Origin of the sequence: Bradyrhizobium sp. KB893862 SZCCT0404 (assembly GCF_018130885.1) — a bacterium.
Lineage (GTDB): Bacteria > Pseudomonadota > Alphaproteobacteria > Rhizobiales > Xanthobacteraceae > Bradyrhizobium > Bradyrhizobium stylosanthis.
In genome coordinates, this window is the sequence record NZ_JAFCLT010000001.1 from 1 (window position 1) to 53,945 (window position 53,945).

General features: G+C 65.9%; 57 protein-coding genes and 1 pseudogene (1 of these 58 running past the window's edge). 33 read left to right on the plus strand and 25 right to left on the minus strand.

Features of this window, described 5'->3' with window-relative positions:
- From JQ617_RS00005 to flaF, 4 genes are all read left to right on the plus strand, one after another.
- A partial coding sequence (locus JQ617_RS00005; protein WP_283842026.1) for a flagellin occupies positions 1–693 on the plus strand: 693 nt, incomplete at its 5' end.
- A gap of 327 nt (positions 694–1,020) precedes the next feature.
- The gene (locus JQ617_RS00010; protein ID WP_212023529.1) at positions 1,021–3,318 is read left to right on the plus strand and encodes a DUF1522 domain-containing protein; all 2,298 of its coding nucleotides are present in this window, start codon (positions 1,021–1,023) and stop codon (positions 3,316–3,318) included.
- Positions 3,319–3,537: 219 nt separating this feature from the next.
- Entirely contained in the window at positions 3,538–5,829 is a 2,292-nt protein-coding gene (locus tag JQ617_RS00015) for a DUF1522 domain-containing protein (protein WP_212023530.1), read from the plus strand.
- 295 nt (positions 5,830–6,124) lie between these two features.
- Complete coding sequence (gene flaF, locus JQ617_RS00020) at positions 6,125–6,493, plus strand: flagellar biosynthesis regulator FlaF (RefSeq protein ID WP_063682345.1); 369 nt, start codon at positions 6,125–6,127, stop codon at positions 6,491–6,493.
- Positions 6,494–6,628: 135 nt separating this feature from the next.
- Here flaF and JQ617_RS00025 read toward each other — a convergent pair whose 3' ends face one another.
- The 4 genes from JQ617_RS00025 to JQ617_RS00040 form a co-directional block, all read right to left on the minus strand.
- The gene (locus JQ617_RS00025) at positions 6,629–6,991 is read right to left on the minus strand and encodes a hypothetical protein (RefSeq protein ID WP_063682346.1); all 363 of its coding nucleotides are present in this window, start codon (positions 6,989–6,991) and stop codon (positions 6,629–6,631) included.
- A gap of 159 nt (positions 6,992–7,150) precedes the next feature.
- Positions 7,151–7,648 carry a hypothetical protein gene (locus JQ617_RS00030; RefSeq protein ID WP_212023531.1) on the minus strand — a complete coding sequence of 166 codons (498 nt, stop codon included), beginning with the start codon at positions 7,646–7,648 and terminating at the stop codon, positions 7,151–7,153.
- Positions 7,649–7,659: 11 nt separating this feature from the next.
- Positions 7,660–8,034 (minus strand): flagellar assembly peptidoglycan hydrolase FlgJ, encoded by a 375-nt coding sequence (gene flgJ / locus JQ617_RS00035; RefSeq protein WP_063682348.1) that lies wholly within the window; start codon positions 8,032–8,034, stop codon positions 7,660–7,662.
- Positions 8,034–9,158 carry a flagellar basal body P-ring protein FlgI gene (locus JQ617_RS00040; protein ID WP_063682349.1) on the minus strand — a complete coding sequence of 375 codons (1,125 nt, stop codon included), beginning with the start codon at positions 9,156–9,158 and terminating at the stop codon, positions 8,034–8,036. The genes flgJ and JQ617_RS00040 overlap by 1 nt, the downstream gene beginning before the upstream one ends.
- A 270-nt stretch (positions 9,159–9,428) precedes the next feature.
- Between JQ617_RS00040 and JQ617_RS00045 the strand changes: the two genes are divergently transcribed.
- Positions 9,429–9,842, plus strand: a complete 414-nt coding sequence (locus tag JQ617_RS00045; RefSeq protein WP_063682350.1) for a flagellar assembly protein FliX — start codon at positions 9,429–9,431, stop codon at positions 9,840–9,842.
- A gap of 186 nt (positions 9,843–10,028) precedes the next feature.
- On the opposite strand, the gene JQ617_RS00050 is transcribed toward JQ617_RS00045, so the two are convergent.
- Positions 10,029–10,400, minus strand: coding sequence for a winged helix-turn-helix transcriptional regulator (locus tag JQ617_RS00050; protein ID WP_063682351.1), 372 nt, complete (start codon positions 10,398–10,400; stop codon positions 10,029–10,031).
- 155 nt (positions 10,401–10,555) lie between these two features.
- Between JQ617_RS00050 and JQ617_RS00055 the strand changes: the two genes are divergently transcribed.
- Both JQ617_RS00055 and dksA read left to right on the plus strand, forming a co-directional pair.
- Positions 10,556–11,167 (plus strand): NAD(P)-dependent oxidoreductase, encoded by a 612-nt coding sequence (locus JQ617_RS00055; protein WP_212023532.1) that lies wholly within the window; start codon positions 10,556–10,558, stop codon positions 11,165–11,167.
- Between the two features lie 216 nt (positions 11,168–11,383).
- Positions 11,384–11,749 (plus strand): RNA polymerase-binding protein DksA, encoded by a 366-nt coding sequence (dksA, locus tag JQ617_RS00060; RefSeq protein ID WP_008554760.1) that lies wholly within the window; start codon positions 11,384–11,386, stop codon positions 11,747–11,749.
- A gap of 283 nt (positions 11,750–12,032) precedes the next feature.
- On the opposite strand, the gene JQ617_RS00065 is transcribed toward dksA, so the two are convergent.
- Positions 12,033–12,431 (minus strand): winged helix-turn-helix transcriptional regulator, encoded by a 399-nt coding sequence (locus JQ617_RS00065; protein ID WP_212023533.1) that lies wholly within the window; start codon positions 12,429–12,431, stop codon positions 12,033–12,035.
- A 93-nt stretch (positions 12,432–12,524) separates the two neighbouring features.
- On the opposite strand from JQ617_RS00065, the gene JQ617_RS00070 reads away from it, so the two are divergent.
- The 3 genes from JQ617_RS00070 to JQ617_RS00080 all read left to right on the plus strand — a co-directional run bounded on the left by JQ617_RS00070 (position 12,525) and on the right by JQ617_RS00080 (position 16,053).
- Positions 12,525–13,553, plus strand: coding sequence for an SDR family oxidoreductase (locus tag JQ617_RS00070; protein ID WP_212023534.1), 1,029 nt, complete (start codon positions 12,525–12,527; stop codon positions 13,551–13,553).
- Positions 13,554–13,636: 83 nt separating this feature from the next.
- On the plus strand, positions 13,637–14,416 hold the full coding sequence (locus tag JQ617_RS00075; RefSeq protein WP_212023535.1) for a 2-keto-4-pentenoate hydratase: 780 nt from the start codon (positions 13,637–13,639) through the stop codon (positions 14,414–14,416).
- A gap of 476 nt (positions 14,417–14,892) precedes the next feature.
- Positions 14,893–16,053 (plus strand): PcfJ domain-containing protein, encoded by a 1,161-nt coding sequence (locus tag JQ617_RS00080; RefSeq protein WP_212023536.1) that lies wholly within the window; start codon positions 14,893–14,895, stop codon positions 16,051–16,053.
- A gap of 132 nt (positions 16,054–16,185) precedes the next feature.
- On the opposite strand, the gene flgH is transcribed toward JQ617_RS00080, so the two are convergent.
- The 4 genes from flgH to flgF are packed head-to-tail and all read right to left on the minus strand — an operon-like array spanning position 16,186 to position 19,678.
- Positions 16,186–16,947 (minus strand): flagellar basal body L-ring protein FlgH, encoded by a 762-nt coding sequence (gene flgH, locus JQ617_RS00085; protein ID WP_212023537.1) that lies wholly within the window; start codon positions 16,945–16,947, stop codon positions 16,186–16,188.
- Positions 16,948–16,950: 3 nt separating this feature from the next.
- Entirely contained in the window at positions 16,951–18,090 is a 1,140-nt protein-coding gene (gene flgA / locus JQ617_RS00090; protein WP_212025923.1) for a flagellar basal body P-ring formation chaperone FlgA, read from the minus strand.
- A 21-nt stretch (positions 18,091–18,111) separates the two neighbouring features.
- Positions 18,112–18,900 (minus strand): flagellar basal-body rod protein FlgG, encoded by a 789-nt coding sequence (flgG, locus tag JQ617_RS00095; RefSeq protein WP_212023538.1) that lies wholly within the window; start codon positions 18,898–18,900, stop codon positions 18,112–18,114.
- A 16-nt stretch (positions 18,901–18,916) separates the two neighbouring features.
- The gene (gene flgF, locus JQ617_RS00100) at positions 18,917–19,678 is read right to left on the minus strand and encodes a flagellar basal-body rod protein FlgF (RefSeq protein WP_212023539.1); all 762 of its coding nucleotides are present in this window, start codon (positions 19,676–19,678) and stop codon (positions 18,917–18,919) included.
- A 387-nt stretch (positions 19,679–20,065) separates the two neighbouring features.
- Here flgF and fliL point away from each other — a divergent pair, with 387 nt between their 5' ends.
- From fliL to JQ617_RS00130, 6 genes are all read left to right on the plus strand, one after another.
- Positions 20,066–20,566 carry a flagellar basal body-associated protein FliL gene (gene fliL / locus JQ617_RS00105; RefSeq protein ID WP_063682359.1) on the plus strand — a complete coding sequence of 167 codons (501 nt, stop codon included), beginning with the start codon at positions 20,066–20,068 and terminating at the stop codon, positions 20,564–20,566.
- Between the two features lie 30 nt (positions 20,567–20,596).
- Entirely contained in the window at positions 20,597–21,799 is a 1,203-nt protein-coding gene (gene fliM / locus JQ617_RS00110) for a flagellar motor switch protein FliM (RefSeq protein WP_063682360.1), read from the plus strand.
- A complete protein-coding gene (locus tag JQ617_RS00115) occupies positions 21,796–22,242 on the plus strand; it encodes a DUF6468 domain-containing protein (protein ID WP_212023540.1) in 447 nt (148 codons plus the stop codon). Before fliM ends, JQ617_RS00115 begins: the two co-directional genes overlap by 4 nt.
- A gap of 9 nt (positions 22,243–22,251) precedes the next feature.
- Complete coding sequence (locus tag JQ617_RS00120) at positions 22,252–23,013, plus strand: MotE family protein (RefSeq protein WP_212023541.1); 762 nt, start codon at positions 22,252–22,254, stop codon at positions 23,011–23,013.
- Between the two features lie 63 nt (positions 23,014–23,076).
- A complete protein-coding gene (locus tag JQ617_RS00125; RefSeq protein WP_249156565.1) occupies positions 23,077–26,844 on the plus strand; it encodes a tetratricopeptide repeat protein in 3,768 nt (1,255 codons plus the stop codon).
- An 82-nt stretch (positions 26,845–26,926) separates the two neighbouring features.
- Positions 26,927–27,163, plus strand: coding sequence for a hypothetical protein (locus tag JQ617_RS00130; RefSeq protein WP_212023542.1), 237 nt, complete (start codon positions 26,927–26,929; stop codon positions 27,161–27,163).
- A gap of 197 nt (positions 27,164–27,360) precedes the next feature.
- Here the strand turns inward: JQ617_RS00130 and fliP are convergent, their stop codons facing one another.
- Positions 27,361–28,125, minus strand: a complete 765-nt coding sequence (gene fliP / locus JQ617_RS00135) for a flagellar type III secretion system pore protein FliP (protein WP_063682364.1) — start codon at positions 28,123–28,125, stop codon at positions 27,361–27,363.
- Entirely contained in the window at positions 28,122–29,093 is a 972-nt protein-coding gene (locus JQ617_RS00140) for a flagellar biosynthetic protein FliO (protein WP_212023543.1), read from the minus strand. The genes fliP and JQ617_RS00140 overlap by 4 nt, the downstream gene beginning before the upstream one ends.
- Before the next feature lie 348 nt (positions 29,094–29,441).
- Between JQ617_RS00140 and flgB the strand changes: the two genes are divergently transcribed.
- The 10 genes from flgB to JQ617_RS00190 all read left to right on the plus strand — a co-directional run bounded on the left by flgB (position 29,442) and on the right by JQ617_RS00190 (position 38,790).
- Positions 29,442–29,846 (plus strand): flagellar basal body rod protein FlgB, encoded by a 405-nt coding sequence (gene flgB / locus JQ617_RS00145; protein WP_212023544.1) that lies wholly within the window; start codon positions 29,442–29,444, stop codon positions 29,844–29,846.
- 39 nt (positions 29,847–29,885) lie between these two features.
- Complete coding sequence (gene flgC, locus JQ617_RS00150) at positions 29,886–30,311, plus strand: flagellar basal body rod protein FlgC (RefSeq protein WP_063684712.1); 426 nt, start codon at positions 29,886–29,888, stop codon at positions 30,309–30,311.
- A gap of 16 nt (positions 30,312–30,327) precedes the next feature.
- Positions 30,328–30,645, plus strand: coding sequence for a flagellar hook-basal body complex protein FliE (fliE, locus tag JQ617_RS00155; protein WP_212023545.1), 318 nt, complete (start codon positions 30,328–30,330; stop codon positions 30,643–30,645).
- A gap of 114 nt (positions 30,646–30,759) precedes the next feature.
- Positions 30,760–31,023, plus strand: a complete 264-nt coding sequence (fliQ, locus tag JQ617_RS00160; RefSeq protein ID WP_011088555.1) for a flagellar biosynthesis protein FliQ — start codon at positions 30,760–30,762, stop codon at positions 31,021–31,023.
- 17 nt (positions 31,024–31,040) lie between these two features.
- On the plus strand, positions 31,041–31,811 hold the full coding sequence (gene fliR / locus JQ617_RS00165; protein WP_063682368.1) for a flagellar biosynthetic protein FliR: 771 nt from the start codon (positions 31,041–31,043) through the stop codon (positions 31,809–31,811).
- A gap of 7 nt (positions 31,812–31,818) precedes the next feature.
- The gene (flhB, locus tag JQ617_RS00170; protein ID WP_212023546.1) at positions 31,819–32,898 is read left to right on the plus strand and encodes a flagellar biosynthesis protein FlhB; all 1,080 of its coding nucleotides are present in this window, start codon (positions 31,819–31,821) and stop codon (positions 32,896–32,898) included.
- A 154-nt stretch (positions 32,899–33,052) separates the two neighbouring features.
- Complete coding sequence (cckA, locus tag JQ617_RS00175) at positions 33,053–35,641, plus strand: cell cycle histidine kinase CckA (RefSeq protein ID WP_212023547.1); 2,589 nt, start codon at positions 33,053–33,055, stop codon at positions 35,639–35,641.
- Positions 35,642–36,014: 373 nt separating this feature from the next.
- Complete coding sequence (locus tag JQ617_RS00180) at positions 36,015–37,031, plus strand: Tim44 domain-containing protein (RefSeq protein WP_212023548.1); 1,017 nt, start codon at positions 36,015–36,017, stop codon at positions 37,029–37,031.
- A 146-nt stretch (positions 37,032–37,177) separates the two neighbouring features.
- Positions 37,178–37,858, plus strand: coding sequence for a lectin (locus tag JQ617_RS00185; protein WP_212023549.1), 681 nt, complete (start codon positions 37,178–37,180; stop codon positions 37,856–37,858).
- Between the two features lie 224 nt (positions 37,859–38,082).
- Positions 38,083–38,790, plus strand: coding sequence for a glutathione S-transferase (locus JQ617_RS00190; RefSeq protein WP_212023550.1), 708 nt, complete (start codon positions 38,083–38,085; stop codon positions 38,788–38,790).
- 374 nt (positions 38,791–39,164) lie between these two features.
- On the opposite strand, the gene JQ617_RS00195 is transcribed toward JQ617_RS00190, so the two are convergent.
- The 3 genes from JQ617_RS00195 to JQ617_RS00205 all read right to left on the minus strand — a co-directional run bounded on the left by JQ617_RS00195 (position 39,165) and on the right by JQ617_RS00205 (position 40,907).
- A complete protein-coding gene (locus JQ617_RS00195) occupies positions 39,165–39,839 on the minus strand; it encodes a methyltransferase family protein (protein ID WP_212023551.1) in 675 nt (224 codons plus the stop codon).
- A 117-nt stretch (positions 39,840–39,956) separates the two neighbouring features.
- Positions 39,957–40,130: a hypothetical protein gene (locus JQ617_RS00200; RefSeq protein WP_212023552.1), complete on the minus strand. Its 174-nt coding sequence runs from the start codon at positions 40,128–40,130 to the stop codon at positions 39,957–39,959.
- Between the two features lie 303 nt (positions 40,131–40,433).
- Positions 40,434–40,907, minus strand: coding sequence for a hypothetical protein (locus tag JQ617_RS00205; RefSeq protein ID WP_212023553.1), 474 nt, complete (start codon positions 40,905–40,907; stop codon positions 40,434–40,436).
- Positions 40,908–41,154: 247 nt separating this feature from the next.
- Between JQ617_RS00205 and JQ617_RS00210 the strand changes: the two genes are divergently transcribed.
- A complete protein-coding gene (locus JQ617_RS00210) occupies positions 41,155–42,810 on the plus strand; it encodes a fumarate hydratase (RefSeq protein ID WP_212023554.1) in 1,656 nt (551 codons plus the stop codon).
- A 155-nt stretch (positions 42,811–42,965) separates the two neighbouring features.
- Here the strand turns inward: JQ617_RS00210 and JQ617_RS00215 are convergent, their stop codons facing one another.
- The 6 genes from JQ617_RS00215 to JQ617_RS00240 form a co-directional block, all read right to left on the minus strand.
- Positions 42,966–43,886, minus strand: coding sequence for an SH3 domain-containing protein (locus tag JQ617_RS00215; protein WP_212023555.1), 921 nt, complete (start codon positions 43,884–43,886; stop codon positions 42,966–42,968).
- Positions 43,887–43,903: 17 nt separating this feature from the next.
- Positions 43,904–44,200: a hypothetical protein gene (locus tag JQ617_RS00220; RefSeq protein ID WP_212023556.1), complete on the minus strand. Its 297-nt coding sequence runs from the start codon at positions 44,198–44,200 to the stop codon at positions 43,904–43,906.
- A 104-nt stretch (positions 44,201–44,304) separates the two neighbouring features.
- Positions 44,305–44,859, minus strand: a complete 555-nt coding sequence (locus tag JQ617_RS00225; RefSeq protein ID WP_063682380.1) for an inner membrane-spanning protein YciB — start codon at positions 44,857–44,859, stop codon at positions 44,305–44,307.
- Positions 44,860–44,871: 12 nt separating this feature from the next.
- The gene (locus JQ617_RS00230; protein ID WP_212023557.1) at positions 44,872–45,447 is read right to left on the minus strand and encodes a hypothetical protein; all 576 of its coding nucleotides are present in this window, start codon (positions 45,445–45,447) and stop codon (positions 44,872–44,874) included.
- Positions 45,448–45,523: 76 nt separating this feature from the next.
- Entirely contained in the window at positions 45,524–45,787 is a 264-nt protein-coding gene (locus JQ617_RS00235; RefSeq protein WP_212023558.1) for a hypothetical protein, read from the minus strand.
- Between the two features lie 37 nt (positions 45,788–45,824).
- Positions 45,825–47,222, minus strand: coding sequence for a carotenoid oxygenase family protein (locus JQ617_RS00240; RefSeq protein WP_063682383.1), 1,398 nt, complete (start codon positions 47,220–47,222; stop codon positions 45,825–45,827).
- A gap of 106 nt (positions 47,223–47,328) precedes the next feature.
- On the opposite strand from JQ617_RS00240, the gene JQ617_RS00245 reads away from it, so the two are divergent.
- Together JQ617_RS00245 and JQ617_RS00250 are read left to right on the plus strand one after the other, a co-directional pair.
- A complete protein-coding gene (locus JQ617_RS00245) occupies positions 47,329–48,060 on the plus strand; it encodes a TetR/AcrR family transcriptional regulator (RefSeq protein WP_212023559.1) in 732 nt (243 codons plus the stop codon).
- 48 nt (positions 48,061–48,108) lie between these two features.
- Positions 48,109–48,732 carry a DUF6321 domain-containing protein gene (locus JQ617_RS00250; RefSeq protein ID WP_212023560.1) on the plus strand — a complete coding sequence of 208 codons (624 nt, stop codon included), beginning with the start codon at positions 48,109–48,111 and terminating at the stop codon, positions 48,730–48,732.
- 10 nt (positions 48,733–48,742) lie between these two features.
- Here JQ617_RS00250 and JQ617_RS00255 read toward each other — a convergent pair whose 3' ends face one another.
- A complete protein-coding gene (locus JQ617_RS00255; protein ID WP_212023561.1) occupies positions 48,743–49,348 on the minus strand; it encodes a hypothetical protein in 606 nt (201 codons plus the stop codon).
- Between the two features lie 160 nt (positions 49,349–49,508).
- Between JQ617_RS00255 and JQ617_RS00260 the strand changes: the two genes are divergently transcribed.
- On the plus strand, positions 49,509–50,069 hold the full coding sequence (locus JQ617_RS00260) for an SET domain-containing protein (protein ID WP_212023562.1): 561 nt from the start codon (positions 49,509–49,511) through the stop codon (positions 50,067–50,069).
- A 149-nt stretch (positions 50,070–50,218) separates the two neighbouring features.
- Here JQ617_RS00260 and JQ617_RS00265 read toward each other — a convergent pair.
- Both JQ617_RS00265 and JQ617_RS00270 read right to left on the minus strand, forming a co-directional pair.
- Positions 50,219–50,617 (minus strand): annotated as a pseudogene (locus JQ617_RS00265) (hypothetical protein).
- A gap of 37 nt (positions 50,618–50,654) precedes the next feature.
- Positions 50,655–50,885, minus strand: coding sequence for a hypothetical protein (locus tag JQ617_RS00270; protein ID WP_212023563.1), 231 nt, complete (start codon positions 50,883–50,885; stop codon positions 50,655–50,657).
- Between the two features lie 101 nt (positions 50,886–50,986).
- Between JQ617_RS00270 and JQ617_RS00275 the strand changes: the two genes are divergently transcribed.
- Positions 50,987–51,805: a helix-turn-helix domain-containing protein gene (locus JQ617_RS00275; RefSeq protein WP_212023564.1), complete on the plus strand. Its 819-nt coding sequence runs from the start codon at positions 50,987–50,989 to the stop codon at positions 51,803–51,805.
- A 43-nt stretch (positions 51,806–51,848) separates the two neighbouring features.
- Positions 51,849–52,673: a helix-turn-helix domain-containing protein gene (locus JQ617_RS00280; protein ID WP_212023565.1), complete on the plus strand. Its 825-nt coding sequence runs from the start codon at positions 51,849–51,851 to the stop codon at positions 52,671–52,673.
- On the opposite strand, the gene JQ617_RS00285 is transcribed toward JQ617_RS00280, so the two are convergent.
- Positions 52,661–53,461 (minus strand): thioesterase family protein, encoded by an 801-nt coding sequence (locus tag JQ617_RS00285; protein WP_212023566.1) that lies wholly within the window; start codon positions 53,459–53,461, stop codon positions 52,661–52,663. The genes JQ617_RS00280 and JQ617_RS00285 overlap by 13 nt on opposite strands.
- A 168-nt stretch (positions 53,462–53,629) precedes the next feature.
- Here JQ617_RS00285 and JQ617_RS00290 point away from each other — a divergent pair, with 168 nt between their 5' ends.
- Positions 53,630–53,945, plus strand: partial view of a DsbA family oxidoreductase gene (locus JQ617_RS00290; RefSeq protein WP_018642782.1) — the 5' end (the start) only. It continues 350 nt past the right edge of the window; only the first 316 of its 666 coding nucleotides appear in the window; it begins with the start codon at positions 53,630–53,632; its stop codon lies beyond the right edge, outside the window.

Sequence of the window (53,945 nt, forward strand, 5' to 3'; positions counted from 1 at the left end):
CAGCTCCAGGCCAACAACCTGACTGCGACGATCGACGCCAACGGCCTGCTGACCGTTTCGACCACCAACGACTACGCATCCTCGACCATCGGCTCGAGCACCGCAGGTGGTTCGATCGGCGGTACGCTGACCACGTCGCTGACGTTCTCGACGGCTTCCAGCCCCGTCCAGGACTCGGTTGCCCAGACCTCGCGTGCCAATCTGGTCAACCAGTACAACAACATCCTCCAGCAGATCGACTCGACTGCGCAGGACTCCTCGTTCAACGGCGTCAACCTCTTGAACGGCGACCAGCTCAAGCTGGTGTTCGACGAGACCGGCAAGTCGAACCTCAGCATCACCGGTGTGACCTACAACTCCAAGGGTCTGGGCCTCGCTGCGCTGACCGGTGGTGTCGACTTCATCGACAACGCCGCCACCAACAAGGTGCTGACCAACCTCAACTCGGCCTCGAGCACGCTGCGCTCGGAAGCTTCGAGCCTCGGCTCGAACCTGACGATTGTGCAGGTTCGTCAGGACTTCAACAAGAACCTGATCAACGTGCTGCAGACCGGTTCGTCCAACCTGACGCTGGCCGACACCAACGTCGAAGCGGCGAACAGCCAGGCGCTGTCGACCCGTCAGTCGATCGCGGTCTCCGCGCTGTCGCTGGCCAACCAGTCGCAGCAGAGCGTGCTGCAGCTGCTCCGCTAAGTCGCGGACGACATCGCAAGCAAGATCCGGCGGCGGGGCTTCGGCCCCGCCGCTTTCTTTTTACGGCGGCATCGGAGACGGAGGACGCGGGGAGCGATCGAAAAAGTAACCAGCGGTTATGGTTAATGGAGAGTAAGCGGGAAGAATCGCCAACGATTTCAGACTGATTGGGTCGCCGGCCAGCGCGTCGCAATGGTTTATGGTGAACCGGCGCTTATAGGGGCGATGTTCGCTTCACGCTTTGTTAGCCATGTCAGCGCACCCTCAGGGCGTCACTCGATCCAGAAGCGATCGAACGAAGACGCGTAAGCCAGAAGGGTAAGAGTCATGTCCGGTATTGTTCTCTCTGCGTCGGTTCGTCAGAACCTGCTCTCTCTCCAGTCCACCGCCGATCTTCTCGCCACCACACAGAACCGTCTGTCGACCGGCAAGAGCGTCAATTCGGCCCTGGACAATCCCACCAACTTCTTCACCGCCCAGTCGCTCGACAACCGCGCCAGCGACATCAACAACCTGCTCGATGGCATCGCCAACGGCGTGCAGGTGCTGCAGGCTGCCAATACCGGCCTGACCTCGCTGCAGAAGCTGATCGACTCCGCGAAGTCGATCGCCAACCAGGCGCTGCAGACCACCGTCGGTTACTCCACCAAGTCCAACGTCTCCACCACCATCGCGGGTGCGACGGCGGCCGATCTGCGCGGCACCACGAGCTTCGCCAGCGCAACCGCAAGCAGCAACGTGCTCTATAACGGCACGGCCGGCGGCACCACGGCGGCGAACGGCACCACGACGCTCGGCGCCACCATCGGTGCCTTCACGGGCACGGCGGCAACGACCGGCGCGGGCGGCACCACGCTCCTCGGCGGCACCATCACCCTGATCGCCACCAACGGCACGAGCGCCAGCGGCCTTGCCGGCGTCGCCCAGCCCGCCGACGGCGACACGCTGACCGTGAACGGCAAGACCATCACGTTCCGCGCCGGCCTCGCGCCGGCCACGACCGCGCTTCCGGCCGGTTCGGGCCTGAGCGCCAACGGCCACCTCGTCACCGACGGTAGCGGCAACACCACCGTCTATCTGGGCAGCACCGGCACGGCGTCGACGCTTGCGACCGCCGACGATCTCTTGACCGCGATCGATCTGGCCAGCGGCGTGGATACGGCGTCCATCACCGCAGGTGCTGCGACGATCACCAACAGCGTCAACCAGACGCCGTCGAGCATTGCCGGTACCGGCAAGGTGACCCTGCAAAGCTCGACCGGTGCGGATCTGAGCGTCACCGGCAAGGCGGACCTGCTCAATGCACTCGGCCTGACGACGTCTTCCGGTGCGGGCAATGCGACCATCAATGTCCCCCGGACCACGAGCGCGGCCTCGCTGGGGGCGACGATCACGGACGGTTCGACGTTGAATGTCGACGGCCACGTCATCACCTTCAAGAACGCGCCGACCCCGGGCTCGACCGGTGCGCCGGCCGTTCCGAGCGGATATGGTTCGAGCGGCGCAGTCGTCACCGACGGTAACGGCAACTCGACGGTCTACCTGCAGTCCGGCACGGTCAACGACGTGCTGAAGGCGATCGACCTTGCCACCGGCGTGCAGACCGCGACGATCAACGCCAACGGCACCGCGACGCTGGCGACCGCGACCGGCCAGTCGAACTCGACCATCAATACGTCGGGTCAGCTCAAGATCTCGACCGGCATCAATGCCGATCTGTCGATCACGGGCACCGGCAACGCACTCAACGTGTTCGGTCTCGCCGGTAACACCGGGACCGCGACCGCGTTTGCCGCATCACGGACCTCCGGCGTCGGCGGCATCGCCGGCAAGACCTTGACCTTCTCCTCCTTCAACGGCGGCACGGCGGTCAACGTCACCTTCGGCGACGGCACCAACGGCACGGTCAAGACGCTCGATCAGCTCAACACCAAGCTCCAGGCCAACAACCTTGCTGCGACGATCGACGCCAACGGCCTGCTGACCATCACCGCGTCCAACGACTACGCATCCTCGACGCTCGGCTCGATTGCGGCGGGCGGCGTGATCGGCGGCACGCTCACTTCGGCGCTGACCTTCTCGACGGCTTCCAACCCCGTCCAGGATGGCGTTGCCCAGACGGCGCGTGCGAACCTGGTGTCCCAGTACAACAACATCCTGAACCAGATCGACACGACCTCGCAGGACTCCTCGTTCAACGGCGTCAACCTGCTCAACGGCGACCAGCTCAAGCTGGTGTTCGACGAGACCGGCAAGTCGAGCCTGAACATCACCGGCGTGACCTACAACTCGAAGGGTCTGGGCCTCGCCTCGCTGACCGTCGGCGTCGACTTCATCGACAACGCCGCCGCCAACCGGGTGCTGACCAACCTGAACGCCGCCTCGAGCACGCTGCGCTCGGAGGCCTCGAGCCTCGGCTCGAACCTCTCGGTGGTGCAGATCCGTCAGGACTTCAACAAGAACCTGATCAACGTGCTGCAGACCGGCTCGTCCAACCTGACCCTGGCCGACACCAACGTCGAAGCCGCCAACAGCCAGGCGCTCTCGACCCGCCAGTCCATCGCGGTCTCCGCGCTGTCGCTGGCCAACACCTCGCAGCAGAGCGTGCTCCAGCTGCTCCGCTAATAAGCAACTGAAATTACTAGAGAAAATCGGGCGGCGGGGCGATTTGCCCCGCCGCTCTTTTTTGCGTCCGGAGGCGGGCAGGGGCGTTCACCGGCCATTAACCGTATCCCTTAAACCGCCGTTAACCATACTTTAAAGGACACCTCCTAAAACTGGACGAAAGCCCGCTCTCCAGACCGCGCGGCCGATTCGTATCCGGTTCAAGAGGAAGTCTCGCCAATGTCCAACATCGTTCTCTCGGCGTCAGTTCGCCAGAACCTGTTGTCGCTGCAGTCGACGGCCGACTTGCTGGCCACGACGCAGGAACGGCTGTCGACCGGCAAGAAGGTCAACACGGCGCTCGACAATCCCACCAACTTCTTCACGGCGCAGGGGCTGGACAACCGGGCGAGCGACATCAGCAACCTCCTGGACGGCATCAACAACGGTGTCCAGGTGCTGCAGGCAGCCAATACCGGCATCACCTCGCTGCAGAAGCTGATCGACAGCGCGAAATCGATCGCCAACCAGGCGCTGCAGACCACGGTCGGCTACTCCACCAAGTCGAACGTCTCCACCACGATTCCCGGCGCGACGCCCGCCGATTTGCGCGGCACGACCTCCTATGCCAGCGCGACCGCCAAGAGCAACGTGCTCTACACCGGCGCACCCGGTGGCGTGACCCCGGTGACGGGCACCGCCGCGCTCGGCGCGTCGCTGGGCTCGAGCGCCGGCACCTTCGCCGGAACCGGAGCGGTCGCCGCCGACGGCACCACCGCACTGTCCGGCACCGCCACGCTGCTCGGCACCACGGCCTCCACCACCTTCGGTACGCCGCCTGCGGACGGTGACACCATCACGGTGAACGGCAAGACCATCACCTTCCGCACCGGCATCGCTCCGACCACCCAGCCGACTGGCTGGGGTCTCGATGCCAGCGGGCACATCGCCACCGACGGCAACGGCAATTCGATCGTCTATGAGGGCACGCCGACCGCGCCCGGCGCGACCGTCAACGACGTTCTTACCGCGATCGACCTCGCCAGCGGTGTCAAGACCGCGACGATCAGCGCGAGCGCGGCGACCATCGCCGTCAGCGGCTCGGCCGGTCCTGTCGGCACGCTTCAGGTGGCATCTTCCGCCACGGCGGGCGCGGTGACGCTGAAGAGCTCGACTGGTGCCGATCTGAGCGTGACGGGCAAGGCCGACTTCCTCAAGGCGCTCGGCCTGACCTCGGCGACCGGCGCCGGCAACGCCACCGTCACCGCCAACCGGTCGACCACCGCCGGCTCGCTCGGCTCGCTGGTGCAGGACGGCTCGACGCTCAACATCGACGGCCACACCATCACGTTCAAGAACGCCCAGACGCCGCAATCGGCGGCGAGCGTGGCCAACGGCTTTGGCGTCAGCGGCAACGTCGTCACCGACGGCAACGGCAACTCGACCGTCTACATCCAGAGCGCGACGCTGACCGACCTCCTGAACTCGATCGACCTTGCCACCGGCGTCAAGACCGCCAGCATCTTCAACGGCGCGGCGAACATCACGACCACGCCGGGCCAGATCCCGTCGTCGGTGAACTCCAGCGGCCAGCTCTCGCTCTCGACCGGCGTCAACGCCGACCTCTCGATCACCGGCACCGGCAACGCGCTCAGCGCCTTCGGCCTCAGCGGCAACACGGGCACGGCGACCGCCTTCACCGCGGCGCGCACCTCGGGCGTCGGCGGCATCAGCGGCAAGACGCTGACCTTCACCTCCTTCAACGGCGGCACGCCCGTCAACGTCACCTTCGGCGACGGCACCAACGGCACCGTCAAGACGCTCGACCAGCTCAACGCGCAGCTTCAGGCCAACCACCTGACCGCGACGATCGACGCCAACGGCGTGCTGACGGTGACCACCGTCAACGAATACGCCTCCTCGACGCTCGGTTCGACCACCGCCGGCGGCACGGTCGGCGGCACCATCACCGGTGTGCTGGCCTTCACCACGGCGCAGCCGCCGGTCCAGGATCCCGTCGCGCAGACCGCGCGCTCGAACCTGGTCAACCAGTTCAACAACATCCTCCAGCAGATCGACACGACCTCGCAGGACTCCTCCTTCAACGGCGTCAACCTGCTCAACGGCGATACGCTCAAGCTCGTTTTCAACGAGACCGGCAGCTCGACGCTCAGCATCAACGGCGTGGTGTTCAACGCGGCCGGCCTCGGCCTCAGTAACCTCGTCAACGGCGTCGACTTCATCGACAACGGCGCCACCAACAAGGTGCTGGCCAGCCTGAATGCCGCCTCGAGCACGCTGCGCTCGGAAGGCTCCTCGCTCGGTTCGAACCTCTCGATCGTGCAGGTGCGTCAAGACTTCTCCAAGAACCTGATCAACGTGCTGCAGACCGGCTCGTCCAACCTGACGCTCGCCGACACCAACGAGGAAGCGGCCAACAGCCAGGCGCTGTCGACCCGCCAGTCGATCGCGGTGTCCGCACTGTCGCTGGCGAACCAGTCGCAGCAGAGCGTGCTGCAGCTGCTCCGCTAGTTCGCAGCGCAGGATCTTTGAAGCAGATAGCGCGGCGGGGCTAAAGCTCCGCCGTTCTTTTGAGGGAGATCGCTAAGACAAGATTAGCTGAGATCGACGCGCATCACGCGAAGCGAGTTTACATCGTGCGTGCGTGCATCTAGCGTTTGTGCTGACGAAGAAACCCCGCGACCCGTAATAATCCGGGGTGCTTCCAAGCACACACGTAAGCAAATCTTAAGCGGTGCTGCCTAGGGTTGGGAAAGAAATCCTTAAGCGCGTTCAACGGGCTAGGTAAACTTCCAGGGTGTGATTGATGTCGAATTCCGCTGCCTCGGCTTATGCGCGTGTTGCAACAACCACCGCATCTCCTCGCGACATCGAGGCGCAGACCCTGCTCAAGGCCGCCAACAAGCTCCAGGACGCGATCAACAGTGCCGATCCGTTCAGCGAGCAGACCACGCAGGCTTTGATGTTCAACCGCAAGCTCTGGACGATCTTCCTGAGCGAAGCCATGCGCGACAGCAATCCGCAGCCGATCGACGTCCGGCAGAAGATCGCCAACATCAGCGTTTTCGTCCTGAGCCAGACCGCGGCGCTGCAGATGAGCCCGCAGTTCGATCACTTCCGTCCGCTGATCGAGATCAACCGCAACATCGCCGCGGGTCTGTCCGGCCGTCCGTGATGCGGCCCGTCATGGCCCGCATCGTCAGCGCCCCGTCGACGGCAAACTCATCCAGCATCGGGAATTTCGCGCGCAGCATCGCTGTGAGTGAGCGCCGGCGCGTCCAGCGCCGTCGTCACGCATCATGGCCGATCGTCAGGCGCTGAGGTCCGTATTGAGCGGACGCGAGGGCTTCGACTTCATGTCTTCCGCATGGAAATAGGCCCGCCGGCGCAGCATCGCTTCGTCGGGGAACTGGTTGACCACCGCATCGGTCTTGTCGTTGACGACCTGGAAGACGAAGGATGCGGCTGCCTGGTCGAACACGACCTGCCGCGAGATGTTTTCGTTCTTGTTCGGCAAATCATTGCGGACAGGCGCGCTGGCATCGCTCGCGGCGACCGTCTGGCTCACGGGCAAATCGGTTTGCACGGCATCGTTCGCCGCCGAATTCGACGTCGTTACGATCTGTACGGGGGCCGGTATCCCCACCGGCCTGATGCTGAAATCTGTACTCATGGCAGCCTCCTGGTTGCCTCACGTGAGTCAAATCCCAACCCCTCTCAATACGCAACCATGGAACACCAGGCCTGAAGACCCGGTAAGTAAACGTGCCTAACCGCACGGCGACAACGCCGCGCGGTTTTTTCTAAAATTGTAGCTGGTTTTCGCGCGGGCTCAGAGCGAGCGGCTGACCGCGAGCGGCGTGATGTGGCGTGGGCCCGGAGCGGCGCGACGTCCCGCGGCGGTGTAGGTGTTCGGCACGTTGCGCTTCTGGATCTCGGCATTGACGCCGCGCACCACGCTTTCGGAGACCGCGTGCGCGGTCGCAAGCACGGTGAGATTGACCTGGAGCATCGCGCGGAACGCATCATGGTGGCGATGCAGCGTCGAGAGCAGCTCCGGCGCGGACTTCGCGAGCTGGGTCTGGTTCGCCTTGAGCTGGCTGACCGCGCCGACATAGTTGCGCGACAGCTCCTGCTTCTTGCTCTCCAGCGTCATCGCTTCGCGGACCTTGCCGGCGCGCACGAGCTCGGTCTCGCGTTCGATCAGGGCGAGCAGGGCGTTCATCGCATCCATCAGATCTTCGGCGAGCTTGCGTGCTTCGGCGCTGCCGGGCGCGGTGCCCGGGCGCTGCGCTTGCATCGGCTGACGTGAGGCGTTGAACTGGTTCATCTCGTTGGACCTTATGCCGTACGAAGAGTGGTTTTCGCCTGCTGGATGATCAGGGTACGGTAGACGTCGCGCGCAACGCCGACGCCGCCGGCATTGGCGAAGTTCTTGGAATATTGCTCGGTCAGCATCGAGCGCCACACGCCGGTACCGGGCGTGCTGCCGAACGGGCCATCGCCCTTCAGGCCCGACGTCATCTGCGAGAACATGCTGTTGAGGAACATCGCCTCGAAGTCGGTGGCGGTCTTCTGCGCCTTCGCCTGCTGCTGCGGCGCGACCTTCTGCAGGGCGGCGGCGAGCTCGAAGTCGGGCCGGCCGTTGCGGCTCTCGACGGAGAAGGCCGGGGAGTAGGTCGTGAGGTGCGGGGTGTTGATCGTGCTCGTCTGCATCACATCACCTCGATGTCGGCTTCGATCGCGCCGGCGGCCTTGATCGCCTGCAGGATGCTGATCATGTCGCGGGGACCGATGCCGAGGCCGTTGAGGCCGTCGACGAGCTGCTGCAGCGAGACGCCGTCCTTGACCAGCGCCAGCTTCCTGCCGTCCTCGGTGACGCTGACGCTGCTGCGCGGCGCCACCACGGTGCGGCCGCGGGACAGCGGGTTGGGCTGGCTCACCTGCGGGCTCTCGGAGATCGTGACGGTGAGATTGCCCTGGGCGACAGCAACGGTGGCGACGCGGACGTCGCGGCCCATCACGATGATGCCGCTGCGTTCGTCGATGATGATCTTGGCGGCGAGATCGGGGTCGACCTGGAGCTGCTCGATCTCGGTGAGGAAGGCAACGACGTTGCCCTTGAACTCCGGCGGGACCGACAACTGCACCGTCGAGGGATCGATCGGCTCGGCCGTCTTGACGCCGAGATAGTCGTTGACCGCCGCCGCGATGCGCTTGGCGGTGGTGAAGTCGGCGTTGCGCAGCGCCAGGCGGACGTTCGGCAGGCGATTGAGCGCGAACTCGATCTCGCGCTCGATGATGGCGCCGTTGGCGATGCGCCCCACGGTCGGCACGCCGCGCACGATCTTGGCGGCCTCGCCCTCGGCCTGGAAGCCCGAGATCGCGAGCGAGCCCTGCGCCACCGCGTAGACATTGCCGTCGGCGCCGAGGAGGGGGGTGACGAGCAGCGTGCCGCCCTGCAGGTTCTTGGCATCGCCGAGTGCGGAGACGGTGACGTCCATCCGCGTGCCCTGGGTGGCGAAGGCCGGCAGATTGCCTGTTACCATCACGGCCGCGACGTTGCCGGTACGGATGGTCGCGCCGCGGATGTTGACGCCCATGCGCTCGAGCATCGCCTGCAGCGACTGCTTGGTGAAGGGGATGTTGTTGAGCGTGTCGCCGGTGCCGTTGAGGCCGACGACGAGGCCGTAGCCGATGAGCTGGTTCTGCCGCACGCCTTCGATATTGGCGAGGTCCTTGATGCGCGAGGTCGCGGCCGCCGACGTCACGGACAGCGCCAGCGCAGACAGCGCAGCGCAGGCCACCCCAACAATCCTCACCCAACGAACGCCTGGCATCCTCTGCTCCCCGAGGCTCCTTAAATCTCGGACCAAACCCCACACTCCCATGTCGAGCTGGTCCGGCGCTTTCCTTGCGAGGGCTGTGCCAACGCGGGGCAGGGGGCTTACGCGGTTGAATAGGTTGAATAAATCTGTTTTGACCGGCGTTAGCGGGCATTGTCCGTGAGGAGCGAAACTGCCGCCTGTCGGCAGATTTTGCCGGGCTGTTTACGGCTCGTTAACCATAAAACGGCGAATGTGGCGCATCGATCACCCGGATTCCTTCCGATGCGCATCTACGGACCGAACGGCACCACGCTTGGGACGCCCGCCAGCCAGGCCCGGCGAACCGGCTCCGGCACCTTCGTGCTGCCCGACACCTCCTCGGCGCAGGAGACGCGAAGCGCCGCCGCACCGAAGGCCGCCGCCAACATCGACGCGCTGCTCGCATTGCAGGGTGTCGAGGAAGATCCGGTCGAGCGCCGCAAGCGCTCGGTCGCCCGCGGCAAGACTGCGCTCGACGTGCTCGACGAACTCAAGATGGGCCTGTTGTCCGGCAATCTCGACACATCGACCGTGTTGCGGCTGCGCGATGCCGCGGCGAATTTGAAATCGTCCTCGGGCGATCCTGGCCTCGACTCCGTGCTCTCGGAGATCGAGTTGCGCGTCGAGGTCGAGCTGGCGAAGGCCGGGCAGGCCTAGTCGTTATCCGCGCCTTAGTTATCCGTCACCCTGAGGTGCTCGCCACTTCGGCTAGCCTCGAAGGGCGACGGCCCCCGCTGCAACATCTCGGCCGTACATCCTTCGAGGCTCTCAGCACGGTGCTGCGCACCGCGCTGCTCGCACCTCAGGATGACGGGGCTATTGTGAACTTTCTTCGCACGCCCCCTACGCCGCCTCTTCCTTCAGCTGCGCGTCGTAGCGGCGCTGGGCGGCGAGCACGTCTTTCAGGTTTTCCTCGGCCCAATCGCGCAGCGGATCGACCGCTGCCGCGAGCGTCACGCCGAGCTGCGTGATCGAATATTCCACCGTCACGGGAACGGTTGCGATGGCGCGGCGGCGGATCAGGCCGTCGCGTTCGAGTGACTTGAGAACCTGGCTCAGCATCTTCTGCGAAATGCCTTCAATCGTGCGGCGCAACTGATTGAAGCGCATCGGCTCTTCACGCAGCAGCAAGAGGATCAGCACCGCCCATTTGTCGCCGACGCGGTCGAGGATCTGGCGCGTAGGGCAATTCGCTGCATAGACGTCGGGCTTCATGTCGGGGTCCTCGATCCATTCCGGCGCCTGCGCGCCGGTTTCGCTCTGCCGGTTACTCCAGCGTAATCAGGTAAGCACAAAGTGCTCTCTTAACACCAGCATTCTTTGCGATATCTAGTAACTGTTAGTTACTACTCAAGCAAAGGAACCTTCCAATGAAAATCGCAGTTGCCGGCGCCTCGGGCCGGGCCGGGTCGGAGATCACCAAGGAGCTGTCTCGCCGGGGTCACGTGGTCACCGCCATTGCCCGGAACCCGGAGAAGATCGCGGCCCTGCCGAACGTCACGCCGACCAAGGGCGACGTGCTCGACCAGGCGGGCTTGACCAGGCTGTGGGCCGGCCACGACGTCGCCGTGAGTTCCGTGCACTTCCTGGCCAGCGACCCGCAGAAGCTGATCGGCGCCGCCAAGGCGTCCGGGGTGGGCCGTTACCTCGTGGTCGGCGGCGCCGGCAGCCTCGAAGTCGCCCCGGGCGTGAAACTGGTCACGACTCCCAATTTCCCGGCCCAGTACAAGGCCGAGGCGGAGGCGGGCGGTGCCTTCCTGGATCTGCTGCGGCAGGAAAAGGAGCTGAACTGGACCTTCATCTCGCCCTCGGCGCTGTTCATCGAGGGGGAACGCACCGGCAAGTTCCGGCTCGGGACCGATCAGCTTCTCGCAGATGCGAACGGCAAGAGCTGGATCAGCTTCGCCGACTACGCCATCGCGCTCGCCGACGAGATCGAGCGGCCGGCCCATCAAAAGCGGCGTTTCACGGTCGGATACTAGGCCTTCGGCCGCGCCCCGGGTCCTCCAGGATAAACCTTCCTGTGCAAGGGCTTGGGGCGGGCAGCCGGGCGATGAGGACAATATTGTCTGTCACAGGAGGCCGCTATATAACGCCCCGCTCAACGGACCCCGTTCCGTTTGCGAGTCGTTGCTTAGACAGATAGGCCGCCCTTGGAAAAGTTGAAAAACTACCGACCGACCGAAAAAGAGCCTTTCATGAACGACCGGCAGAAGGAGTACTTCCGTTTGAAGCTCCTCGCCTGGAAGGATGAGATCCTCAAAGAGTCCAAGCTCACCCTGCAGGCCCTGCAGGAGGAGAACGTGAACCACCCCGATCTTGCCGATCGGGCATCGTCCGAAACCGACCGCGCCATCGAACTCCGCGCCCGCGACCGCCAGCGCAAGTTGATCGCCAAGATCGACGCCGCGCTCCAGCGTATCGAGGACAACACCTACGGGTATTGCGAGGACACCGGCGAGCCGATCTCGTTGAAGCGGCTCGAAGCCCGGCCCATCGCGACGCTCTCGGTGGAAGCGCAGGAGCGCCACGAGAAACGCGAGAAGGTCTATCGCGACGAATAGAGCCCGAGCCGCAGCGATGCGGCTCTTTGTTTTTGGACGCCAAGGCGCCGTTCCGCGCCGTGATCGGCATTTTGCCTGTCGCCTGCCTCCGCGCGCCTCGATGCGCGGGCGCAATCGCGAAAAGTGAATCGCGATCAATGGGCTAGACTCGACTCCTCCGAGCTCACGTGAGTTCGGATGAGAAACAGCCTTCACTTCAGGTGCGGAAGATTTTGCGAGTCGCATCAACGAGATCGACTCGGATGCTGAGAGGCGGATCCAGCGGCATCAAGCAACGCTGCAATCAGGCTTCTGGCGACGCCGCGAGGCGCGCGTCCCCATAAAGCCTCGACCAGCTCAATATTTCCTTAAACGCCGGCAACAGGCCGTAGGCCGCGTCCGTCAGCTCGTACTCGACCCTTAGGGGTTTCTCCGCAAAGGCGGTTCGGGACACCAGCCCGTCCTGCTCGAGCTCGCGCAGTTGCGTGGTCAGCATGTGCTGGGTGACGCCGCCGATCGCGCGCCGCAACGCGCCGAAGCGGACCGCCCCATTCATCAGCGCGAACAGGATCTCCAGTTTCCACTTGCCGCCGAGCGCATGGATCGCGCGCTTGAAGTCGGCGAGCAGGGCGGGGTCGGGGCTGCAATCGCAGTTGCCGTCGCAGGGGCTGGTCAGGTTTTCCATACCGGTCTCGAAATCCATTCTACTTGTCCCCTGGGAGATAGTGACCAGATGCGGCCTTGAGCAGGGCGGCGGAACTCATTCGTGGACCTGCGCAACGAGGGGAATTTTGCAATGAGCACTGTGCTGGTCACCGGCGGGTCGGGCTTCGTCGGCATCCATGTCATCCTGCAGCTTCTGGCCGCCGGCCACACGGTGCGGACGACGGTGCGGCGGCCGGACCGGCGCGACGACGTGCTGGCCATGTTGCGCGAGGGCGGGGCGGCTGCGCCGGAGGGCCTGGCCTTCTTTACCGCCGACCTGACCCGGGATGACGGCTGGAAGGAGGCGGTCACGGGCTGCGACTACGTTCTCCATGTCGCCTCGCCGCTGTCGACCAGTGTTCCCAAGGATGAGAACGAGATGATCATTCCGGCCCGCGACGGCACGCTGCGGGTGCTGCGCGCCGCGCGCGAGGCCGGCGTCAAGCGGGTGGTCATCACCTCGTCGCTGGGCGCGATCGGCTACGGCCACCCGCCGCGCGAAAAGCCGTTCGACGAGACCGACTGGACCAATCTCACAGGCACCGACGTGCAGCCCTACATCAAGTCCAAGACCCTGGCCGAGCGGGCGGCCTGGGATTTCGTCGCGCGCGAGGGCGGCGGGCTCGAATTGTCGGTGGTCAATCCCGCCGGCATTTTCGGTCCCGTGCTGGGGCCGGACTTCTCCGGCTCGATCGAGATCGTCAAATCGCTGCTGGACGGCGCCATGCCGGCGGTGCCGCGGGTCTATTTCGGCGTGGTGGATGTCCGCGATGTCGCCGACCTGCATTTGCGGGCGATGACGGCGCCCGAGGCGAAGGGCGAGCGCTTCATCGCGGTGTCCGGCGAGACGATGTCGATTCTCGACATCGGCAAGGTGCTGCGGCGGGAACTGGGGCCGGCCGCGCGCCGGGTTCCGCGGCTCCAGGCCCCGGACTGGCTGGTGCGGCTGGCCGCGAACCGGATTCCACTGCTGCGCGCGGTCGTGCCGATGCTCGGACGGGTTAGGCACTCCACCAGCGCCAAGGCGCGGTCGCTGCTCGGCTGGCAGCCCCGCTCCAACGATGAAGCGATCCTCGCCACCGCCGAGAGCCTGATCCGGCTTGGTCTCGTCAAGCGGTAAGGCTGCCCGCCGCCCGCGCTTGTCAGGCCGGGGCGGGGATGCTGAACTGCGTCCTCGATTGCGTAGCGTGGGAGGCGGCGCCGATGGACAAAATTCTCGAAGCCGCAAAGGCGATCGCGCTGGCGCGACGCAACCATGCGCCGCTGGCCGTCCTCGAGGTTCCGCCGGCCGACGAGGCCGAGGGCTACCAGGTCCAGCGCGCGCTGCACGACCTGATGCTGCCGCATGCCGGGCCGCTGGTCGGTTACAAGATCGGCTGCACCAGCCAGGTGATGCAGGAGTATATCGGTATCCCGCATCCGTGCGCCGGCGGCGTGTTCCAGAAGGGCGTGCACGACAGCGGTGCGAAGCTCGCAGCCTCCAAATATGTCCGCGTCGGCGTCGAGTGCGAGATCGCGGTGCGGCTCAAGCGCGACCTTGCCGCCGGCGAGGCGCCGTTCACCGCCGAATGGGTCGGCGAGGCCGTCGAGTCCTACCATCCGGCGATCGAGATCGTCGACGACCGCTACGTGAAGTGGGAGACGATGGGTGCCCCGACCCTGATCGCCGACGATTTCTTCGCCGCCGGCTGCGTGCTGGGGCCGTCCGTGCCGCGCTCGTCGGTGCCGGACTTGAAGGCGGTGAAGGGCCGCGCCATCGTCAACGGCGAGGAAGTCAGCCACGGCACCGGCGCCGACGTGCTCGGCCATCCCCACAATGCACTCGCCTGGCTCGCCAACCATCTCGCCGCGGACGGCAAGGGGCTGCATGCCGGACAGCTCGTTCTCACCGGGAGCCTGGTGAAGACGCTGTGGCTGAAGGCCGGCGACAAGGTGCGGATGGAGCTGGACGGGCTCGGCGTCGTCGAAGCGGAGTTCAAGTGAGGACGCTGCGGCATTCTCCGCTGTCATTCCCCGCGAAGGCGGGGAATCCAGTACGCCGCCCGTATCGATTTAACCACTGACGTCTCGGAGTACTGGATCGTCCGCCTTCGCGGACGATGACAGTGGGGGCGGGGTGAATGCTATGTCCTTGTCCACGTCATTGCGAGCGCAGCGAAGCAATCCGGAATCTTTCCGCGGCGGCAGTCTGGATTGCTTCGCTGCGCTCGCAATGACGGGATATGCGGCCGCAGCGTTGCCAAAATGTCGCGAGCCTCTCTCGTGATGTGCTGTTTCCGTCGCCATCGGACAGAGACATCTTGCGCCCGTCGTGGATCGGGTCTATGAGCCCCGTCCCATTCAACCTGTACGTTCAACAATGAGGAGACCAGCCGTGAGTCCTTTGTGGCGATCGACACGTTCCGTGCCGACGCTCTCAGTGCGTCCGGCTGACAGTCATCCAATCATGTTGAACGACAATGGCACATTCATTGATTCAGCGCCGGCAGGAGGCCGCGCGCGCGCGGGTTGAAGCCTACGAGCTGTCGCTGCGACACGTGTCGCAGCGGACGCGTCCTCCGCCGGATTTCGAGACCGCGATCAAGGAGGCCAGGCGTGGCTTCGAGGCTGACGTCGTGCGCGACGGCGAGGCCTGGAAGCCGCGGCTGAAGACTCGCGATGCCGCGCGTCTTCGCCTGGGTGCTGCCCGCCACCTCTTTGCGCGCTATCCCGTCGCCGAGCATCTGGAGCAGATCTGGATCGACAGTGCGGGACTGGGCATACACGAGATCGTGTTGCGCAAGCGCTGGTACATCGTGGCGGCCGGTGGCGGTTCGCTCTACGGCGCCGGTGCGAGCGAGTGGCTGTCGCGCAAGGAGGTCCATGCGTTCCTCAATCCGCTGGGGAAGGTCGGCTTCGAGGCTGCGATCTGGCAGGCGATTGCGCGAACCTACGCGAACGATCCCATCGTTGCGATGCAGATCGCACGCACTGGGATCACGCAGACGCCGCGCGCTGAACATGGCTTCTGGCGCGAGGTGGTGCGCTTCTTCTGCGCGCATCCGGCTACGGTCGAGGAGATGGACGATCTCCGCGATTACCTCCAGGCTTGCCATCGGCGCGATCCGGAGTTCAGCCTGAAGGGACGTTCGCTGGCCTCGCTCGGCCGGCTGATGCGCGAATGGCATCGCGATCTCGAAGCGATCGCTCGCATCGAGGCGGCGCGCCGTCGCGCGGAGGCTGCGCGGAACCGCGCGCGCGGCATGACGGCGGCCCCCGTCGATGACAGCTGGCCGGGGGCGGCGATCGCGGACTGGTCATGGAGTCCATCGTCCAGGGTTCGAGGCAAGCGCGGGGAGTATGTCGTGGTTCAACTGCGGACCGCGGCCGATCTCGTGGCTGAGACGCGGAGCATGCGCCACTGCGTCGCCACCTACGCGACGAAGTGCATTGCCGGGCATGCGTCGATCTGGTCGCTCCGCCGCCGCGCAGCGGGTGCTCCGGACCGGCTGCTGACGATCGAACTCGATCGTCGTAGCCGGGCGGTCCAGGTTCGTGGGTTCGCGAACCGTGTGCCGCATCCCGAGGAGTGCAAGATCCTAGAGCGGTGGGCGCAAGCCCGCGGGATCGAGCTGCTCTAGAAGAAGCCTGCGCCGCCACGGCGGCGCAGGCAGAATACATGCGGCCCTCGCCAGGGGAGCTAGCGAGGGCCGCGTAGTACACCGTCGTTCGCGCCTAGGTTCGCGAACACGATGTGGGAGCTCGGGAGAAGGTTAGAAGGGCAGCAGCACGTCCATGACCTGCTGGCCGTAGCGCGGTTGCTGCACGTCCATGATCTGGCCACGGCCGCCATAGGCGATGCGGGCCTGCGCGATCTTGCTGGAATCGATGGTGTTGTCGCTCTGGATGTCTTCGGGGCGGACGATGCCGGCGACCACGAGCTCGCGGATCTCGTAGTTGACGCGGATCTCCTGCTTGCCCTCGACCACGAGGTTGCCGTTCGGCAGCACCTGGGTGACCACCGCGGCGACGTTGGTCTGCAAGGCTTCCGTGCGGTTGACCGAGCCCTTGCCGTCGCTGGAGGCGGTGGAGTCGGCGGTCAGGATGCGGCCGGGCAGGATCTTGTTGGCCTGGGTGATGGTCTTGGATCCGATGAAGTCGGTGATGCCGGAATCTTCCGAATTGGTGCGGCTGCGCTGGGTCTCGTTGGAGAGGTTGGCCTTGTCGGTGATGTTCACGGACACGGTGAGGAGGTCGCCGATCTGATGGGCGCGCTGGTCCTTGAAGAACGCGCGGCTGCCGCTGCGCCACAGCGAGTTCGGATTGTAGGAGGCAACTTCCGGCTTCGGCATCGGCATCTGCACCGGCTTGTAGCCGGGCTGCGTCGTCGGATTGTCGATCGCGGACAGTTTCGGCTGTTCGCCGATCTGCGACAGGCGGTCGATCGAGGAGCAGCCACCCAGCGCGCAAGAGGCCAGCAGCAGGGCGGAGATCGCGATGCGACGAAGACGGGAAGCCGAACTGAACGAGGACATGACTTACTCTGACTTGGCTGGAGCTTGCGAGGCGCGAACTTGCGGGATCTGGGCTTGGGCGACTTGAGCGGGCGAGGCGGGGGGCACGACCAGGCTGCGGACGATGGCTGCGGTGTCGACCGGCGCGGGCGCTTCGTCGCGCTTGAGCGAGGAGGTCTGCTCGACCGCCGGCGCCATCGGCACGGACGCGCTGGCACCCTGCACGGTGATCTGGCCGCGGCCGGTGACGACGCCGCTCAGCGTGCGCTTGGATTGCAGGTTCAGCACCGAGACGGTGTCGCCTTCGGCGCCGCTCTCGACCGCCTTGCCGCGCGTGGTGAGGTAGAGGCCGGGCACCTGGTAGATGATGGTGACGGCCTGGTCGCGCTGCACGAAGTCGGGCTTGACGATGTCGGCGACGCGGATCGGCGTGCCCGCCCGCATCGGCCGGCGCAGCTGCATGCCGACGCTGCGATCGCGCGAGGCGGGCTCGCCGGTGACTTCGGCCTTTGGCCGCCGTTCCAGCGAGATGTCCGAGGACTTCAGCATGTCGGCGCGGTCGATGTCGCGCGTCAGCACGGCGACTTCCACGGTCTCGATCGCGGTGCCGGTGAGGCGCAGCTTGGTCGGCGTCGGGTTGTTGTCGTTGCCGATCTCGAAGGCGATGTCGAAGCGGCCGCCGCGTGCATCGTAGCGGGTAGCGACCGGCAGCAGGGCGCCGGTGTTGGAGGCATCGAGCCGCATGTCGGAGACGCCGCGGTCGAAGGTGACGGTGATGTTGGCGGCATCGCCGAGGCCGAAGCGGCGCTCGAGCGCGAAGGCCACCGCATTCTCGAGGTCCTTGTTGGCGAGCGTGCGGGCGAGGCGGGTGACCTGGACTTCCCTGATGTCGCCGGTCATCACGCCGATCACCTGCTTGGCGCGCAGCACGCCGAGGACCTGGGCGACCGGCAGCGCGCCGGTGGTGCCGAGATCGGGCGAGCGGTAGACCGGGATCAGCGCGGCCGAGCCGGCATTGTCGATGAGATCGCCGACCCGAACCACGTCCGAGGTCACGGTGACGTTGGCGCGCAGCGTCGGCGCCGCGATGCCGTCGTCGGCGGCCCGTGCCGGCAGTGCCAGCAGCAGCAGAGCTGAGATCGTGGCGAGTGTGGTGCGGATCATCGTCATTGCTTCAGTCTTGATTCAGCGGAACAGCGCCGTGGTCGATTGCATCATCTGGTCGGCGGCGCTGATGACCTTGGCGTTCATCTCGTAGGCGCGCTGGGCGGCGATCAGGTCGCTCATCTCCGAGACGACGTCGACATTGGCCTGCTCGAGGCTGCCCTGGGTGATCTTGCCGTAGCCCTCGGAGTTCGCCGTGCCGTCCTGCGGCGGACCGGAAGAGGGCGTTTCGGTGAACTGGTTGCTGCCGACCGGCTGCAGGCCCGCCTTGTTGATGAAGCGGGTCACGCCGATCTGGCCGAGAACGGTGTTGCTCGACGAGCCCGGCAGTGTCACCGAGACCTGGCCCTGCTCGTTGACGGCGAGGCCCGAGGCGTTGTTCGGGATCGTGATCGTCGGCTGCACCGGGTTGCCCTGGGCGGTGACGACACGGCCCTGGTTGTCCATCTGGAAGGTGCCGTCGCGGGTGTACTGGTAGGTGCCGTCGGGCATCAGGATCTTGAAGAAGCCTTCGCCGGACATCGCGAGGTCGAGGTCGTTGCCGGTCTGCGACAGCGTGCCCTGCGTCATGCTGCGCGGCGTGCCGACGGTCTTGACGCCGCCGCCGATGTCGACGCCGACGGGCACGATGGTGCCCTGGTCCGAGGCCTGCGCGCCGACGCGGCGGACGTGCTCGTAGATCAGGTCCTGGAACGCCGCGGTCTGCTTCTTGAAGCCGGTGGTGCGGAGGTTCGCGATGTTGTTGGAGATCACCTGAACGTTGAGTTCCTGTGCCGCCATTCCGGTCGCTGCGGTGTGAAGCGCCTGCATGTCAGTTCTCCCTCAATCAGGCCGGCACGTCGGCGAGCTTCTCGATCGCCGATTTGTGCATGTCGCTCTGCTGCTGCAGCAGGTTGGCGATGGCGGTGTAGCTGCGCATGACTTCGACCATGCGGGTCATCTCACCGACCGAGTTGACGTTCGACTTCTCGATGTAGCCCTGCTGCACGGTCGACTTGGTGTCGGCCTGCTGGTTCGCCGATCCCGCGGTGTAGAGGTTGGCGCCGAGCTTGGTCAGCTTGGCCGGATCGTCGAACGTCACCATCTTGATCTTGCCGCGGATCGAGTCGGTCTTGGCGGTGCCCTCGAGCACGGTCACGGTGCCGTCGGGGGCGACGTTGATGTCGTGATCGGTCGGCTGGAAGGTGATCGGGCCGCCGGTGCCGAGCACGAGGTTGCCGTCGGGGGTGACGAGCTGGCCGGTGTTGTTCATCGTGAACTTGCCGTCGCGGGTGTAGCGCTCGGCGCCGCCGGCCTGCACGGCGAAGAAGGCATTGCCGCTGATCGCCATGTCGAGCGGGTTGTTGGTCGGCTCCATCGGGCCCTGGCCGACGTCGCGGTAGGTGCCGCGGTCCTGCACATAGGAGACCCGGCGGTCGGAGCCGACGAAATTGTCCTCACGCGCGTTCGAGTTGAGGAACTCCTCGAACAGCGAATGGTCGGCCTTGAAGCCGTTGGTGTTGGCATTGGCGACGTTGTTGGCGACGACATCCATCTGCCGTTCCAACGTCATCTGCCGTGACAAGCCGATCAGAAGCGCGTTCTGCATCGGAAGATCTCCCCTGAGTGAGATCCGCCATTTCGCTCTCCCAAGCGCCTTGGCCGACCCCGTGAACGAGACTGTCGGGTTCTCCCAAACCCTGCGGTCTCGGTCCTTTCTCAGCGAAAGCCGTGCCAACTCGGAAAGATGTGTAGTTTCAATGGATTGTCGATTTTTCGGGCGCGCGAGAGGGCGGCAGAAAGGTTCTGTTAGCCATGTTTGCCCGGCAGATTTTTCCTAGCTGGGGCCCAATCGAAAGATTCCGTTAACCATTATTACCGTAGCGTTTGCGTGCAAGAGGAGCGCATTGCGCTGGGACATTTGTATCGCGTCACTGTCTGCCAGGGGGCTTCGCTCTTTCGACACCTTTAAGAGATGAGCGAGCCTGAGCGACCCATGGCAGAGAATGAAGCGGAAGGCGGCGCAGCCACTGATGGCGCGGAAGCCGCTCCCCCGAAGAACAAGCTCAAGCTCATCATCATGGCCGTCGGCCTGCTCGCCGTCCTCGGCGGCGGTGCGGCGACCTGGTTCTTCTTCTTCCGTCACGGCGACGACGAGCACCATGCCGAGGCGGCGCCCCCGCCGAAGCCGCCGGCCTTCGTCGACGTGCCCGACATCATGGTCAACCTCGCCGGCGCGCCGGGCGAGCGCGTGCAATATCTGAAGCTGAAGATCGTGCTGGAGCTGAAGGAAGAGAAGCAGATCGAGGCGATCAAGCCGACCATGCCGCGCGTCACCGACATCTTCCAGACTTATGTGCGCGAGCTGCGCTCCTCCGACCTCAACGGCTCCGCCGGCATCTTCCGCCTCAAGGAGGAGCTGACCAAGCGCGTCAACGCCGCGGTCTCGCCGATCCAGGTCAGCGCGGTGCTGTTCAAGGAAGTCGTGATCCAGTGACGATGCGGCGGAAGGCAACGGGCTAGCGTCATGGCCGGCAACGAGCAAATGGACCAGGATGCGATTGCCGCCCAATGGGAGGCGTCGCTCGATTCCGAGGATCCCGCGGAGGCGGCGAAGGCCGCTGCCGAAAACGAACTATCGGAGACCATGGCCCTGCAATGGGCGGCCATGGTCGAGGACGGCAGCCGCGATCTCGGCTCCGGCAAGAATTCCGGCGAACGGGTGCTGTCGCAGGAGGAGATCGACAATCTCCTCGGCTTCACCGTCGGCGACGTCACGCTCGACGACCACAGCGGCATCCGCGCGATCATCGATTCGGCGATGGTCTCCTACGAGCGCCTGCCGATGCTCGAAATCGTCTTCGACCGCCTGGTGCGGCTGTTGACGACCTCCTTGCGCAATTTCACCTCGGACAACGTCGAAGTCTCGCTCGACCGCATCACCTCGGTGCGCTTCGGCGACTACATGAACTCGATCCCGCTGCCGGCCGTGCTCTCGGTATTCAAGGCCGAGGAGTGGGAAAACTTCGGCATGGCGACGGTTGATTCCAACCTGATCTACTCGATGATCGACGTGCTGCTCGGGGGCCGTCGCGGCACCAGCCAGCTCCGCATCGAGGGCCGGCCCTACACCACGATCGAGACCGAGCTGGTCAAGCGCCTCGTCGAGGTGGTGCTGGCCGACGCCGAGCAGGCGTTCCGGCCGCTGTCGCCGGTGACTTTCACGATCGACCGGCTCGAGACCAATCCGCGTTTCGCCGCGATCAGCCGCCCCGCCAATGCCGCGATTCTGGTGCGCCTGCGCATCGACATGGAAGACCGCGGCGGCAATATCGAGCTCCTGCTGCCCTACGCGACCATCGAACCGATCCGGGGCGTCCTGCTCCAGATGTTCATGGGCGAAAAGTTCGGCCGTGACCAGATCTGGGAAGGCCATTTCGCCACCGAGATCGTGCAGGCCGAGATCGCCGTCGATGCCGTGCTCTACGAGGCCGACATCCCGCTCAAGCAGCTGATGCGGCTCAAGGTCGGTGACACCCTGCCGCTCGAGATGCGCGCGGATGCCGCCGTGACCGTGCGCTGCGGCGACGTCACCCTGACCGAGGGGCGGATGGGCCGGGTCGGCGACCGCGTCGCGATCCGCGTGACGAAACCCTTGCGCAAGCCAAGTACGACACTTGCGATGTTCGAGAAGGTGGACGAGCAGAACAAGATGATGGAGGCCCCATGAACCACTCCCTTGGAATGGCAATCGAAACGCTGGTGGCTATCCTGCTAATGCTCACCATCGGCTACTGTATCCTGCTGAACAAGCGGCTGACCCGGCTGAAGGCTGACGAGCATTCGCTGAAAGCCGTGATCGCCGAGCTGATCACCGCGACCGAGATCGCCGAGCGCGCGATCGGCGGCCTGAAGCTCGCCGTGCGCGACGTCAACGAGAATCTCGGCAGCCAGCTCGCGGCGGCGACCCAGATGTCGGACCAGCTCTACAAGCAGCTCGGCGAAGCCGACAACGTGGTGCGGCGCCTGTCCAAGATCGCGATCGCCGCGCGCCCCGTGACGGCCCCGGAAACGGCCACCGTGCCCGCAGCAAAACCCTCGTCGGCCAAGGCGGTGGCGGCTGCAGCCGAAGCCTTCTCCGAGCGTCGCCGATCCAACGGCCTTGCCGCATGAAGTCAGGGTATGAAGTCCTTTCGTAACATCCGCGTCATTCCGGTCGTCCTGGTCGCCGTCGCAGGTCTTGCCACGCTCAAGGTTGCGGGCCTCGCGATCAATGGCGGCTATGTCTTCGACTACAAGCCGAACCAGACCAGGAAGTCCTGGGCGCAGGAGAATTTGAACTTCCCGACCGGCCGCGAGGACCCCGACATCACCGGCTCGACCCATGGCGCGCCGAAGGAGGCACCGAAGCCCGCCGCGCCCGAGACCAAGCCCGAAGGCACCGTGGTCAAGATCGAGGAAGGCCAGCCGCAGGTCTCGGCGTCGGAGCGCGCGATCCTCGAGCGCCTGCAGGCGCGCCGCCAGGAGATCGAGGCCCGCCAGCGCGAGATCGACATCCGCGAGAGCCTGCTCAAATCGGCCGAGAAGCGCATCGAGAACAAGGTCGAGGAGATGAAGGCGGTGGAAACCCGCATCTCCGCGACCCAGGCCGAGCAGAAGGCCGCCGAAGCCCAGCGCATGAAGGGCCTCGTCACCATGTATGAGGGCATGAAGCCGAAGGACGCCGCGCGGGTGTTCGACCGGCTCGAGATGGGCGTCCTGATCGAGATCGCCTCGGCGATCGCGCCGCGCAAGATGTCGGACATCCTCGGCCTGATGTCGCCGGAGGCCGCCGAGCGGCTGACGGTCGAGATGGCCCGCCGTGCCAATGGCGGCGGCGATCAGTCCGCCGCGGCCGGCGACCTGCCCAAGATCGACGGCAAGCCGACGCAAAAGCCGAATTGAGGGCTCATACTTAAGAAGTCCTTAATTGCCAAAACCTACAGTCGAGGGCAGGGGCCGGCACCAATGCCGGCGTGGACCGTCGAACCGGAAGACATGCCGCCAATGGCGCAGAACGCTGCCGATGGATTGTGGTCGCGAGCCCGCGCTGTGGCGTTCGGGCTGTCGCGTCATGTCCGCGTGGCGCCGCTGCTCGCCGCCTGCCTGCTGACCGGCCTCACGGCGCCGGCTCGTTCCGCCGATGCCGTCAGGGGCGAGGCGAGCTTCTCGGCCGGCGGCGGTTTTGCCCGTCTCGTGATCAAGCTCGGCGAGGACGTTCCCTCCGAGGTGACGACGGCCGGCTCCATCCTGATCATCCGCTTCGACCGGCCGGTCGACGTTCCCGTCGACCGCGTCCCCGAAGGCGCGCCCGACTACGTCAACTCCGCCCGCCGCGACCCCGACGGCGGCGCCATCCGCCTGTCGCTGGCGCGGCGCGTCACCGTCAACACGATGAATGCCGGCGAGCGCACCTTCGTCGACCTCCTGCCGGAGGGCTGGAAGGGGCCGCCGCCGAGCCTGCCGATGGACGTGGTCAAGGAACTCGCCGAGCGGGCGCGGCTCGCCGAACGCGCCTTGCGCGCCCAGCGCGCGACCGCCGAGACCAAGAAGCGTCCGCAGATCCGCGTCCGGGCCTCGATGCAGCCGACCTTCGTGCGCTTCGTGTTCGAGATGCCCGACGGCGTCGGCGTGTCCTCCGTGCTCAATGAGCAGAAGCTCACGCTGATGTTCAACGCCAACCTCAATTTCGACCTGGCGGACGCCGTCGTCGCCGCGCCGCCGAACGTCGCCTCGATCAAGCAGAAGGCCGACATCGACCAGACCAGCGTCGAGATCGCGTTGATCGGCGATTCCGACGTGCACTCCTTCCGCGACGACAAGAACTACGTCGTCGACGTCTCCTTCCAGCCGGACAAGGGCAAGATGGCCGCGACGGCCGAGTCCGTGATCGCGCAGGCCAAGCCCGCGGGCCACGGACCGGCGCCTGCGCCGGAAAAGCCCGCGGCCGAGAAGCCGAAGGATGCGCATCGCGAGATCCCGCCGCCGACCTCGGAGGCGATTGCGCGCGAGGCCAAGATCGACGTGAAGCCTGAGGCCAAGCCGGAAGCTCCTGCAGCGATGCCGGTCGTCGAAGCGCCGAAACCGGCACCCGCGGTGACTGCCGAAGCTCCGCAAGTTGTGGAACCGCCGAAGGAAGCTCCCAAGCCCGCGCCTGCGGCTGAAGCTCCGGCCGCACCCCTCAAGCCTGCAACGGCCGAGGCGCCCAAGGAGGCCGTGAAGGAAGCTGCGAAGGAGCCGGTCAAGGAAGCCGTCAAGGCCGCGCCGGCCGAGACGCCGGCGCCGCAGCCTTCGATCGCCAGCGTCGATGCGCGCCGCGACAGCGATGGCCTGCGGGTCACGTTCCCGCTTCAGGTTTCAACCCCTGCGGCGGCGTTCCGCCGCGGCGATACCATCTGGCTGGTGTTCGATACGCCGAAGCCGATCGACGTCGAGGCGATCCGCACCAAGGGCGGCGCGATGATCGGCGAGGTCGGACGCATGCCGCTCGACAAGGGGCAGGCGGTGCGCATCCGTCTCACCCGGCCGCTGGTCTACTCGCTGACGAGCGAGGAGGTCGGCAAGGAAAACAACTGGCTGCTGACGCTCGCCGACAAGATCCAGGCGACGCCGCTTCCGCTGATGATGTCGCGCAATATCACCGATCCCGCGCTCGCCAACATCGCGATCCCCTTCGCCAATCCGGGCCAGCTGCACAAGCTGACCGATCCCGACGCCGGCGACACGCTCTACGTCGTCACGGGGCAGCGGCCGGTGCGCGGCTTCATCAAGCGGCAGGATCTCGTCGATCTCTCGCTGCTGGAATCCGCGCACGGCATCGCCATCCGGCCGAACTCGGACGAGGTCGGCGTCGAGGTCGGATCCGACAAGGTCATTCTCGGCAAGAAGGGCGGGCTGACGCTGTCGCCGGTCGACATCTCGGCCGAGCGCGCGCCGACCGCGGTGCGCCCGATCTTCAGCCCCGAAGGCTGGCGCAAGGGGCAGTCGGAGAATTTCTGGACGCGGCAGACCGATCTCGTGATGGCGATCTCCGCGGTCGATCCGGCGATGCGTTCGCTGCCGCGGCTCGACCTCGCGCAATTCTACATGTCGCGCGCGATGTATCACGAAGCCAAAGCCGTCACCGAGTTGATGCTGGCCGATCCGCTTAACAAGGAAGAGAGCGGCGCCCTGATCATGCACGCGATCGCGAGCATCCTGATCGGCCGGCCGGCACAGGGCCTGAAGGACCTCGCCAATCCCGTGATCGGCAACAGTCACGATTCCCAGCTCTGGAAGGCGCTCGCTTATGCGCGCCAGGGCAAATGGGCGGATGCGCGCGAGAAGTTCAAGAACGTCGAATTCGCCATCGCCTCGCTGCCGCTCGATATCCAGCGTATCGTGACGATGGACGCGATGCGCTCCTCGCTGGAAGTGAAGGACTATGCCGGCGCCTCCAAGCGCCGCAGCGAGCTCGAGGTCGTCGGCGTCTCGCCGGAGGCCGCGCCCGGCTTTGCGGTGTTGCGCGGCCGGCTCGCCGAAGCGCTCGGCCACGACAAGGATGCGCTCGACGACTACAAATTCGCGGTCGGCTCGAACGACCGTCTGGCTGCCGCCGAAGCCAAGCAGCTCGAGGTGGCGCTGCGCCAGAAGCGCGACGAGATCGGCAAGGAGGACGCGCTGCGCGAGCTCGAGACGCTGTCGATGACCTGGCGCGGCGACTCGATCGAGGTCAAGACGCTGCAGATGCTGTCGCAGCTCTATGCCGAGAACGGGCGCTACCGCGACGCGCTCACCGCGGCGCGCACCGCGACGAGGCTGCAGCCGAACGCCGAAGCCTCGCGCCAGGCGCAGGACCTCGCCTCCGAGCTGTTCACGCAGATCTTCCTGGGGCCGAAGGGCGACGAGCTGCCGGTGGTCGAAGCGCTCGGCATGTTCTACGAGTTCCGCGAACTGACGCCGATCGGCCGCCGCGGCGACGAGCTGATCCGCCGTCTCGCCGACCGTCTCGCCTCGATCGACCTGCTCGATCAGGCCGCCGAGCTCCTGCAATACCAGGTCGACCACCGCCTCGAAGGCGCCGCCCGCGCCCAGGTCGCGGCGCGCCTGTCGATGATCTATCTCGCCAATCGCAGGCCCGACAAGGCGATCTCGGCGCTGCGCGCGAGCCGGATCAGCGATCTCTCCGGCGAGCTCAGGCAGCAGCGCCTGCTGCTGGAGGCCCGCGCGCAGAGCGACGTCGGTCGCCACGACCTCGCGCTCGACATCGTCTCCAACGTCTCCGGGCGCGAGGTGCTCCGCCTGCGCTCCGACATCTTCTGGGCGGCGCGACGCTGGCGCGAGTCCGCCGAGCAGATCGAGCTGTATTACGGCGAGCGGTTCCGCGACTTCAAGCCGCTCAACGCGGTGGAGAAGAGCGACATCATCCGCGCAGCGGTCGGCTACGCGCTCGCCGACGACTCGATCGGCCTGTCGCGCTTCCGCGAGAAATACGCGCCGCTGATGAGCGAGAGCGCCGACCGTCTCGCCTTCGACATCGCCAGCAAGCCGGCGGCCGCCTCCAGCGCCGAGTTCGCCGAAATCGCCAAACTCGCCGCCAGCGTCGACACCCTCGACGGCTTCCTGCGCGAGATGAAGCAGCGCTTCCCGGACGCCACCGCCCGCGCGCCGGCTTCGCCCCAGGCCAAGGACGAGAGCGACCACACCGGCTCCCTGCCCACGATCCCGGTCGTGCGCCAGATCAAGATGACGCGCTAGGAACCTTGCTACCTCTGGCCCCCTCGACAGGCGCCGCGCCACGCGGCAACCTGCGGTATCTTCATGCCGGGAGAGGGACGAAATGAGCAAGCCTGCCAAGACCGAAGCCGAACTCATCGCCATGGCGCGGGCCGAACTGAAGGCCCATGTCGACGGGCCCGACGGCTTCGGCATCTCCATCGTTCGCGACGGCGACAGCTGGGAGTTCCGCGCCGACGCCGATCAGGCGACGCGCGACAAGCCCGGCTTTCCCGAAAGCGTCGCCATGCTGGTGCAGATCGGCGACCATCTCAGCAAGCAGTACGACGTGGAGGGGTAGGGGAGGTACGTTCCGCGCGCAGCGCGGCCCGACCCTCTGCCACACATGCCGTCATTGCGAGCGCAGCGAAGCAATCCAGAGTCTTTCCGCGGGGGCAGTCTGGATTGCTTCGTCGCAAGGGCTCCTCGCAATGACGGGGGGAGGGCGGGAGGCTATCGCTGATGGCGAGAGGATGCGGCGCTGACTTCGCCCCGAGCTCATCCGCCCCCGTAACTCTGCACCAGACTCCCCGCCACCAGCGACCAGCCGTCCACCAGCACGAAGAAGATCAGCTTGAACGGCAGCGAGATGGTTGCCGGCGGCAGCATCATCATGCCCATCGACATCAGCACCGAGGCGACGACGAGGTCGATGATCAGGAAGGGCAGGAACAGCAGGAAGCCGATCTCGAAGGCGCGCTTCAGCTCGGAGATCATGAAGGCGGGGACGAGAATGCGCAGTGCGAGGTCGTCGGGGGTGGCCGGGGGCGGCTCGCCGGAGAGGTCGAGGAACAGCTTGAGATCCTTCTCGCGGACGTTCTTCTGCATGAAGCCGCGCAAGGGGACGGAGGCGCGCTGGAGCGCGTCCTCGACGCTGATCTGATTGGCGACGAGCGGACGGATGCCCTCGTCGTAGGACTTCTGCAGCACCGGTCCCATCACGAAGAAGGTGAGGAACATTGCGAGCGCGATGATCACCGAGTTCGGCGGCGCGGTCGCGGTGCCCATCGCGGTACGCAGCAGCGACAGCACCACCACGATGCGCGTGAACGAGGTCATCATGATCAGGATCGACGGTGCGATCGACAGCACCGTGAGCAGCGCGATCAGCTGGATCGCGCGCTCGGTGACGCCGCCACCGCCGGCGCCGCCGCCACCGAGGTTGATGCTGATGTCCTGCGCATGCGCAAGGGTTGCGAGCGAAGCCGCGCCGGCCAGGACAGAAAGGAAAAGAACTCTACGCGGGAGGGCCGGCAGCCTCACGAAGACGGCTTCGGACGGCCGAGCAGCGAGGCCATCTCGTCTTCGAGATTTTCAAAGCTGGTCTTCTCCGCGGCAGGCTTTGCCGGCGGAGCGGCCGGGGGCGCCGGCGGCTCGCTTCGCGCAGCGCGCGGGGGAGCGGACGGCGGTTCCGGTGCCACCGGAGGCGCGACGTCACCGGCCGGGCGGCGCAGCGCAGCTTCCAGCCGCTGCGCCATCTCGGCGAGGTTCTGCTCGGCGCTGGACGGCGCTGCCGGAGCGGGCGCCGGCGGCGGAACGGGGGGCGCCTGCGGCACGGGCGGAGGCGGCGGCGGTGCGGCTGCGCGTTCGGCGCGCACCGGCGGGACCTTCACCGGCTCGCTCTGGCGCGGCGGACGCGGCATCAGCGGCGGCTCGTTGCGGGCAATGCGCGGCGGCAGCGGCTCGGGCCGTGGCTCGCGCTCGGCACGCGGCGCCATCGGTTCCGGCGGGAAAGTCGGCGGCTCGCTGCGGCGTTCGGCCAGCGCGGGCGCGGGCCTGCGCACTTCATCGGCGAAGGACGGGCGCGCGGGCCGCGGCGGCGGCTCGGGCATTTGCGGCTCGGGATGGTCGAGCAGTTCGGGGCGCGGCGCTTCGTCGGCCCAGCCGCCGGCATCCGGCATCGGGGCGAGCCGCGGCGGCTCGGCCGCGTTGGGACGCTGCGGAAGCTGGTCGCGGCCGGGCGCGGCACGCACGATATTGGGCTCGACGACGATGTCGGTCGGGCCGCCGATCATCAGCAGATGCTCGACATTGTCGCGCCGGACCAGCACCAGGCGGCGCCGGCCATCAACCGCGGCGGCATCGATCACCGCGAGGCGGGGCATCCGGCCGCGCTGGGTGTTGGCGCCGATCCGGTTGCCGGCGAATCGGCGAACCAGCCATGCAGCGACGCCGATCAACGCCAGAACGACGATGAACGCGACGATGAAGGTGATAGGGCTGCCTTGCATACTTGTCCCCGACAAATGGCGCTGATTTCGTGCCCGCGGTCAGCTGCGCCAACCACCGGCATACGATGCCCCAAATTGAGATCTCTTAACGTTCCACGGCAAGTTTTGCCGTCCCCAACTCTTAATAACCCATGAATCGCTCGATCCAAAACGACTTCTTGGCCTGTGCATGTGCCGCCAAGCGGTTGGGTTAATGCCACTTTTGGACGCGTAGAATCACGGTATCGCAAGATCGTGTCCCGCTCGGGGACAGGTCTCTGCGGTATCCTTAACCACCTGTTAACCATACAGGCGGCAAATTCTGCCTAGCTTCGGACACAGGTCCGACGGGCAAGGAGAGCCGCAACGATGTCCATCAACGACCTCCCGGTGCTGTCCGCGCTTCGCACCAAGATGCAGTGGCATCAGGAGCGCCAGCGCGTCCTGTCCGAGAACGTCTCCAACTCCGATACGCCCAAATTCCGGCCGCGCGACCTGGTGGAGCCGAAGCTCGACAAGTCAGGCGCGGTCACGGGCTCGATGGGCCCCCTGGCGATGGCGGTCACCAGCGCCTCCCACATGAAGCCGACAGGGGCGGCCTCCGGGTTCGACCAGAACAAGAATGCCGGCTTCGAGACCCGCCCCGCGGGCAATGCCGTCAATCTCGAGGAGGAGATGATGAAGGCCGCCAGCAACCAGATGGACTACGCGGCGGCGACCTCGCTCTATTCCAAGAGCCTGCATCTGCTCAAGACCGCGATCGGCAAGGGCTAGGTCGTGATCCCAAGACAGCAGGGCTAACGGAGGCAGATGATGGCGAACGACAGCAGCGACTTTGCCCGTTCCATGGCGATCGCAACCTCCGGCCTGCGCGCGCAGGCCGGGCGCATGCGGGTGATCTCCGAAAACATCGCGAATGCCGACTCGACCGCGCAGTCCGCCGGCGGCGATCCCTACCGGCGCAAGGTTCCGACCTTCTCCTCCGCGCTCGACCGCACGCTCGACGCGCAGGTCGTCACCCTCGGCAGGATCAAGCCCGACCAGTCCGCCTTCCGCGTCAGATACGAGCCGAACAATCCGGCGGCGGATGCCACCGGCAACGTCAAATATCCCAACGTGAACTCGGTGGTCGAGATGACCGACATGCGCGATGCGCAGCGGTCCTACGAGGCCAATCTCAACATCATCAGTGCGACGCGCCGGATGATCCAGCGCACGCTCGACATCCTCAAGAGCTGAACAGGACATTTGAGCCATGGCATCACCGTCAGTCGCCGCCAATGCTTATGCGAGCCTCGCCCGCGTGCTGGACAACACCGGCGCAGGTAGCGCCGGCAAGGGCAGTGAAGCAGGCGGGCAGTCATTTGCCTCGCTGCTGAAAGACGCCGTCGGCAGCGTCATGGAATCCGGCCGCAAATCCGATGCGCAGACGGTGGCGATGGCCTCCGGCAAGGCCAACGTGATGGACGTGGTGACGGCGGTCGCCGACACCGACGTCGCGGTGTCTACGCTGGTCTCGGTCCGCGACCGCGTGATCGCGGCGTATGAAGACATCATGAAGATGCCGATCTGATTGGTCCTGTCTTTCCGGGGCGGTGCGAAGCACCGAACCCGGAAGTTCGAGATTCCGGGTTCTCGCTTCACGAGCCCCGGAATGACGCAAATTACTGGAAGTGAGAATTCGAAAATGACCGGACCCGAGACCCTCGACGTCGCCCGCGATGCGATCTGGACCATCGTGATCGTGTCCTCGCCGCTGATGGTGGTCGGCCTCGTGGTCGGCGTCATCGTGTCGCTGTTCCAGGCGCTGACGCAGATCCAGGAGCAGACGCTGATCTACGTGCCGAAGATCCTCGCCATCTTCGCCACGATGCTATTGGCGCTACCGTTCATGGCCGATTCGCTCCACGCCCACATGCTGCGGATCTCGTCGCGAATCATCGGCGGCTGAGGCACAATGCGGGTGCTATGCGCATCGACGTCTCGCTGCTGCCGGCGCTCGCCGCTGCCTTCATGCTCGCCTTCGCCCGGGTCGGTGCGATGGTGATGCTGCTGCCCGGCCTGGGCGAGACCAACATCCCGACGCGGATCAAGCTGTCGATCGCGCTGCTGCTCACGCTGATCATCCTGCCGCTGCATCGCAACGCCTACCAGGTCGACATGGGCTCGCTGGCGCCGCTGCTGGTGCTGATGCTGCACGAGATCGCCATCGGCATCGTGCTGGGCGCGACCGCGCGCGTGACGCTGTCGGCGCTGCAGGTCGCGGGCTCCGTGATCGCACAGCAGATGGGGCTCGGCTTCGTCACCTCGGTCGATCCGACCCAGGGGCAGCAGGGCGTGCTGGTCGGCAACTTCCTGACCATGCTCGGGGTGACGCTGCTGTTCGCCACCGACAGCCATCATCTGGTGATCGCGGCGCTGAACGACAGCTATACGATCTTCTCGCCGGGCGAGACGGTGTCGAGCGGCGACGTCGCTTCGCTGGCGACGCGCGCCTTTGCCGCCGCGTTCCGGCTCGGCCTGCAGCTTTCCGGGCCGTTCCTGGTGTTCGGCCTCGTCTTCAACATCGGGCTCGGCGTGCTGGCGCGGCTGATGCCGCAGATGCAGGTCTATTTCGTCGGCGTGCCGCTGTCGATCTTCGCAGGCTTCCTGGTGCTCGCCGTGGTGCTCACCGCGATGATGGGCACGTATCTCGACTACTTCATCGGTGTCATGCACCAGATGATGCCGCTGAAGTGAGGGATCGATGGCGGAAGACAACGATCCAGAGAGTCAAACAGAAGACCCGACACAAAAACGTCTCGACGATGCGCTCGAACGCGGCGACGTTGCCAAGAGCCAGGAAATCAACACCTGGTTCATGATCGCCGGCGGCACGCTGGTGGTCTCGACGTTCTCGAGCTCGGTCGGCAGCGGGCTGGTGACGCCGATGCGCAACCTGCTCGCCAATTCCTGGATGATCAAGACGGACGGCGGGAACCTGCTCAAGCTGATGCAGCAGATCGAACTCGCCGTGCTCGCGGCGGTCGGCGTGCCCCTCTTGATGCTGGTGCTGGCGGCGATCGCCGGCAACATGCTCCAGCACCGCCTGGTGTGGTCGGCCGAATCCCTGACGCCCAAGTTCAGCAAGATCTCGCCCGGCGCCGGCTTCAAGCGAATCTTCGGCAAGCAGGCGGCCGCCAACTTCCTCAAGGGGATCGGCAAGCTGGTCGCGCTCAGCGTGGTCATGACCATGATCCTGTGGCCGGAGCGGCATCGCATGGAGGCGATGGTCAGACTCGACCCGGCCGCCATGCTCGGCGCCAGCACCAGCATGACCGTCCACCTGCTCGGCGCGGTGGTCGCGGCGCTCGCGATCATCGCCATCGCCGACTACTTCTTCCAGTATCGCAGCTGGTTCCAGCGGCAGAAAATGTCGCTCCAGGAGATCAAGGAAGAGTTCAAGCAGTCCGAAGGCGACCCGCACATCAAGGGCAAGCTCAGGCAAATCCGGCAGCAGCGCGCCAAGAAGCGCATGATGGCGGCGGTTCCCAAGGCCTCGGTGATCATCACCAACCCGACCCACTATTCGGTGGCGCTGTCCTACGAGCGCGGCATGACCGCGCCGATCTGCGTCGCCAAGGGCGTCGACAACCTCGCCTTCAAGATCCGGGAGATCGCGCGCGAGCACGACATCCCGATCGTCGAGAACGTGCCGCTGGCCCGTGCGCTCTATGCCACCGTCGAGATCGACCAGGAAATCCCGACCGAGCACTACCATGCGGTCGCCGAGGTCATCGGCTACGTCATGCGGCTGAAGCAGGGATTCCGCGCCGGGCGAGGCTAAAACCCCCGAAAAGTACCGGAAATGGCTGTAAACTGGGAATCAGCGTACCTTTCAACCCTGCTGCCCTTGCGCCTGCGGGTCCTGATGAGGCAGGGAAGGCCCTGCGCGCGCGGCAGCGCGTTGATTCTCTGCCAACAGGCTGCGCCAGCTCGATATGACCGCTGAGACCGACCACGACCTCACACGCGAGCCCGTTGCGGCGCACGAGCCGTCGCCGCGCTCGGGCAGCATTGCGCTGGTGCTGCTGGTGGCCGCCGGCCTCGTTGCGGTCGCCGTCGGGCTGATGACGCTCGGCCGCGCGCAGGCGCAGCCCTACATCCTCGGCATCCTCGCAGTGCTGGCGATGGTCGGCCTGTTCAACCTGTTCGCCTTCGCTGCCGGTATCATCCGCTTCGCCGATCGCAATCTCGACGATCCCATCATCGGCCGCATCTCCGATCACGCCTTCGATGGCCTCGCCGTGACCGATCCGCGCGGCCACGTGGTCTATTCCAATGCGGCCTATCTGACACTGACCGGCGCCGGCGGTCCGCAGGACGTGCGTCCCGTGGAGCGCGTCTTCATCGGCAATCCCGACGTCTCCGAGGCCGTGTTCCGCCTGCTCAAGGCCGCCCGCGAAGGCAAGCGGCAGCAGGAGGAGGTGCGCCTCTCCGGCCATGACGGCAGCCAGGGCCGCTGGCTGCGCATGCGCGTGCGCCCGCTCGGCACGGCAAAGCGCGAGGCCAAATACGCGGTGTGGTCGATCGCCGACATCACCCGCGACCGCGAGCGCCAGGAAGACGTGTTCCAGGAGCTCCAGCACGCGATCGAATATCTCGACCATGCGCCATGCGGCTTCTTCTCGGTCAATCCGGCCGGGGAGCTCGCTTATGTCAACGCGACGCTGGCGAATTGGCTCGACTATGACCTCGCCGAAATCGGGTCGGGTGGCCTGAAGCTCACCGACATCGTCTCCGGCGACGGCGCCTCGCTGCTGACCTCGATCGTGGCGGTGCCGGGCGAGGTCAAGACCGAGGTCTTCGACATCGACCTGCGGATGCGGACCGGCAAGACCATGCCGGTGCGGCTCTATCACAAGCTCGCCTTCGGCGCCGACGGCGCGCCGGGGCCCTCGCGCACGCTCGTCATCAGCCGCGCCCGCGACGAGCGCAGCGATCCCGACCGTGCCGCCGAAGTGCGCTTCATGCGCTTCTTCGACCACACGCCGATGGCGATCGCGACCGTCGACCGCGGCGGCAACGTCGTGCGCGCCAATGCGCGCTACGCCAAGCTCGGGCAGGCGCTCGGGCTCGACAGCGCCTCCAAGTCGATCTTCCGCGCCGTCAATTCGCGCGACCGCCATCTCCTGATCGCGGCCATCAACCAGGCCGCCGACGGCCAGGCCGACATCGCGCCGGTCGAGGTCGCGCTGGAAGGGACCAAGGAACGCTGGGGCCAGTTCTTCGTCACGCCGGTGGATGCGGCCGAGAACGAGGCGGAAGCCGCCATCGTGCACATGCTCGAGACCACCGAGCGGCGCGCGCTGGAGAACCAGATCAACCAGTCGCAGAAGATGGAGACGGTCGGCCAGCTCGCCGGCGGCATCGCCCACGACTTCAACAACGTGCTCTCCGCCATCATGATGGCGAACGACTTCCTGCTGAACGCGCACAAGCCGACCGATCCGTCGTTCCAGGACATCATGCAGATCAAGCAGAACGCGACGCGCGCCGCCACGCTGGTGCGGCAGCTGCTGGCGTTCTCGCGGCGGCAGACGCTGCGCCCGCAGGTGCTCGATCTCGGCGATGCGCTCTCGGACCTTGCCATGCTGCTGCGCCGCCTGATCGGCGAGAAGGTCAAGCACGAGACCATCCACGGCCGCGATCTCTGGCCGGTCAAGGTCGACGTCTCCCAGTTCGAGCAGGTCATCGTCAACCTCGCGGTCAACGCGCGCGACGCCATGCCCGACGGCGGCAAGCTGATCATCCGCACCGCCAACGTCACGGCCGAAGAAGCGGCCAAGCTCGCCTACAAGGGCATGCCGCCCGCGGACTATGTGCGGATCGAGGTCGCCGACACCGGCACCGGCATTCCCGCCGACATCCGCGACAAGATCTTCGAGCCGTTCTTCTCGACCAAGGAAGTCGGCAAGGGCACCGGCCTCGGGCTCTCCACCGTCTACGGCATCGTCAAGCAGACCGGCGGCTTCATCTACGTCGATTCCGAGCCGGGGCAGGGCACCTCGTTCCACATCTTCCTGCCGCGCCATCACGCCGAGCAGGAAGCGCAGGTCGAGCAGCCCGCGGCCGCCGCCAGTGCGACCAATGGTGCCGCGAAGGAAGCGGCTGCCGGCGCGCCGGCAGAAGCCAAGCCGCGCACCGATCTCACCGGTCAGGGCACGATCCTTCTCGTCGAGGACGAGGAAGGCCTGCGTGCGCTCAACGCCCGCGGCCTGCGCTCGCGCGGCTACACCGTGGTCGAGGCCGAGAATGGCGTCGAGGCCATGGAGATGCTGGAGGAGCAGAGCGGCGCGATCGACCTCGTCGTCTCCGACGTCGTGATGCCGGAGATGGACGGCCCGACGCTGCTGAAGGCGATGCGGGAGCAGAACCCCGACATCAAGTTCATCTTCGTCTCCGGCTATGCCGAGGACGCCTTCGAGAAGAGTCTGCCCGAAGGCCAGCAGTTCGACTTCCTGCCAAAGCCGTTCACGCTCAGCCAGCTCGTGGCGGCGGTGAAGGAGACGATGACGAAGCAGGGGTGAGGGCGCGCAGCCGCGCGCCGTTTCCGCATTCTCTGTCATTGCGAGCCACCGGGTCCGCGCAAAGCGCGGCCCGATGACAGGCTCCGCGAAGCAATCCAGAATGCCCCGCGGACAGACTCTGGATTGCTTCGTCGCAAGGGCTCCTCGCAATGACGTGGAGAGAGCCGCGACTTTCATGACGGGGGTCGGGAAAACGCGGAATTTACCCCGGCAAGCCAGCGGTAACCGGCGACCTTGGTTCCCCCGGCGCACCCGGCCAAACCCCCGTCAAATATGGGCTTTTGCCACATCCCCGCGACTGAGGGCCGCAGCTACAAGTTCCGAAACCGGCTTCACTTTTCGGGAAGTCTGCCCATCTTAGGGACACGTCCCCATGCCGGGGATATGGGAAACGCACATGACTTTCTCGCAACGCTCCCGCACTCTCTTCAAGACGATGGCCGTCGTGCTGGCGCTTGCGCTGCCGACCGCGCTCGCCATCTCGTCCGCCGACGCGCGCGTCGGCGGCGGCATGTCGTCGGGCTCGCGCGGCTCGCGCACCTATTCGGCGCCGCCCTCGACCACGACCGCGCCGGGCTCGACCTCGCAGTTCAACCGCACCTACACCCAGCCGGGTGCAGGCATGAATTCGGCAGCAGCTGCGCCCGCGCGCGGCGGCCTGTTCGGCCGCGCCGGCGGCTTCATGGGCGGCCTTGCGGCCGGCTTCCTCGGCGCAGGCCTGCTCGGCATGCTGTTCGGTGGCGGCCTGTTCGGCGGCCTCGGCGGCCTGTCGTCGATCATCGGCCTGATCATCCAGATCGCCCTCGTGGTGCTGGTGGTTCGCCTCGCGATGTCGTGGTGGCAGCGCCGTCACACCCCGCAGACGGCTTACGCCAATGCTGACGCCGGCGCCGGCCAGGGACCGCAGCCGAACTATCGCAGCGGCCTCGGTGGCGGACTTGGCGGTGGCCTCGGCGGCTTCGGCTTCGGTGGTGCCAACAACGCGCCGCTCGAGATCAAGCCTGACGACTACGAGGCGTTCGAGCGCCTGCTCGGCGAGATCCAGACCGCCTGGTCGAACGAGGACGTGGCCAAGCTGCACACGCTCGCGACGCCGGAAATGGTTTCCTATTTCGAGCAGGACCTTAACCAGAACCGCGCGCGCAACGTCGTCAACAAGACCAGCAACGTCAAGCTGCTGCAGGGTGACCTCGCGGAAGCTTGGCGCGAAGGCGAGACCGACTACGCCACGGTGGCGCTGCGCTTCGCGCTCACCGACAAGACGGTGGATCGCAATACCGGCGCGATCGTCGCCGGCAGCGAGCAGCCGGGCGAGGCCACCGAGATCTGGACCTTCGCCCGTCGCCCGAACGGCGGCTGGGAATTGTCGGCGATCCAGCAGACCAACTGATCGCGAACGAGATGAGGAACCAGGGCGTCGTGCTTCCGGCACGGCGCCCTTTTCTTTTGGGCGTCCCGCATCGCGGCATCGGAATAAGCGGGCGCGCCCCGGGTTGAAGTCAGGCGGCGAACGAAAAACACTCCTGGGAGGACAAGATGATCCGTATCGAAAGATCCGTGACGATTTCAGGGCTCGCGCTCGCGCTGGCCTTGCTCGCGGCGCCATCCGTGCACGCGCAGTCGGCTGACATGACGTTCTTCGTGACCTCGAACGGCCCGGGCAAGGGCGCCGACCTCGGCGGCCTGGAAGGAGCCGACGCGCAGTGCCAGAAGCTCGCACAGACCGCCGGTGCCGGCGCCAAGGCCTGGCGCGCCTATCTGTCGACGCAGGCCGCCGACGGCAAGCCGGCCGTCAACGCAAAGGATCGCATCGGCAAGGGACCGTGGCAGAACGCCAAGGGCACCGTCATCGCCAAGGACGTCGCCGACCTGCACGGCGCGGCCAACAATCTCACCAAGCAGACCGCGCTCAGCGAGAAGGGCGAGGTCATCAACGGCGCCGGCGACACGCCGAACCGGCACGACATCCTCACGGGATCGCAGGCCGACGGCACCGCTTTTGCCGCAGGCGACGACAAGACCTGCAAGAACTGGACGTCGAGCACGCAAGGCGCAGCCGTCGTCGGCCATGTCGATCGTAAGGGCCTGCGCGACGACGAGCCGTCGAAGTCCTGGAACAGCTCGCACCCCTCGCGCGGCCCCGACGGCGGCTGCTCGCAGGCCGACCTGAAGAGCACCGGCGGCGACGGCCTGCTGTACTGCTTCGCGTCGAATTGAGGAACTGAGCTCTCTCCTTCGTCATTGCGAGGAGCGAAGCGACGAAGCAATCCAGACTATCTCCGCGGAACGACTCTGGATTGCTTCCGCCTTCGCCAAGGCTTCGGCGGACAAGTCGCTTGCGCTCGCAATGACGGTGGCGCAGCTGTTCCGCCTCACCCTGACGGAACCCTGAGCCGCATGCTACATTGGTCCGGCAGCATTCACGCTCACGGACTGCTCCCATGAAATACGAGCTCTATTACTGGCCCGAGATCCAGGGCCGCGGCGAATATGTGCGGCTGGCGCTGGAGGAGGCGGGCGCCGCCTATGTCGACGTCGCGCGGGGGTCGCGCGGCTCCGGCGCGATGATGAAGATGATGGATGCCCACAAGGGCACGCCGCCCTTTGCGCCGCCGTTCCTGAAGGCCGGCAAGCTCGTAATCGGCCAGACCGCGAACATCCTGCTCTATCTCGGCAGTCGTCACGGTCTGGCGCCGAAGACCGAAGCCGGCAAACTCTGGGTGCACCAGCTCCAGCTGACGATCACCGATTTCGTGGTCGAGATCCACGACACCCATCATCCGCTCGGGCCGTCGATGTATTACGAGGACCAGAAGGCGCCGGCGAAGAAGCGCACGGCGGATTTCTGGGACGAGCGCGTGCCGAAATATCTCGGCTATTTCGAGCAGCTTCTTGACGGCAATGGCGGCGCTTACGTCACCGGCCGCCGGCTCACTTACGTCGATCTCTCGCTGTTCCAGATTGTCGCCGGCCTGCGCTATGCCTTTCCCAAGCGCATGAAGGCGTTCGAGACCGACATCCCGGGCCTCGTCGGCCTGCACGACCGCATCGCCGCGCGGCCGAACATCAAGGCCTATCTCGACAGCCCGCGCCGCATCGCCTTCAACGAACAGGGCATCTTCCGCCGTTACAGGGAATTGGACGGCTAGAGCGTTTTCGCGCGACGGGGATTCCGGGGCGCATGAAGGAAACGCGTCAAATAATAGCGCTAGCCGGTCCGGATGGAGGCTGGCGGCAGCCCCCGTTCCGGACCGGCCGTATCGGGCGCGATCAATCGCCCGAATGCGTCGCGGCTTCCGGGCGCCTGTGAACGCTGCGGGCCGGATGGATGATTTGTATCGCCGGAGGCAGGAGCGGGATCATGCTCGTCGGGGCAGGGAGGCTTGCAGAACATCGTCGCGTCTTCCGCTTGCGTGGATGCGGCCTGCTCTAGCGAGGTTCGATCGCGGCGACGTCAGTCGATCGGAGGATGGCGGGCGCTTTTCCGGCAGATGTCGACGTGGTGCGCGGCAGTGATGCGTCCTCACCACACGCCGGGCACCAGGCGATAGCGCACCCGCGCGGCATAATCGACATAGCCCGGCAGGCCCTCGCGCAGCGTGCGCTCCTCGATGCGGATGCGGACGGCAAACAAGGCGAGGAACAGCGGCGCCATCGCAAGTCCCCACCACGAGCCCAGAGCCAACGGCAGGCCGGCGAAGAACAGCATCATGCCGCTATACATGGGATGGCGCACATACGCGTAGGGCCCGGTCGAGATCACGTGCTGCGCGCGCTCGGCCTGCAGCTTCACCACGGGGGCGGCGAACGAGTTCTCGCGGAACACTGACATCGTGAACAGCATGCAGAGCATGAACAGCACGAAGCCGAGGACCTGGAGTGCAACCGGCATGTCGGACGCAAGCGCGCGCCGGTCGAGCCCCATCACGACCAGCCAGGCCAGCATCGCCGCCATGAGCGCGGTGACGAAAACCTTGTCGGCCGGCGGCTGCTCCTTCTGGATCACCGGACGGAGACGCTCCGCCAGCAATGCCGGATCGAGCCGGTAGAGCCACCAGCCGCAGAGCGGACCGAGCGAGGCGGAGGTAGCGAGGAACACCCAGGCCGACGGCCAATGCAGCGTGCCGGCGGAGGCGAACAGCAGCGCGCCCATCGCGACGGTGAAGGTGACGTTCTGCAACAGGAGGCGGGCGATCATGCGCGGCTCTCAGGTTCGAGCGCGCACCAGCATGGTCCCGCTATCCGGCAAAGATGCGGCCGGACACGCCAAAAGCCCGATCGACCGGATCGGGCGTTTCAACTCGCGCAACGCCGATCAGGCGAGCTGATCGATCCGCGTGCCCTGACCCGGCGGCAGCGGCGCGGGCGGCTGCGGCTTGTAGGTCGGATCGGTGTCCTTGGTCTTGGTCTGGTCGTCCTGCTGCTTGGTCGTGTCGTAGTTCGGTACCACGATCGCGATCGGCGGAGGCGCTACGGTGGAAACCTTCATCCACAAATCCTCACACATGGAAACAATTCAACCTGCCCCGACAGGAGCGAAATTTCCTTCAAGGCAATCGTTAAAATGCGAGGGATTGGGGAGGTGGTGTTCTCTTGTTCGCGCCCTTCATTCTGCAGTTTCGAGGAACACGAGCTCTCTCATCCGTCATTGCGAGCGCAGCGAAGCAATCCAGAGTGCCTCCGCGGAGACGGACTGGATTGCTTCGCTACGCTCGCAATGACGAAGTGTGTGGCGAGCGGCGTCCCGATGGTGGCGCCCGCGTGCGCGCGGAAAGAGCGCGAGAGCAGTTGCCTACTCGTCCTTGCCGCGCGTGATCGCGATGGAGGCGTCCGTCTTGGTGCGGGTGCATTCCATGTTGAGGCGGCGGTAGCGCATGACGATCTTGTCGCCGCGCAACAGGCCCATCCGCTTCAGGCAGCGCGTCGCGCCGGTCGTGGTGTCGTCCTTGGTCACGGTGAAGACGATCGCCGCCATCGACCCCACCAGCGCGAAGAACTCCGGCGTCGGCTTGCGATCGCCCTTGGCGAAGAGCTCGATCGAATATTTATCGCCGCGGCACCCGACCGACAGCTCCTTGGCCGCCGGGTGCGTCAGGTAGACGATGTTGCCGGCGCGGAAATTCACCTTGAGGCGCTCGACCTGGTTCGCCAGCTCCTTGGCGCTGTCGTCGCAGCGATCGGCGCGCGCGGGCGAGGCGAGAGCCACAAGTGAGGTGATGGCGACGGCGACCAGGATCGCGCCGCGGACGTTCAAGTTGAAAAGCATGATGAAAAGCCCCTGAGGGCGCGCATTCAACCGTCGTCGCGCGCGAAGCGCAAGGGGTGCAACCCGACCTTCCCGGGGACAATGATGGCCACGCACCGCCGCGGCCGTCGACCCGGAAAGGGCCGTCTTGTCGCCGATTTGGGATGCCCCGGCCGCGCCAGAACGCCTTCCATTTGCGGCAAAAGAGCTTAGAACGCTTCTACGCTTAGAGGCCCGCGCGGGCTCCAAAACCCCTGGATTCGACCCCATGAACGCTCCCACCGCCTTTCCCGACCCGTCAAAGCCCGTTCCGCCCTACAAGCACACCCCGCTGTTCCCGCTGGGCAAGGACGAGACGCCCTACAAGAAGATTTCGTCCGAGGGCGTCAAGGTCGAGAAGGTGCTAGGCAAGAACATGCTGGTGGTGTCGCGCGAGGCGCTGCGGGCGCTGTCGGAGGCGGCTTTTGGCGACATCAACCACTATCTGCGGCCCGGCCATCTGAAGCAGCTTCGCGCGATTCTGGAGGACGGCGAGGCCAGCCCCAACGACAAGTTCGTCGCCCTCGACTTCCTGAAGAACGCCAACATCGCGGCCGGGGGCGTGCTGCCGATGTGCCAGGACACCGGCACTGCGATCATCATGGGCAAGAAGGGCTGCAACGTCATCACCGACGGTGAGGACGAGGCGGCGCTGTCGGAAGGCGCGCGCGATGCTTACCTGCGCCGCAACCTGCGCTACTCGCAGGTCGCGCCGCTCACGATGTACGAGGAGAAGAACACCGCCAACAACATGCCGGCGCAGTGCGAGATCTACGCCGAGGGCGACGATGCCTACAAGTTCATGTTCATGGCGAAGGGCGGCGGCTCCGCCAACAAGAGCTTCCTGTTCCAGGCCACACCCTCGGTGCTGACCAAGGACAGGTTGCTTGCCTTCCTGAAGGAAAAAATCCTCACCCTCGGTACCGCCGCGTGCCCGCCTTATCACCTCGCGATCGTGATCGGCGGCACCTCGGCCGAGCTCTGCATGAAGACGGTGAAGCTCGCTTCCGCCCGCTATCTCGATGCGCTGCCGACCCAGGGCTCGCCCGACGGCAACGCCTTCCGTGACGTCGAGATGGAGAAGGAAATCCACAAGATGACGCAGTCGCTCGGCGTCGGCGCGCAGTTCGGCGGCAAGTATTTCTGCCACGACGTGCGCGTGATCCGCATGCCGCGCCACGGTGCGTCGCTCCCCATCGGCCTTGGCGTGTCCTGCTCGGCCGACCGCCAGGTGCTCGGCAAGATCACCAAGGACGGCGTCTATCTCGAGGAGCTCGAGCACAATCCGGCGCAGTATCTGCCGCAGGTCGAAGAGGCGCTCGGCGGCGAGGTGGTCAAGATCGACCTCAACCAGCCGATGAAGGATATCCTGGCGACGTTCTCCAAGAACCCGATCAAGACACGGGTCTCGATGACGGGCACCATGATCGTCGCGCGCGACAGCGCCCACGCCAAGCTGCGCGAGCGGCTGGAGAAGGGCGAGCCGCTGCCGGATTATTTCAAGAACCACCCGGTCTACTACGCCGGCCCGGCCAAGACGCCCGACGGCTACGCCTCCGGCGCATTCGGTCCGACCACTGCGGGGCGCATGGATTCCTTCGTCGACCAGTTCCAGGCCGCCGGCGGCTCCATGGTGATGGTCGCCAAGGGCAACCGTGCACCGGCCGTGCGCGAGGCCTGCAAGAAGTATGGCGGCTTTTATCTCGGCTCGATCGGCGGTGCTGCGGCGAACCTCGCGGAGCACTGCATCAAGAAGGTCGAGGTGCTCGAATATCCCGAGCTCGGCATGGAAGCGATCTGGCGCATCGAAGTCGTGGACTTCCCCGCCTTCATCATCATCGACGACAAGGGCAACGACTTCTTCAAGGAGTTGAACCTGGGCTAGGCTACATCAACCGCATCTTTGTGCGGGCGATTGCGCATGCGCCCCTCGAAACGTCGTCATGCCCGGGCTTGTCCCGGGCATCCACGTTCTGGGAGGAACGAAGACGTGGAGGGCCGGGACAAGCCCGGCCATGACGATGCAGAAGCCTTGAGGCACTAACTGCAATTCGTGACCTGGTTGGAGCACAGCGAACGCCACCAGCCGCGCACGTTGTCGTGGCTCTCGACCAGGCCCCAGAAGCCGCTGCAGGCGAGCAGGCGCTTCGGCCCGCCGTCGCCGTCGATGGGGCCGCCGAGCTCGCGCTGCGCCGGCGTCCATTTGGCGTCGACGAACGGCGCCTGGAATAGCCCGCCCGCGCGCGTGTAGCCGTTGGCGTAATTCGCGCCGACCTTGTTCGATGCGACCCAGCCGCGCCCTGCATAGGGTTTTGGCGCGTTGCGCGGATAGCGCTTCTCGTCCTCGTAATCCTTGCCCGGCGGTTTTGCGCCTTCGATCAGGAACCAGCCGTCCCTGAAGCCGATGATGCGGAATTCGGTGAGCCAGCCGCCGTCGGGCGTGTTCTCGGCGCCGCCGAGCTTCAGCTTGTACGGCGGCGGCAGCGTGCCGAGCACGCGCGCTTTCACGGAGGGCTCGGCGCGGACGTTGAGGCCGTTCGGATCCTTGTCGATGGACCAGGCCCCGAGATCGCAGGGCTCGGTGCCTTCGGGCATGCCGGCCCGTTTCGCGGCGAGCTCGGCGTGCAGCTTCGCGAAATCGCCGTCGTCGTTGTCGGGATCAGGCTCGGCGCGCGGTTTCAGTTCGGCTGAAACGGCGCGCGCCGCATCCGGCGTCAGCGTGACGACGAGAGTGTGGCGCGGGGTGAACACGCTTGCCAGCGTCTTCGGATCGTTCGATGTCGCCGGATAGACCGCGAGATAGCCGGTCGCGCCTTCAGTGCGGTAGGCGAGGCCGGCGACATAGTCCGCCGGCACCATGGCGAGCGCGCTTGCGCGCCACGCCGGTTCGGTGTCGTCCGCGCGCGCCGCCTGTGTCGCGGCACACAGGATCGTTGCCGCGATGAAACGGAGTGCGCGCATCGGTGCAGCCCGGCCCTTTACGCGCGGGCGCCCGTGAACGGGAAGCTGCCCATCGGGCCGATGCCCATCTCGCCGCTCATGCTGTCGCCGGATACCTTTCCGATGAACTCGAGCGTCAACGGCATCGGATTGGTGATCGAGACCTTCCAGTTGACGGCGTCGCCGCTGATGGTGCCGTCGAAAATCTCGGCGGAGTTGCCATCGGCGCCCTGCGTACCCGTCAGCGTGCCGCCGGAGCTCAGCAGGGTCAGCGTCGCCTGGCGCTCGCCCATCGGCGTCGTCATGGTCAGATTCCAGTTGCCGTCGACGGCCATGCGTGTCTCCTAAGATCCCGGCGGGCCGCGACGATCCGCGGCCAGTCCCGGGTCGAGCGTATAGCGCAACTTGCAGCCCCTGCCTAACGATCCGATCAGGGCATTTAAGCGCGGGCGGCCGCACGGCGGCGGCTGGTGACGATGAGCCTGAGCACCACATACTGCACGGCAAAGGCCAGGATCTTGGCGCCGCCTGCGACCACCGTGATGTAGAACGCCCACAGTTTCAGATCGCCGGTGGCGGCGACCGCGATCATGCCGGCGCCGATCACGAACATCAGCGCGGCCCACGCATAGCCCGCGGCGGTCACGTATTCCGGGACGGTCTCGGTGACGATCGGCGGCATGTAGCGCAGCATCCAGCCGCGCTTGAGCATGATGGCGCCGATCGCGAAATGCGCGATCGAGGGTTTTGCCAGCATGAAGCGGGGATCGTTGGTCAGCAGCGTGACCGTGCCCAGCACGACGACGAGCGCGAGGCTCGCATAGGTCATGTAGTTGAGCTGCTGCCCCTTGACGCGGGCATAGATCACCTGCGCGAACGCACCGGCGATCGCCACCGACGTCGCCAGGATGACGTTGTCGGTGATGAGATAGACGGCCAGGAAGATGATGGCGGAAAGGAAGTCGGAGGCGAGGCGGGCGAAAACGTCCTTCATCGTCAATCCTGTTCAGCGGGCGTCGGGAAGAGCGCGGGCGGGCGTACCGTACTTGATCTGGCGATACTCGGGATACCATTTTGTGAAGTAGATCGCGCTGTTGCGGGCGGCGAAGGCGACCGCAAGGCTCGACCAGAGCGGCAGGCCCGGCACGTAGAGCAGCACGAGATTGGCGGCCGCCATCAGCAGCGCTGCTGCGGTCCATGCGGCGGTAATGATGTAGTTGGCGCGGAGAAAGCCGGGCATCGCCGCGGTCTCGGCCGGCACGGATTCGAGCGCATATTGCAGCGTGAAGGGACGGCGGAGCAGCATCGAGCCCAGCGAAATGACGAAGATGCCGACATCGACCGACAGCTTGACGCCGAGCGAGCCGAGCGCGGGGTCGACCAGCGCGAGGTAAAGGGCGATCGCCGCAAAGACGATCGCCGAGCCGACGGCCAGGATCTTCACCGAGCGGCCGCGCGCGACATCGAGTGCGACCGTGGCGAGGCAGATCGCGGAGGCCGCGAGCACGCTGATCGTGGCCGTCGTCACCAGCATCAGGAAGGTGTAGGCGCCGTAGGGCGCAAGGATCAGGAAAATCGCCATGGGCCGCCTCGGTCAGGTCGATCTTTACGATGTAAAGATTAGTAGTCCGCGGACGGCGCCCGGTCAAGCGAAATCTTTACAGTGTCAAAATCACGTAGGCGACCTCCAGCAGGTGGAGGGCCGCAACGGCCTGGTCGGATGCCTCCTCGGCCAATTCCGCCCAGGGCAGGCGCGACAGCAGCGGCAGTGCGGAGCCGAGCAATAGCCCGATCGTGAGCAGGATGCCGCCGTTGAAGAAGATGGGGCCATTCCGCCGCAACCGGATCATCTGAATTACGAGCGCGCCGCCGGCGAGGGCGAGGAGGGCAAGCCAGGCCGCGATGATCGAGGGCATGTGCATGAAAGACCTCTCTGCGTTCGCGATGTCATTCCGCGCGTTACGCCGCGCCCACCCAATTGCCGTGAAAGCCGTCGGGCACGCGGTGGCCGAGTTGCACAAGTGCGGCGGGCCCGGCCTCGATGTCGGTGGCATTGAACACGGCGAGGTCGCTGCGGTTCTCCCGCGCGCGCCAGACCAAGGCGAGCAGCCAGCCGTCGCCCTCCGGTGCATCCTTCGACCGTTCGACGAAGACAGGCTCTGAAATGGTGTCGCCCGCCGGCAGCAGATAATGGCCGAGCCGCCTGCCGTTGCCGTCGACGTGGACGATGCCGGACAGCGCGCCGAACATCGGCAGCTTCGGATTGGCGCAGGCGTACCAGCCGTGCCGGCTCTTCAGCCCGGCGCGGCGATCGTCGATGCGCGGGAATTCGCCGGTGAGGTCGTCGAGATAGGTCTGCTGGAAACGGTCGGTATTCCCGGAGAGATCGAAGCTCCAGCGGCAATGGCGGGCGCGCGATTTGTCCGGATCGGTCGGCCGCCCGTCGGGATGCGGAAACAGCGGGGCCTCCTCGAACTGCATGACGTCGGCGACGATGCGGTTGTCCTCCTCCCACGCATTCATGATGTGGAAGACGTAGCAGGCCTCGCCGCGAAACCAGACGATGTCCTTCGCGGTGCCGCTGCGCTTCATCACGCCGACATAGGCGCCCTTGTCCGGCTCCCAGGCATAGGGCGGCCGTCCGCTCATTGCGCGCTCCATGCTGCCGGTGATGGGCAGAATCGGAAACAGCACATGGTTCGCGGTGACGATGAAGTCGTGCACCATGCTGGCATAGGGCGCCTCGAAACGTTCGAAGCGCGTGGCCCTGCCGGAAGCGTCGATCGATCCGTAGGAGAGGGCAGGCGTCAGCGGCCCCGCGGCGTTGTAGCCGAAGAACACCAGCTCGCCGGTGACGGGATCGACCTTCGGATGCGCGGTGAAGCTGCCGGCGACGCGGCCCTGATAATTGTGGTAGCCGCGCGTCGCCAGCGTGCCCGGCTCGATCTCGGTCGGCAGGTGCGCTTCTTCGAGCGCGAGCAGCTTGCCGGCGTGGAAGATGATGTTGGTGTTGGCGACGCCGCCGTCGGTGAGGTCCTTCGGTGCATCAGGCAGCTTGCGGCCGAAGCCGCCGAACAGCGCGCGGCCGGCGTCGTGCTCGGCCAGCCATTTCGGCGTGCGGATCCATCGGTTGCGATAGCTGGCGCGGCCGTTCTCGAGGTGAAAGGCGTGCAACATGCCGTCGCCCACGAACCAGTGCGCGCCGGGAGATTCGAACTGCGGATTGGGGCCGTTGCGATAGAGCACGCCGTTGAGCTCTCGCGGCAATTCGCCGACGATCTTGAGGAAGGGGGCGTCGGCTTCGAACGGGATCGGCGCGATATTGTTGCGGCGCTCGGTGACGGCATCGTGCTGCACGGCGTAGCCCTCCCTATCTTTACATCGTAAAGATCGAATAGAGCCGATCGCGGCTTTCGTCAAGTGAAATCTTTACACTGTCAATATTGCGTCATATAGCTTGCAAATGGCCAAGACCGACACCAAGAGCGAAACGCCGCGAGGCGCGCGTGCCCCCAAGAGACCGACAGCGGTTGCGGCATCGCGACCGGCACGCCGCGCGGCGGGCGCGAAGACCGAGACGCCGTATCATCATGGCGCCCTGCGCGAAGCGCTGCTTCAGGCCGCCGAACGGGTGCTCGAGCGCGACGGGCTCGGAGGCCTGACCTTGCGCGCGGTGGCGCGCGAGGCGGGCGTCTCGCATGCCGCGCCGACCCACCATTTCGGCGATCTCACCGGGCTTCTCAGCGAGCTTGCAGCCGTCGGCTTCCGCCAGTTCAACGCCGCGATGGCCTCGTCCTGCGATGCCGCCACCACGCCGCTGGGGCGCGCGCTGGCGCGGCCGAAAGCCTATGTCGCCTATGCCCAGGCCCATCCCGGCATGTACGGCATCATGTTCCGCACCGAGCGGCTGGATTATTCGAGGCCCTCGCTGCACGAGGCGGCGGAGGCGTCCTTCGCCGGGCTTGCCAATGCCATCGGTGCGATGCGGCAGGAGCAGATCAGCGGCGATGCGCTGACGATGGAGCAGGGCGCCGCGATCGCGCGCGCCTGGTCGATGGTGCACGGCTTCACCACGCTGCTGCTCGACGGCCGCCTCGAGGACATCCTGGGGCGTCTGCCCGAGGGCACGACGGCCGAGCGGCTGCTCGAGTCGATGTTGACGGCCCCCATTAGCGGGAAGCTGCCGGGGCCCTGATCCATCAGGGCGGACGCAACCCTTGCCGGGGTCGGGCGTTGGACCCCCATGGCCGGAACACCGCGCGTTCCCTGGAAGCGCTCGAACCTGCGCAAGCGGGCAGGCAAGGCGTCGAAGCATCTCACGCCCGCGCAGAAGTCGGCGGCGAAAGCTCGTGCCCGCCGCGCCGGCCGCCGTTATCCCAACCTCGTGGACAACATGCGCATGGCTGCGAAGAAGACGTCCAGATCGAAGGCAAAGAAGTCGCCGAAGAAGACATCAACGAAGAAGACCCGCAAGCGCACCGCGAAGAAGACCGCCAGGAAGACCGCAAAGTCCGCGCGCAAGCGCCGTGCCTCGGCGCGGGAGAAGGATCCGCGCGGCGGTCTGACCGCCGCCGGCCGCAAGGCCTTTGCGCGCAAGCAGGGCGCGCATTTGCGGCCCGGCGTCACCAAGAAAGAATCCGAGATGACGCCGCAGGAGATGCGGCGCAAGGGCAGCTGGGCGGTGCGCTTCTATGGCCGCGCGAAACTTCCGCCGCTGGTCGATGCGAAGGGACGGCCGACCCGCCACGCATTGTCGGCGCACGCCTGGGGCGAGCCCGTTCCGAAGACGGTAGCGGCAGCAAGGCGCATTGCGGCAAAGGGCGAGCGCCTCCTGGCGCGCTATCACCGCATCAAGGCGCGTGCCTAGCGCCGGGACATCAGCGCATGGTCGCAAGCTCGACCGCGCGGCCGCGCGCGCCAACGATCTTGACCTCGTCCTTGCCGCAGGTGAAGCCGCGGGCGACATCGTCGGCTGCCTTGCGGGCGAGCTCATTGGCATTGGTGTTGGCGATGGCATCGACATAGGCGACATGGCAGACGGGGCCGGGCGGCAGCCGGGTCACGACCAGCATGGCTTTCGTGTTGGGCCGTCCCTGCTTGTCGGGATCGGTGCTGTCGGCGATGTGCCAGCGCTGGATCATCGCAAACGGTTTTGCACCAGCGCTGCGCCATTCGACCGTATTCTCCGATGAATTGAACGGTGCGAACCACAGCTTCGCCGCCGGCTCCTCCGCGGCAGCCTTGCGATTGCGCCCGATCGACACGACCTCGCGCAGATCGTCTTCGGCGATCAGGACGATGAGACCATCCTTGCCCGGACATGCCCGCGTCGTGCTTCCGTCGAGCTCGCTCGGCTTGCCGATCCGGCGGCAATCCTTTGACGCGGTGGAGGTGTAGCTGCTGCCTATGGATTGGGCGCCGGCTACACCGGCGTTCAAGCAAATCAGCAGCGCGGCCAGGGAAATGAACCCAATACGGCTCATGATGATGCCTTGATGGTGCGGGAACTCCCTTCATCAGACGTCTTGATTGTGGGCAAGGTTCAAACAAAGGCGGGATAGACCTGACAGCGGCGCGGAATCATTCTAGAAGGGCGGCTTGCCCGCGCTTACCGCGCTTTCGTTCGCGTCATCTCATTCGATCATGCCAGTCACCGCTTCCAGCAAATCCTACCGCGTCGGCCGCTCCAAGACCGGACTCGGCCTCTTCGCCACCATGCCGATCAAGAAAGGCACCCGGATCATCCGTTATTTCGGACCGATCCTGGATTCGCGGATCCCCGAGCAGGACGACATCGAGAACAAATATCTGTTCGAGCTCAACGGCCGCTGGACCATCGACGGCTCGGTGCGCAAGAACCTCGCGCGCTACATCAACCATTCCTGCCGGCCCAACGCGGAGTCGGACGTCCGCCCGCGCGAGCGCAAGGTCTTCATCCGCGCCATCAAGAACATCGAGCCCGGTGACGAGATCAACTACGACTACGGCACCGACTACTTCAAAGCCTATCTGAAGCCGATCGGCTGCAAGTGCCCGTCCTGCGAGACCAAGCGCAAGAAGCAGCGCGCCGAAGCCCGCGCCGAGCGCGCCAAGGTGAAGGCGCGCACCGAACGCAAGGCCAAGAAGGTGGCGCCGAAAGCCACCAAAAAGAAGAAGCTCAACGGCCACGCCGTCGGCAAGGCCAACGGCCGCGCGCGGGCGTAGTCGCTAGCCGCGCTGTCATGCCCCGCGAAGGCGGGGCATCCAGTACGCCGCGGCGTCTCCGTATTCCTTCAACGTCTCTGCAAGACTGGGCGCCCAGCCAAGTGCGCAATTGCGCACAAGCCCGGGCGACCACAGCAGCGGATGCGGCTTCACGCCGCCACGACACGCTCGCTCTTCCGCAATCCCACAAATTGCAACTCCGCGAACACGCCGGTGGCAATCGCCTGCGCGACGACCATGAGCTCGCCGGCGATGTTCGGCGACACCGCGCCCGAGAACAGCAGCGCGATGCTTCAGACGGTCCAGGCTGCGTTGCCGACCACGACCAGCAGGACCAGCGGCTTCGGCACCGAAGCCCGCGCGGCGAGCCAGCCGACCAGGGCGGTGTAGGCGATCAGGAACAGGCCGGTCTCGCGCAGCAGCGCTTCGGGCAGGTTGAACAGCGCTGCGAACGCACTCGCGCCGAAGGTGAAGCCGAGGGCGGCGACGCCGCTGAAGATGGCGTCGGCGAGCAGTGCGCGGCGCAGGAAGGTGGATGCGTCGATCATCTTTGGTCTCCTTGCTTGGGTTGGGCTGGGGTGGAATTCAATGCAGTCCGCGCCACCAGGCGCGGAGCAGGCGGGCGAGGCGGAACGGGCAGAGGCTCCTGCCGACGCCGTGCTCGAAGGCGATGACCTGCGCGACCACATAGTCGCCGGTCGAATGCACCAGCGGCTCCGGCATGTTGAGGCTGCGCGCCAGCATCCGGGTTGCGAATGCCGTCGCCCAGGGCAAGACGTGGTCTGCGACGGTCCGGTAGAGCAGCAGCGCGATCATGGTCATCTCCTGTTGCAACCGAAGATGCGCCGCCGCGTGGCCCAATTCGATTACCTCGCGGGTAATGGAAGGGCCGAAAACCGCATGCTAGGTTTTTGGTCATGAACGCACATGCATCCACGGCCCAGGCCGAACGTAGCCAGCCGGTCCATATCGGCGACCATCTGCGCGAATGGCGGCAGCGCCGCCGCCTGAGCCAGCTCGATCTCGCGGGCGAGGCGGAAATCTCGGCGCGGCACCTGAGTTTCGTCGAGACCGGCCGTGCGGCGCCCTCGCGCGACATGGTGCTCCGGCTCGCCGAACGTCTCGACGTGCCCTTGCGCGAACGCAACGTGCTGCTGGTCGCGGCCGGCTTTGCTCCGGCCTTTCCGCAGCGCCCGCTGGAGGATCCCGCCTTGAAATCAGCCCGTCAGGCGATCGACCTCGTGCTAAGGGCGCATGAGCCCAATCCGGCGCTCGCGGTGGACAGGCACTGGAACCTGGTCTCGGCCAACCGCATGGTCGCGCCGCTGCTTGAGGGAATCCCGCAGCAGCTGCTCGGCCAGCCCGTCAACGTGCTCAAGCTCGCTTTCCATCCGGAGGCGCTGGCGCCGCGCACCGTCAATCTCGCGGAATGGTGCGGGCATCTTCTGGAGCGGCTGCACCGCCAATGCGAGGCGACGGCCGATCCCGAGCTGATCAAGCTCTACAATGACCTGAAGAGCTACCCGATCCCGGCGCGTTCGGCGCCGCTGTCGGCCGACAATGTCGCGATCCCCTTCAAGCTGCGGCATGGCGGGGAGATCCTCAGCTTCTTCTCCACCACCATGGTGTTCGGCACGCCCGTCGACATCACGCTGTCGGAGCTGGCGCTGGAGACGTTCTTTCCGGCGGACGAGCGTACCGCCGAACGGCTGAAGCAGATGGCGGCCGGCCTCTAGCCGCGCCGTTTACAGGAGCAAGCGGCGCTCGCATAATCCGCGGATGGACACACGCGCGTTCCGGCGATTGCGACCGGCCAATCCCGTCGGTGATCTCCTGCGTGGCTGGCGCACGCGCCGTGCCTTGAGCCAGGCGGAGTTGGCATTCGAGGCCGGCATCTCGATCAAGCATCTGAGCTATGTCGAGACCGGCAAGGCGGCGCCGGGCCGCGACATCCTGTCGCAACTCGCATCCGCGCTCGATCTGTCGCTGCGTGACCGCAATGCGCTGCTCGAGGCCGGGGGCTTTGCGCGGCAATATGGCGAGCGCGATCTGGCGGCGCCGGAGCTGGCCGATGCACGCCGGGCCATCGATCTTCTGCTCAGCCGTCACGAGCCGTTCCCGGCGATCGTCACCGACCGGCGCTGGAACGTGGTGCAGGCCAACCGCGCCGCCGCGCGCCTGATGACGATACTGCTTGGCCCGGCGCGCATGCAGCGGCCGCTCAATCACATGCGCATGTTCCTCGCGCCGGACGAGCTCAAGCCGTTCGTCGAGAACTGGCCGATCGTTGCAGCCGCGCTGCTGGCGCGGGCGCGGCACGAGGCGATGGCCGCGCCGCTCGATGAAGCCCTGCAATCGACTTGGCGCGAATTGATGCGGCTGCCGGAGCTTCCTGCGCCCGCGACCGAAGACAATTCCGTGCCGGGGCCGCTCTGCGAGGTGCGCCTGCGCAAGGGCGATGTCGGCATCGGCCTGATCGGTGCGGTGCTGACGCTCGGCACGCCGCAGGACGTGACGCTCCAGGAGCTTCGCGTCGAGATGTTCATGCCTGCCGATGCCGCATCCGAGGCCACCCTGACCGCGCTTGCGGCTCAGGACGCCTGAGCTTGCCTCGCCTCGCGCCGCTCGAAGCTCATGGCCTGCATCACCTCCGCAAATGGGCCGCTGCGATCGCTCAGCGTTGCCGTGGTGAGGCCCGCGCCGTTGGCGCCGACGCGCGTCGCGGCACGGATCAGGATCCATTCGCCCTCAGGCGGACGAAAGAAGTAGAGGCTGATCTCGGGATTGATGAAGGTCCAGTCGCGCATGTCGACGATCTGCGCGACGCCGCTGGCGAAGTCCGCGGCCTGCACGGCCTGGATCAGCGGCGTGTTCGGCTCGCCCTCGACCAGCGGTGCGTCGAGCCGCATCCAGGCCGCCGCCGGGCCCGGCTTCTCCAGCGCGCCTTCGATCAGGCGCACCGAGACGTTCTGGAAATAGCGGCTCCATTTCTGCGCGAAGGCCGGCGGCGGGCGGCCAGCCTCGGGCGCCTTGTCGATCGCCGCGGGCCTGGCAAAGGGATCGAGAGGCGATTCCGCGCTCAGTTTCGTCAGCAGCGCGGTGCAGCGGCCAATCTCGGTCTCGCCGTCCATCAGCCGCACCTGCAAGGTCTTGGCCTTGCGGCCGTCGCGCAGCAGTTCGGTCGCGGTCCTGAACAGGCGCAGGCCTGCCGGCCGCCACAGGTCGAAGGTCAGGCGCCGCACCGCAAAGCCGGACTCGGCCGCGAGCCGCGCCACGTCACGGGTCATCAGCCCTGTGGTGGCGCTTCCCTGCAACATGTTCGGCGACCATGGACCGCCGGCATGCTCGGTGGCCCGGAACAGTTGGCCTTCCGGCTTGAAAATGGCGGTCATCGCGGTCTCCCCAGGGCTTGATCGTGCCGCAAGTATCGAGGCGAGTGGGACCTGTCACAATAACCGCAGAGGTGAAGTCGTGAGCCATGCAGGACGGGTGCCTTGCGCCGCCCCCGGTTCGGCTTATGTTCGGGCGAACCCTCGCAGTGCCCTAAGGAGGCGCCTGACATGAGCACGCTGAAACCGCTCCAGATCGACGTCGTCTCCGACGTGGTGTGCCCCTGGTGCTACATCGGAAAGCACCGCATCGAGAGCGCGCTGGCACTCGTGCCCGACGTTCCGGTCAAGCTGAATTTCCGGCCCTTCTTCCTCAATCCCTGGGTGCCGCGCGAGGGCATCAGCCGCGAGGCCTATCTCACCCAGAAGTTCGGCTCGGTCGAAGCCTATAAGGGCATTGCAGGACGCGTCGTTGCCGCCGCGAGCGAGGAGGGCCTCGTCTACAAGCCCGAGCTCGTGGCGCGCCAGCCCAACACGACCGACTGCC

What these genes read in the sequence shown, in the direction of transcription:
- JQ617_RS00230 (WP_212023557.1), bottom strand. Translation starts at nt 45,447, where the DNA reads ATGGCGATTTTCCTGATCCTTGCGCCCTACGGCGCCTACACCTTCCTG.
- flgB (WP_212023544.1), top strand. Translation starts at nt 29,442, where the DNA reads ATGTCCATCAACGACCTCCCGGTGCTGTCCGCGCTTCGCACCAAGATG.
- JQ617_RS00025 (WP_063682346.1), bottom strand. Translation starts at nt 6,991, where the DNA reads ATGAGTACAGATTTCAGCATCAGGCCGGTGGGGATACCGGCCCCCGTA.
- JQ617_RS00055 (WP_212023532.1), top strand. Translation starts at nt 10,556, where the DNA reads ATGAAAATCGCAGTTGCCGGCGCCTCGGGCCGGGCCGGGTCGGAGATC.
- JQ617_RS00285 (WP_212023566.1), bottom strand. Translation starts at nt 53,461, where the DNA reads ATGACCGCCATTTTCAAGCCGGAAGGCCAACTGTTCCGGGCCACCGAG.
- JQ617_RS00270 (WP_212023563.1), bottom strand. Translation starts at nt 50,885, where the DNA reads ATGATCGCGCTGCTGCTCTACCGGACCGTCGCAGACCACGTCTTGCCC.
- fliR (WP_063682368.1), top strand. Translation starts at nt 31,041, where the DNA reads ATGCGCATCGACGTCTCGCTGCTGCCGGCGCTCGCCGCTGCCTTCATG.
- JQ617_RS00050 (WP_063682351.1), bottom strand. Translation starts at nt 10,400, where the DNA reads ATGAAGCCCGACGTCTATGCAGCGAATTGCCCTACGCGCCAGATCCTC.
- JQ617_RS00220 (WP_212023556.1), bottom strand. Translation starts at nt 44,200, where the DNA reads ATGGCCGTCGACGGCAACTGGAATCTGACCATGACGACGCCGATGGGC.
- JQ617_RS00190 (WP_212023550.1), top strand. Translation starts at nt 38,083, where the DNA reads ATGAAATACGAGCTCTATTACTGGCCCGAGATCCAGGGCCGCGGCGAA.
- cckA (WP_212023547.1), top strand. Translation starts at nt 33,053, where the DNA reads ATGACCGCTGAGACCGACCACGACCTCACACGCGAGCCCGTTGCGGCG.
- flaF (WP_063682345.1), top strand. Translation starts at nt 6,125, where the DNA reads ATGTCGAATTCCGCTGCCTCGGCTTATGCGCGTGTTGCAACAACCACC.
- JQ617_RS00210 (WP_212023554.1), top strand. Translation starts at nt 41,155, where the DNA reads ATGAACGCTCCCACCGCCTTTCCCGACCCGTCAAAGCCCGTTCCGCCC.
- JQ617_RS00130 (WP_212023542.1), top strand. Translation starts at nt 26,927, where the DNA reads ATGAGCAAGCCTGCCAAGACCGAAGCCGAACTCATCGCCATGGCGCGG.
- fliE (WP_212023545.1), top strand. Translation starts at nt 30,328, where the DNA reads ATGGCATCACCGTCAGTCGCCGCCAATGCTTATGCGAGCCTCGCCCGC.
- JQ617_RS00065 (WP_212023533.1), bottom strand. Translation starts at nt 12,431, where the DNA reads ATGGATTTCGAGACCGGTATGGAAAACCTGACCAGCCCCTGCGACGGC.
- flhB (WP_212023546.1), top strand. Translation starts at nt 31,819, where the DNA reads ATGGCGGAAGACAACGATCCAGAGAGTCAAACAGAAGACCCGACACAA.
- JQ617_RS00115 (WP_212023540.1), top strand. Translation starts at nt 21,796, where the DNA reads ATGAACCACTCCCTTGGAATGGCAATCGAAACGCTGGTGGCTATCCTG.
- JQ617_RS00215 (WP_212023555.1), bottom strand. Translation starts at nt 43,886, where the DNA reads ATGCGCGCACTCCGTTTCATCGCGGCAACGATCCTGTGTGCCGCGACA.
- JQ617_RS00015 (WP_212023530.1), top strand. Translation starts at nt 3,538, where the DNA reads ATGTCCAACATCGTTCTCTCGGCGTCAGTTCGCCAGAACCTGTTGTCG.
- flgC (WP_063684712.1), top strand. Translation starts at nt 29,886, where the DNA reads ATGGCGAACGACAGCAGCGACTTTGCCCGTTCCATGGCGATCGCAACC.
- fliM (WP_063682360.1), top strand. Translation starts at nt 20,597, where the DNA reads ATGGCCGGCAACGAGCAAATGGACCAGGATGCGATTGCCGCCCAATGG.
- JQ617_RS00125 (WP_249156565.1), top strand. Translation starts at nt 23,077, where the DNA reads ATGCCGGCGTGGACCGTCGAACCGGAAGACATGCCGCCAATGGCGCAG.
- JQ617_RS00010 (WP_212023529.1), top strand. Translation starts at nt 1,021, where the DNA reads ATGTCCGGTATTGTTCTCTCTGCGTCGGTTCGTCAGAACCTGCTCTCT.
- fliQ (WP_011088555.1), top strand. Translation starts at nt 30,760, where the DNA reads ATGACCGGACCCGAGACCCTCGACGTCGCCCGCGATGCGATCTGGACC.
- JQ617_RS00070 (WP_212023534.1), top strand. Translation starts at nt 12,525, where the DNA reads ATGAGCACTGTGCTGGTCACCGGCGGGTCGGGCTTCGTCGGCATCCAT.
- JQ617_RS00185 (WP_212023549.1), top strand. Translation starts at nt 37,178, where the DNA reads ATGATCCGTATCGAAAGATCCGTGACGATTTCAGGGCTCGCGCTCGCG.
- fliL (WP_063682359.1), top strand. Translation starts at nt 20,066, where the DNA reads ATGGCAGAGAATGAAGCGGAAGGCGGCGCAGCCACTGATGGCGCGGAA.
- JQ617_RS00180 (WP_212023548.1), top strand. Translation starts at nt 36,015, where the DNA reads ATGCCGGGGATATGGGAAACGCACATGACTTTCTCGCAACGCTCCCGC.
- JQ617_RS00195 (WP_212023551.1), bottom strand. Translation starts at nt 39,839, where the DNA reads ATGATCGCCCGCCTCCTGTTGCAGAACGTCACCTTCACCGTCGCGATG.
- flgH (WP_212023537.1), bottom strand. Translation starts at nt 16,947, where the DNA reads ATGTCCTCGTTCAGTTCGGCTTCCCGTCTTCGTCGCATCGCGATCTCC.
- flgF (WP_212023539.1), bottom strand. Translation starts at nt 19,678, where the DNA reads ATGCAGAACGCGCTTCTGATCGGCTTGTCACGGCAGATGACGTTGGAA.
- JQ617_RS00255 (WP_212023561.1), bottom strand. Translation starts at nt 49,348, where the DNA reads ATGAGCCGTATTGGGTTCATTTCCCTGGCCGCGCTGCTGATTTGCTTG.
- JQ617_RS00075 (WP_212023535.1), top strand. Translation starts at nt 13,637, where the DNA reads ATGGACAAAATTCTCGAAGCCGCAAAGGCGATCGCGCTGGCGCGACGC.
- JQ617_RS00260 (WP_212023562.1), top strand. Translation starts at nt 49,509, where the DNA reads ATGCCAGTCACCGCTTCCAGCAAATCCTACCGCGTCGGCCGCTCCAAG.
- JQ617_RS00250 (WP_212023560.1), top strand. Translation starts at nt 48,109, where the DNA reads ATGGCCGGAACACCGCGCGTTCCCTGGAAGCGCTCGAACCTGCGCAAG.
- dksA (WP_008554760.1), top strand. Translation starts at nt 11,384, where the DNA reads ATGAACGACCGGCAGAAGGAGTACTTCCGTTTGAAGCTCCTCGCCTGG.
- JQ617_RS00275 (WP_212023564.1), top strand. Translation starts at nt 50,987, where the DNA reads ATGAACGCACATGCATCCACGGCCCAGGCCGAACGTAGCCAGCCGGTC.
- JQ617_RS00235 (WP_212023558.1), bottom strand. Translation starts at nt 45,787, where the DNA reads ATGCACATGCCCTCGATCATCGCGGCCTGGCTTGCCCTCCTCGCCCTC.
- JQ617_RS00040 (WP_063682349.1), bottom strand. Translation starts at nt 9,158, where the DNA reads ATGCCAGGCGTTCGTTGGGTGAGGATTGTTGGGGTGGCCTGCGCTGCG.
- JQ617_RS00140 (WP_212023543.1), bottom strand. Translation starts at nt 29,093, where the DNA reads ATGCAAGGCAGCCCTATCACCTTCATCGTCGCGTTCATCGTCGTTCTG.
- JQ617_RS00080 (WP_212023536.1), top strand. Translation starts at nt 14,893, where the DNA reads ATGGCACATTCATTGATTCAGCGCCGGCAGGAGGCCGCGCGCGCGCGG.
- JQ617_RS00245 (WP_212023559.1), top strand. Translation starts at nt 47,329, where the DNA reads ATGGCCAAGACCGACACCAAGAGCGAAACGCCGCGAGGCGCGCGTGCC.
- JQ617_RS00225 (WP_063682380.1), bottom strand. Translation starts at nt 44,859, where the DNA reads ATGAAGGACGTTTTCGCCCGCCTCGCCTCCGACTTCCTTTCCGCCATC.
- JQ617_RS00205 (WP_212023553.1), bottom strand. Translation starts at nt 40,907, where the DNA reads ATGCTTTTCAACTTGAACGTCCGCGGCGCGATCCTGGTCGCCGTCGCC.
- flgA (WP_212025923.1), bottom strand. Translation starts at nt 18,090, where the DNA reads ATGATCCGCACCACACTCGCCACGATCTCAGCTCTGCTGCTGCTGGCA.
- JQ617_RS00045 (WP_063682350.1), top strand. Translation starts at nt 9,429, where the DNA reads ATGCGCATCTACGGACCGAACGGCACCACGCTTGGGACGCCCGCCAGC.
- JQ617_RS00200 (WP_212023552.1), bottom strand. Translation starts at nt 40,130, where the DNA reads ATGAAGGTTTCCACCGTAGCGCCTCCGCCGATCGCGATCGTGGTACCG.
- JQ617_RS00030 (WP_212023531.1), bottom strand. Translation starts at nt 7,648, where the DNA reads ATGAACCAGTTCAACGCCTCACGTCAGCCGATGCAAGCGCAGCGCCCG.
- JQ617_RS00280 (WP_212023565.1), top strand. Translation starts at nt 51,849, where the DNA reads ATGGACACACGCGCGTTCCGGCGATTGCGACCGGCCAATCCCGTCGGT.
- JQ617_RS00120 (WP_212023541.1), top strand. Translation starts at nt 22,252, where the DNA reads ATGAAGTCCTTTCGTAACATCCGCGTCATTCCGGTCGTCCTGGTCGCC.
- flgG (WP_212023538.1), bottom strand. Translation starts at nt 18,900, where the DNA reads ATGCAGGCGCTTCACACCGCAGCGACCGGAATGGCGGCACAGGAACTC.
- flgJ (WP_063682348.1), bottom strand. Translation starts at nt 8,034, where the DNA reads ATGCAGACGAGCACGATCAACACCCCGCACCTCACGACCTACTCCCCG.